Annotated in this window: 42 protein-coding genes and 1 tRNA gene; 19 read left to right on the top strand and 24 right to left on the bottom strand. The window is 45.9% G+C overall.

The features are described from left to right. Nucleotides 1–18: 18 nt before the first annotated feature. The 3 genes from QUB16_RS20795 to QUB16_RS20805 all read right to left on the bottom strand — a co-directional run bounded on the left by QUB16_RS20795 (nt 19) and on the right by QUB16_RS20805 (nt 2536). Nucleotides 19–222, bottom strand: coding sequence for a hypothetical protein (locus QUB16_RS20795; RefSeq protein ID WP_333318996.1), 204 nt, complete (start codon nt 220–222; stop codon nt 19–21). 19 nt (nt 223–241) lie between these two features. After that, on the bottom strand, nt 242–1999 hold the full coding sequence (locus QUB16_RS20800) for a serine/threonine-protein kinase (RefSeq protein WP_333318998.1): 1758 nt from the start codon (nt 1997–1999) through the stop codon (nt 242–244). Nucleotides 2000–2293: 294 nt separating this feature from the next. Beyond that, nucleotides 2294–2536 carry a hypothetical protein gene (locus QUB16_RS20805; RefSeq protein ID WP_333319000.1) on the bottom strand — a complete coding sequence of 81 codons (243 nt, stop codon included), beginning with the start codon at nt 2534–2536 and terminating at the stop codon, nt 2294–2296. Between the two features lie 67 nt (nt 2537–2603). Between QUB16_RS20805 and QUB16_RS20810 the strand changes: the two genes are divergently transcribed. The 3 genes from QUB16_RS20810 to QUB16_RS20820 all read left to right on the top strand — a co-directional run bounded on the left by QUB16_RS20810 (nt 2604) and on the right by QUB16_RS20820 (nt 4961). Beyond that, nucleotides 2604–4034 (top strand): form I ribulose bisphosphate carboxylase large subunit, encoded by a 1431-nt coding sequence (locus tag QUB16_RS20810; protein WP_333045238.1) that lies wholly within the window; start codon nt 2604–2606, stop codon nt 4032–4034. Between the two features lie 136 nt (nt 4035–4170). Next, nucleotides 4171–4581: a RuBisCO chaperone RbcX gene (gene rcbX, locus QUB16_RS20815; RefSeq protein ID WP_333258351.1), complete on the top strand. Its 411-nt coding sequence runs from the start codon at nt 4171–4173 to the stop codon at nt 4579–4581. Between the two features lie 44 nt (nt 4582–4625). Further along, complete coding sequence (locus QUB16_RS20820; RefSeq protein WP_190745620.1) at nt 4626–4961, top strand: ribulose bisphosphate carboxylase small subunit; 336 nt, start codon at nt 4626–4628, stop codon at nt 4959–4961. 80 nt (nt 4962–5041) lie between these two features. Here QUB16_RS20820 and QUB16_RS20825 read toward each other — a convergent pair whose 3' ends face one another. From QUB16_RS20825 to QUB16_RS20835, 3 genes are all read right to left on the bottom strand, one after another. Continuing rightward, entirely contained in the window at nt 5042–5680 is a 639-nt protein-coding gene (locus QUB16_RS20825) for a restriction endonuclease subunit R (RefSeq protein ID WP_333319002.1), read from the bottom strand. A gap of 244 nt (nt 5681–5924) precedes the next feature. Further along, the gene (locus QUB16_RS20830; RefSeq protein WP_333319004.1) at nt 5925–6158 is read right to left on the bottom strand and encodes a hypothetical protein; all 234 of its coding nucleotides are present in this window, start codon (nt 6156–6158) and stop codon (nt 5925–5927) included. A 10-nt stretch (nt 6159–6168) separates the two neighbouring features. Further along, nucleotides 6169–7392: a hypothetical protein gene (locus QUB16_RS20835; protein WP_333319006.1), complete on the bottom strand. Its 1224-nt coding sequence runs from the start codon at nt 7390–7392 to the stop codon at nt 6169–6171. A gap of 220 nt (nt 7393–7612) precedes the next feature. Between QUB16_RS20835 and QUB16_RS20840 the strand changes: the two genes are divergently transcribed. Next, nucleotides 7613–7882 (top strand): hypothetical protein, encoded by a 270-nt coding sequence (locus QUB16_RS20840; protein WP_333319008.1) that lies wholly within the window; start codon nt 7613–7615, stop codon nt 7880–7882. A gap of 127 nt (nt 7883–8009) precedes the next feature. Here QUB16_RS20840 and QUB16_RS20845 read toward each other — a convergent pair whose 3' ends face one another. Beyond that, nucleotides 8010–8384 (bottom strand): hypothetical protein, encoded by a 375-nt coding sequence (locus tag QUB16_RS20845; protein WP_333319049.1) that lies wholly within the window; start codon nt 8382–8384, stop codon nt 8010–8012. Between the two features lie 561 nt (nt 8385–8945). Between QUB16_RS20845 and QUB16_RS20850 the strand changes: the two genes are divergently transcribed. Both QUB16_RS20850 and QUB16_RS20855 read left to right on the top strand, forming a co-directional pair. After that, a complete protein-coding gene (locus QUB16_RS20850; RefSeq protein ID WP_333319009.1) occupies nt 8946–9428 on the top strand; it encodes a hypothetical protein in 483 nt (160 codons plus the stop codon). 123 nt (nt 9429–9551) lie between these two features. Further along, a complete protein-coding gene (locus tag QUB16_RS20855; protein WP_333319011.1) occupies nt 9552–10145 on the top strand; it encodes a Uma2 family endonuclease in 594 nt (197 codons plus the stop codon). 75 nt (nt 10146–10220) lie between these two features. Here QUB16_RS20855 and ruvC read toward each other — a convergent pair whose 3' ends face one another. Both ruvC and bchI read right to left on the bottom strand, forming a co-directional pair. Continuing rightward, nucleotides 10221–10754 (bottom strand): crossover junction endodeoxyribonuclease RuvC, encoded by a 534-nt coding sequence (ruvC, locus tag QUB16_RS20860; protein ID WP_333246280.1) that lies wholly within the window; start codon nt 10752–10754, stop codon nt 10221–10223. A 94-nt stretch (nt 10755–10848) separates the two neighbouring features. Then, nucleotides 10849–11964, bottom strand: a complete 1116-nt coding sequence (gene bchI / locus QUB16_RS20865; RefSeq protein WP_333319013.1) for a magnesium chelatase ATPase subunit I — start codon at nt 11962–11964, stop codon at nt 10849–10851. 357 nt (nt 11965–12321) lie between these two features. Here bchI and QUB16_RS20870 point away from each other — a divergent pair, with 357 nt between their 5' ends. Then, nucleotides 12322–21348 (top strand): PA14 domain-containing protein, encoded by a 9027-nt coding sequence (locus tag QUB16_RS20870; RefSeq protein ID WP_333319015.1) that lies wholly within the window; start codon nt 12322–12324, stop codon nt 21346–21348. 250 nt (nt 21349–21598) lie between these two features. Here QUB16_RS20870 and QUB16_RS20875 read toward each other — a convergent pair whose 3' ends face one another. The 4 genes from QUB16_RS20875 to QUB16_RS20890 form a co-directional block, all read right to left on the bottom strand. Then, the gene (locus QUB16_RS20875) at nt 21599–21976 is read right to left on the bottom strand and encodes a type II toxin-antitoxin system VapC family toxin (protein WP_333246219.1); all 378 of its coding nucleotides are present in this window, start codon (nt 21974–21976) and stop codon (nt 21599–21601) included. Next, nucleotides 21966–22220, bottom strand: a complete 255-nt coding sequence (locus QUB16_RS20880; protein ID WP_333246217.1) for a type II toxin-antitoxin system ParD family antitoxin — start codon at nt 22218–22220, stop codon at nt 21966–21968. Before QUB16_RS20880 ends, QUB16_RS20875 begins: the two co-directional genes overlap by 11 nt. Nucleotides 22221–22367: 147 nt before the next feature. Next, entirely contained in the window at nt 22368–22526 is a 159-nt protein-coding gene (locus QUB16_RS20885; protein ID WP_333319017.1) for a hypothetical protein, read from the bottom strand. 20 nt (nt 22527–22546) lie between these two features. After that, complete coding sequence (locus tag QUB16_RS20890) at nt 22547–22678, bottom strand: hypothetical protein (protein ID WP_333319019.1); 132 nt, start codon at nt 22676–22678, stop codon at nt 22547–22549. Nucleotides 22679–22878: 200 nt separating this feature from the next. Here QUB16_RS20890 and QUB16_RS20895 point away from each other — a divergent pair, with 200 nt between their 5' ends. Both QUB16_RS20895 and QUB16_RS20900 read left to right on the top strand, forming a co-directional pair. Next, nucleotides 22879–23262, top strand: coding sequence for a DUF4339 domain-containing protein (locus QUB16_RS20895; protein ID WP_333319021.1), 384 nt, complete (start codon nt 22879–22881; stop codon nt 23260–23262). A 111-nt stretch (nt 23263–23373) separates the two neighbouring features. Further along, nucleotides 23374–23640 (top strand): hypothetical protein, encoded by a 267-nt coding sequence (locus tag QUB16_RS20900; RefSeq protein ID WP_333138405.1) that lies wholly within the window; start codon nt 23374–23376, stop codon nt 23638–23640. A gap of 112 nt (nt 23641–23752) precedes the next feature. On the opposite strand, the gene QUB16_RS20905 is transcribed toward QUB16_RS20900, so the two are convergent. Further along, nucleotides 23753–23825 (bottom strand) — tRNA-Phe (locus QUB16_RS20905). Between the two features lie 132 nt (nt 23826–23957). Between QUB16_RS20905 and QUB16_RS20910 the strand changes: the two genes are divergently transcribed. After that, complete coding sequence (locus QUB16_RS20910) at nt 23958–26678, top strand: glycosyltransferase family 39 protein (RefSeq protein ID WP_333319022.1); 2721 nt, start codon at nt 23958–23960, stop codon at nt 26676–26678. A gap of 91 nt (nt 26679–26769) precedes the next feature. After that, entirely contained in the window at nt 26770–27687 is a 918-nt protein-coding gene (locus tag QUB16_RS20915; RefSeq protein WP_333319024.1) for a cobalamin-binding protein, read from the top strand. A 138-nt stretch (nt 27688–27825) separates the two neighbouring features. On the opposite strand, the gene QUB16_RS20920 is transcribed toward QUB16_RS20915, so the two are convergent. The 6 genes from QUB16_RS20920 to QUB16_RS20945 all read right to left on the bottom strand — a co-directional run bounded on the left by QUB16_RS20920 (nt 27826) and on the right by QUB16_RS20945 (nt 32527). Then, nucleotides 27826–28476 carry a fasciclin domain-containing protein gene (locus QUB16_RS20920; RefSeq protein ID WP_333319025.1) on the bottom strand — a complete coding sequence of 217 codons (651 nt, stop codon included), beginning with the start codon at nt 28474–28476 and terminating at the stop codon, nt 27826–27828. A gap of 165 nt (nt 28477–28641) precedes the next feature. After that, nucleotides 28642–29424, bottom strand: a complete 783-nt coding sequence (locus QUB16_RS20925) for an MBL fold metallo-hydrolase (protein ID WP_333319027.1) — start codon at nt 29422–29424, stop codon at nt 28642–28644. A gap of 702 nt (nt 29425–30126) precedes the next feature. Then, nucleotides 30127–30714 (bottom strand): aminodeoxychorismate/anthranilate synthase component II, encoded by a 588-nt coding sequence (locus tag QUB16_RS20930; protein WP_333103343.1) that lies wholly within the window; start codon nt 30712–30714, stop codon nt 30127–30129. Between the two features lie 177 nt (nt 30715–30891). Next, a complete protein-coding gene (locus QUB16_RS20935) occupies nt 30892–31404 on the bottom strand; it encodes a diacylglycerol kinase family protein (protein ID WP_333319029.1) in 513 nt (170 codons plus the stop codon). Nucleotides 31405–31565: 161 nt separating this feature from the next. Beyond that, nucleotides 31566–32102 (bottom strand): rRNA maturation RNase YbeY, encoded by a 537-nt coding sequence (gene ybeY / locus QUB16_RS20940; RefSeq protein WP_333319031.1) that lies wholly within the window; start codon nt 32100–32102, stop codon nt 31566–31568. Between the two features lie 206 nt (nt 32103–32308). Further along, nucleotides 32309–32527: a DUF3285 domain-containing protein gene (locus QUB16_RS20945; RefSeq protein WP_333300442.1), complete on the bottom strand. Its 219-nt coding sequence runs from the start codon at nt 32525–32527 to the stop codon at nt 32309–32311. A gap of 434 nt (nt 32528–32961) precedes the next feature. Between QUB16_RS20945 and QUB16_RS20950 the strand changes: the two genes are divergently transcribed. After that, nucleotides 32962–33780: a hypothetical protein gene (locus QUB16_RS20950; RefSeq protein ID WP_333138388.1), complete on the top strand. Its 819-nt coding sequence runs from the start codon at nt 32962–32964 to the stop codon at nt 33778–33780. Between the two features lie 99 nt (nt 33781–33879). Next, nucleotides 33880–34815 carry a DUF1350 family protein gene (locus QUB16_RS20955; RefSeq protein ID WP_333319033.1) on the top strand — a complete coding sequence of 312 codons (936 nt, stop codon included), beginning with the start codon at nt 33880–33882 and terminating at the stop codon, nt 34813–34815. Here QUB16_RS20955 and QUB16_RS20960 read toward each other — a convergent pair. The 4 genes from QUB16_RS20960 to QUB16_RS20975 form a co-directional block, all read right to left on the bottom strand. Beyond that, the gene (locus tag QUB16_RS20960; protein ID WP_333319035.1) at nt 34812–35624 is read right to left on the bottom strand and encodes a DUF4058 family protein; all 813 of its coding nucleotides are present in this window, start codon (nt 35622–35624) and stop codon (nt 34812–34814) included. The two genes, QUB16_RS20955 and QUB16_RS20960, sit on opposite strands and share 4 nt — an antisense overlap. A 32-nt stretch (nt 35625–35656) precedes the next feature. Further along, a complete protein-coding gene (locus tag QUB16_RS20965) occupies nt 35657–36448 on the bottom strand; it encodes a DUF4058 family protein (protein ID WP_333106636.1) in 792 nt (263 codons plus the stop codon). 109 nt (nt 36449–36557) lie between these two features. Further along, on the bottom strand, nt 36558–38387 hold the full coding sequence (gene thrS, locus QUB16_RS20970; protein ID WP_333319037.1) for a threonine--tRNA ligase: 1830 nt from the start codon (nt 38385–38387) through the stop codon (nt 36558–36560). Then, nucleotides 38380–38529: a hypothetical protein gene (locus tag QUB16_RS20975; protein WP_333319039.1), complete on the bottom strand. Its 150-nt coding sequence runs from the start codon at nt 38527–38529 to the stop codon at nt 38380–38382. Before QUB16_RS20975 ends, thrS begins: the two co-directional genes overlap by 8 nt. A gap of 123 nt (nt 38530–38652) precedes the next feature. Here QUB16_RS20975 and QUB16_RS20980 point away from each other — a divergent pair, with 123 nt between their 5' ends. From QUB16_RS20980 to QUB16_RS21005, 6 genes are all read left to right on the top strand, one after another. Beyond that, nucleotides 38653–38844, top strand: coding sequence for a hypothetical protein (locus QUB16_RS20980; protein WP_333319040.1), 192 nt, complete (start codon nt 38653–38655; stop codon nt 38842–38844). A gap of 93 nt (nt 38845–38937) precedes the next feature. After that, nucleotides 38938–39267, top strand: a complete 330-nt coding sequence (locus QUB16_RS20985; protein WP_333319042.1) for a DUF2605 domain-containing protein — start codon at nt 38938–38940, stop codon at nt 39265–39267. 608 nt (nt 39268–39875) lie between these two features. Next, nucleotides 39876–40187: a DUF2973 domain-containing protein gene (locus QUB16_RS20990; RefSeq protein ID WP_333106625.1), complete on the top strand. Its 312-nt coding sequence runs from the start codon at nt 39876–39878 to the stop codon at nt 40185–40187. Between the two features lie 486 nt (nt 40188–40673). Then, nucleotides 40674–41870: a transposase gene (locus tag QUB16_RS20995; RefSeq protein WP_333319044.1), complete on the top strand. Its 1197-nt coding sequence runs from the start codon at nt 40674–40676 to the stop codon at nt 41868–41870. A 129-nt stretch (nt 41871–41999) separates the two neighbouring features. Then, nucleotides 42000–43991, top strand: a complete 1992-nt coding sequence (locus tag QUB16_RS21000; protein ID WP_333319046.1) for a DICT sensory domain-containing protein — start codon at nt 42000–42002, stop codon at nt 43989–43991. 423 nt (nt 43992–44414) lie between these two features. Next, nucleotides 44415–44915, top strand: a complete 501-nt coding sequence (locus tag QUB16_RS21005) for a peptidoglycan-binding protein (protein WP_333319047.1) — start codon at nt 44415–44417, stop codon at nt 44913–44915. Nucleotides 44916–45031 lie beyond the last annotated feature (116 nt).

Genomic DNA, 45031 nt, shown 5'->3' on the forward strand with positions numbered 1-45031 from the left:
TTCCTTTTATCTTTTGTCCTATTCTCTCATACTTTTTCTCTGAGTATTTCTACTTATTGCATAACTGAGATGCTCCCACAAGAAATCCGTTAATCTATCAACAGCTCGATCGCGCGATTCGGCTTTGGCTAGATTGGGGCTGCTGAGGACAAGGGCGATCGCCACAGCACCAACCATTGAAAATCTTGAGACAGACTTAATTGATAACCACTCGATTAGCATAGTGATTTGGTGTTAATTCCTACTTCCAGCCCAACCACCGGAGCACGGGCACAACTAAATAATGACTAACTCCCAAACAAAGCCCGATCGCACTTCCCAACAAACCAAAAAACACAATTGAGCCCCAAACTTGCAGCCAGCCGAAGGTAACGTTAGACAGTGACAAAATCCCAAAGAAACTCCCCGGAAAAATGTTCCACGCATTCAGAAACAGAAACATTCCCGTAGAGAAAACAGCCACTACCAAAGCGTGAACTAATTGATGACTCCGCAAACCCATTCCCACAGTCATAGAGGCGATCGCAAAAGCTCCCAAAATAACCCCCTGCACACCACTAGAAGCTGTTGCTTCCATCCAGCACAAACCCGCCAACAAATAGCCCTGAGCTCCCATTAATCCAGACAGCCAATACTGTTTTTGCTGGCGAAAACTCCCCGCATCCGTCAAACCGATCGCAGTTCCGAACCCCGCAAATCCAAACAGCAGCACTTCCGGCCCCACAGCGAAAGTCATATTAGGAATTAATTGCTGCAAACCTTCATTTAGAAAACTGGCAATTTCCGGGCCAATAGGCGAAGCATAACCCAAAACCAAACCGCCGATCGCCCCCGCACTTCCACCAACGGCACCCAGCACCATTTCCCAGCCTGTATCCAGAGAAGCTACCACGATTTGGGCGATCGCGCCGAACAGCACAACCATCAAACTTCCCGTTTTTTGCGCCCCCGCCACCACTACTTGCCGGCAGAATTCTACAATAGCTTGACCCATTGGGGCGATCGCGATTTTGCCCTTACTCCTAGCATAAATCTCCTGCAAACGCGCCCGAACATCGCCAGCAGTCGCCGGACGTTCCCGCACGTTCGATCGCACCATATCGTCCAACAAATTAGCCAAAGGCGGACTCACAGATACAATGTGGCGCCACCGCAACTCTCCCGTCATCGGATCTTCAATTTCCGCCGGATACTTCCCCGTCAGCAAATGAATGCAAGTCCGCCCCAGCGCATAAAAATCCGTCGCCGGCACTACACCGCCTCCCACAATTTGTTCTGGCGGACTGTATCCGGGCGAAATCAACCGCGTCGAACTCGGAGAATCTTTCCCCACCGGTTCGACACCGCCCATGTGTTTAACTCCCCCAAAGTCGATCGTCACCAATTGCAGTCCGCCCAAACCCTTGCTAAGCAGAACTTGGGGCGATTCCGGGTCTCGCAGCATCAAATTTGAGGGTTTAATGTCGCGGTGAATAATCTGACTCCTGTGCAACTCCTCCAAAATTTCCACAGCTTGACTCAGCCAACTAAACACCCATTCCTGCGGACATCCTTGAGGGTGCTCGTCGAGAACCTCTTCTAAAGTTTTGCCGTGAATCTTTTCCATTACCAAACAAGGCAGCTGCTTCGCCGCAGGATTTCCCTCGCCGCCTGCAAAATTTTGCGTTTGGACGTGAAAATAACCGTCAGCATCCACTCTAGGGACGCCTGGGTGCTGCAAATGGGCCAAAACCCAAGCTTCTTGCTCGAACAGTTTCAGCGCTTTCGGGGCAGTTTCGAGCAACACTTTCAGGACGCGCTCGGTTTCAGTTTCTTTGTCCCAAACTGTGAAAATTGCTGCAAAACCCCCGGAAGCGAGGCTTTCTAGAGGCACATAGCGATTTTTTAGCTGCAGCGGAGCCCCGCAACTATGACAAAAATTGTTGCCCCAAGTCTGAGGGTAGGGCCTTGGGCAATCTGGATTGATGCAGTGGACGGCTTTTGAAGGGGGGTGAGGCACAACCAGAGTAAAAATGGGGCTAAATATCCATAGTAGACTTACGCGCCGCTAACGCAGAAACCCGGTTTTCAGCCTGGTCAAATGGCTGTAACGACGGATTGGGTTTGAGAGCACAAGTCCTGTCCATATTATGTGCTATGCTGTCGATTTTTGACTTCGCGGTCTGGAAGTCACGGGATTTTAGATTTTGGATTTGGGATTTTGGATTGCATACTGGATCACAGTTGAGATCGATCTTAACTCCCAACCATAACTTTAGGTATTTCTAACTACTTCCCCCTTGCCGATTACCCCTTACCAATTCTGATTTTTAAGTATTAAATTCTTTACATAAATCGTATTGAACCGCTGTTCTGCTCGCTGCACCATATCTTTCGCGCGATCGAAATCCCCCCCCACTCTGCGATCCCCAGCCTTTCCTCCTGCATCCTTCGCCACGGGAATTTCATAAGATATGTTACAAATATTTTCGGAATGTAAAGCAAAATAAACAATACTTATGATGATTAAAAGAATATTAAAATTGGAGAGTGACACTTTGTTGATATATTTTTAACAGCCTGCGATCGGGCAAAAAAATTAAGCGAATACTAGGAAGCGAGATATGGCTTACGCGCAAACCCAAACTCAATCAAAGGCTGGGTATAAAGCCGGAGTTCAAGACTATAAACTAACGTATTACACGCCGGACTACACGCCGAAAGATACAGATATTTTGGCTGCCTTCCGCGTCACACCGCAGCCGGGAGTTCCCCCAGAAGAAGCAGGCGCTGCTGTGGCTGCTGAATCTTCTACAGGTACATGGACGACTGTTTGGACTGACCTCCTGACCGACCTCGACCGCTACAAAGGTCGCTGCTACGACATCGAACCAGTTCCCGGTGAAGACAACCAATATATCTGCTTCATTGCTTATCCTTTGGATTTGTTTGAAGAAGGTTCCGTCACCAACTTGCTGACCTCTTTGGTCGGTAACGTGTTCGGTTTCAAAGCTCTGCGCGCTCTGCGTTTGGAAGATTTGCGGATTCCCATCGCTTACCTGAAAACCTTCCAAGGCCCTCCTCACGGTATTACCGTTGAGCGGGACAAATTGAACAAGTACGGCCGTCCTTTGCTGGGTTGTACAATTAAGCCCAAATTGGGTCTGTCTGCTAAGAACTACGGTCGTGCAGTTTACGAAGTTCTGCGCGGCGGTTTGGACTTCACCAAAGACGACGAAAACATCAACTCGCAACCGTTCATGCGCTGGCGCGATCGTTTCTTGTTCGTTCAAGAAGCTATTGAAAAAGCCCAAGCAGAAACCGGCGAAGTCAAGGGTCACTACCTCAACGTAACTGCCCCTACCTGCGAAGAAATGATGGAGCGGGCTGAGTTCGCTAAGGAAATCAAAACCCCCATCATCATGCACGACTACCTGACCGGTGGTTTCACTGCAAACACGACCTTGGCCAAATGGTGCCGCCGCAACGGTATTTTGCTGCACATTCACCGCGCCATGCACGCAGTTATCGACCGTCAGAAAAACCACGGTATCCACTTCCGCGTGCTTGCCAAGTGCTTGCGGATGTCCGGCGGCGACCACCTGCACTCCGGTACAGTTGTGGGCAAACTCGAAGGCGAAAAAGGCATCACGATGGGCTTCGTAGACTTGATGCGCGAAGACCACATCGAAGAAGACCGCAGCCGCGGTATTTACTTCACCCAAGATTGGGCCTCCATGCCTGGTGTCATGCCAGTTGCATCCGGTGGTATCCACATCTGGCACATGCCAGCCTTGGTTGAAATCTTCGGCGACGACTCCTGCTTGCAGTTCGGCGGCGGCACCTTGGGCCACCCTTGGGGTAACGCACCTGGTGCAACTGCTAACCGCGTTGCTTTGGAAGCTTGCGTCCAAGCTCGTAACGAAGGCCGCAACTTGATGCGCGAAGGCGGCGACGTAATTCGCGAAGCTTGCAAATGGTCTCCTGAACTGGCTGTTGCTTGCGAACTCTGGAAAGAAATCAAGTTTGAGTTCGAGGCAATGGATACCCTTTAAGGATTTTTGGTTTGAGATTTTAGGTTTTAGGTCGCAAACTTGCTGGGAAGTCTTTATCTTTGAAGAAGATTTACAAGTAAGTTTGCATCCAAAATCTAAAATCCAAAATCTAAAATTTGAGGGGGCTGGGGTCAAAATGGATCTCAAACAAGTTGCGAAAGACACCGCTAAGGTGCTGGCAAGTTACCTAACCTATCAATCCGTGCGGATGGTGGTCGCTCAGTTGAGCGAAACCAATCCTCCTCTGGCAATCTGGTTGAATGAGTTTTCCACTAAGGGCAAAATCCAAGATGGAGAAGCTTACATTCAAGAGTTGCTTTTGGAAAATCAAGATTTAGGCTTTCGGATCATGACTGTGCGAGAGTATCTGGCTCACGATGTGACAGAATATTTGCCAGAAATGGTTTGTACTGGCATTCAACAGGCGAATATGGAACACAGACGCCAGCATTTAGAGCGAACTACGCAACTTAATTGGTCTGTTTCTAGCAGTAATCCTGAAACATCAATAGATTCTGAACCGAATCTGGATAATTTGTCGAGTTAATCGATCGACAAGTGCGATCGAACACACACCTTAGAGATACAAAAATGAAGACTTTACCTAAAGAGCGTCGTTACGAAACTCTGTCCTATTTGCCCCCGCTGACAGACGCGCAAATTGCCAAGCAACTGCAGTACATCTTGGATCAAGGCTACATTCCCGGCGTAGAATTCAACGAAACCTCTGCTGCTGAAATGCGCTACTGGACTTTGTGGAAGTTGCCTTTGTTTGGTGCTCGCAGCGTCCAAGAAATCATGGCTGAAGTTCAAGCTTGCCGCCAAGAAAATCCTAGTTGCTACATCCGCGTCATGGGTTTTGACAACGTGAAGCAATGCCAAGTGCTCAGCTTCATCGTCCACAAGCCTAACACCAGAGGCTACTAAAAAGTATTGGCTGGCTAATCTAACTTTTAGGTTAACAGTCATTGCAGATTTGAGGCGGAGAATTTTCTCTGCCTCTTTTTTTATAGTTTGCAAATAGCTTTTAACACTTGCAGCAACAAAATTGAAGAGTCGGACTCCATCAGGTTTAGCAAAGGCATTAGGTGATAGGTTGGGTTGTGGCCCCCCTGAATATTGACGAACTGATAGTGCATTCCGTTGGTTGTCAAACCCCAGATTGTGTCTTGATACTTTAAATTTTGATAAGCATAGGTTAGCAATTGGGATAAACCCATCAATGCGTTAATTCCAGAATTTTTACTTTCAATCACCAAAACCCAAAAATATGTATCGCTTCTGATGGGTTTTAATTTGTTGACAGCCAAGATATCAAAGCGTCCTTTAATGATAGTATCTTCATCTTCAATGCTAATTTCGGCGATGTCTTGTTCTAAACTAATTTTAATCGGGCGGCGGTAGAAGCCAGCCAATCGCATTAGGGGAAAGGTAGTCAGAGCTTTTACCAGTCCTTCAGAAACTCGATCCGTTGAAATGTAGTCATCGAAATCATCCCTAATTTGTATAAGTTCCTGCTGTTCGTGTTCTGTGATATCTTCAAGGGATAACAGAGAGGTAAAGGAGTTCGTGTACTGCTTTTGAAAGCCGAACAGACGGTGTACTTCTGCTAATGTTAGGTTTTTGGCATTAATAGTTGTTGTCATGTTTGAGAGGTATTTAAGTTTTAGCTATAATTTTAACATAGAGATTGTGATAGTCAATTTCTACCATTCTTAGGAACAGGCAAGATGCCTGTTCCACAACATATCAAGTTTCTTGTGGGGTATGCCGGAGAGCCGGCCCATATTATTAGGAACAGGCAAGATGCCTGTTCCACGACATATTAAATTTTTTGTGGGGCGGGCATCTTGCCCGCCCATGAAAGTGACAAAAGGGATAACTGCGAACCTAATCTATCCTTTCCATCACAATTCCATCAACTATTTCATAACCCCAATTAAAATGTCGATTTGCCAACTGCTCGGCCATGTCATACTCGCCCAAATTGCAGAGTTCAACTAACTTTTGATATCCTGCATCTCTTTCTCGCTGCAATCTTGACCGCCGCAGTTTTTCTCTCTCTTCCTCAGAAGGATTTGGTCGCTCTTCTCCCAGCGGATTAATATCGCTAACTCGTTTCATATTCGCCTCATTAAAAAGGGATTGATTCGACTATTTCACCGTCAACTATTTCGTAGCCCCATTCTGGGTTTGCAGCGATTTGTTTTTCAACAATACTTCGGCCCAGAGGAGTTTGGTAAGCTTTTTGCAAAGAGGAAATACTGGGGATTTCGGCGGCGGTTGGCGATTCTATTCCTGCAAGTTTTGGCGCTTCTGGAATCGAGTCAGATGTCGATTGATTGAGAGCAAATTGAGGTGCGATCGCCCCTAACTTCCGCATAACGCTATCCTTGGTGATTTGCGGTTTTTCGTTGAAGGAAGACGGCAGATATGGTGTGTCAACGCCCTGCTGTTTTGCTTTGAGTGCATCATCAGCAAGGCGATCGCACTTTCGCAAAAATCCCTCCCACAAATCTTTGCCCAAAACCGGGTTTCTCAAGTCAGCACGGGCTTTAGAGACTGCTGCTTCCAGCGGTTCGCCTTTGTGCACGTAATACTGAATTCGCTCCTCTTCAAAAGCAGGATAAGGCACTTCTGGCTCGATTTCCCAATCCCGCTGGACTTTCTGACTTTCTCCTAAAGGGATTCCGGCGATAAATTCATCCCAGAAAGTCGAGGTTAAGCCTTTTGTCATGCTGTCAATAATTTTAAATGCCCATCCCGAAGGATTGCCAAATCCTAAATTACGCTCTTGAGCATATGCTTCTAAAGCTCGCTGAAAGTTGTGCAGTTTTTCTTGGGAATTCCAAGGGCCGCTAAATCGGTAATTCGGGGTGACAGCAACGGCTATTTGCTGGCGGGGTTGCCCGAAATATTTGTCGGTTTTAACTACATGATTTGGGGGTGATGTTTCGGGGATTATTTCTACAGGGTGATTGTTGTTTTCCCGGGTTGTCTGTGGTATAATTCCGGCAGGATTGGATGTCCAAAAGTGATTGAGTTTTTCCTCCAAAGCGTCAATGTCCGCCCAGAGTTCTAGGGTGTCCGTGTGGGGATTTTGTAGTTTTTCTTTCAGGAGCGATCGCACTTTAAGCAACCGTCTCGCGAGTTCCTGTTCTTCCTGATTTAAACCGGTGGCTTTTTCTATTTCTGTGCTGTTAGTTTTTACCCATTCGCCGGAGTTGGACTGTTGTGATTGCCATTGCAATAATTGGCACAGAAAAATACTGGCTGTGACTCCGCCAGTGATTTTGGCTAGTTTGGGATAGTAGATGGCGGGATTTCCGAGATTTCCTAAAAATATTCCTATTTTCATTTTTTATATTCCTAATTCCCTTGAATAGTAGGGTGCTCTTCGGCGCACCTTACCTCGACTAAACTAGCATTGAAAAACTTAAGATTTTCTTTAAACTCCTGTCTATTCCTGACTGAATGGAGTTTCTAGAGTAAAAACGGGGATCGCTTATTCGATCGCCTGATTGACAGGAATCAGTTAAGCGTAATAATAAATTATTTACTGTACAGCTCCTCCCAAAATGAATCCAGAACGCCAAGAGGCTTATTTGAACTTAATCGAGCGAGTGCTTACCTGTCCCAACGGCCAAGAACCAGAAGTTTTGAGTTCCTGTTCTGATTTAATTGATGCGGGTTTTGTGCAAATGCTAATCCAGATATCGGCTTCAATGGCGCGCGCAGGTGACGAAGATACTGCTAATTTTTTAGTACAACTTGCTCGTTTGCTGGGGAAATCTTTGGGTTTGTCGCCGGATTTGGTGCCGGCTGGGTACAGTAGTGCAAAGGGGTAGAGAAAAAGTGCGTTAGCGAAGCCCTCGAAGAGGATCGCCTCGTTGTATCATGTTTTGAGAAATGAGGGCGATTCCCTACCCTTGGGGATAGCTTCGCTTCACCTAATTTTTAAATGCAGCGATGGCTTTACAGTTTATATTCTAGAGGTTCGCAAAACTCATTCACCCCAGTTTTAAATACATAAATAATCACCGAAGTCACCAAAATATCAGGGCAAATTTTTGCTGCGACTAAATCTCTAAATGCTGCATTCAATTGTCCGTCTGTCAACTCTTCTTTAACCTCAGATTGGCAGATAGCAACGCGGCATCTTTTGGCCAATCCGTCTAACCAATTTTCTGAGATATTCGGTTCTTGTCCGGCTTGAATTGCTAGAGATATCGCTGCATCTTCGATGTTACCTTCGCAATCTTCGATTGCGTCTAGGGCTTTTAGGGCTTCGGGATATTCGGCTAATTGCGATCGAAATTGGGCAATTTGTTGTGAGGTAATAATTACCATATTATTTTCCTGTGTTTTCGGCTTGGGGATAAGCTTAGCAATTAAAGTTGCTATTATAGCATTTTTTTTGAGGTTGGGATTGATTGTTTGAATTTTATCACTGGTGCAATAGTTCAATGTGGTTGAAACCCCCGTCTCATAGCGGAGTCCGACGAGGGTTGAAACCCCCGTCTCATAGCTGAAGTCCTCTTGCATAGGACTGATGAGAAGGATTTAAATGCTAATTAATCATCTTCACAATGTTAGATTGCGATGTGGCGAAGTCCGACGATGGTTGAAACCCCCGTCTCATAGCTGAAGTCCTCTTGCATAGGACTGATGAGAAGGATTTCACTGGTAATTAATCATGTTCAAAATGTCACCCTTAATTAACATTGTGCACATCTTCAGTCCTCTTCAGAGGACTTTCGCTATGAGACAGGGGTTTCAACCCCTGGCGGACTATGGGACTAACGACAAATCCGAATCGCCTTTTCAACCCCTGACGGACTATCCGACTGACGACGAATCCCGGCAATTGTTGCTACAATCAAAAAAAACAACCGCCTCACCATCTCACCAATGTTAGATAAAATCTGGCGATTCCTCAAACAATTAATTCAGCGGCTATTGGGTACGACTCCCCCGAAGATTCAACCGACACCTCCTCAACCGCGGCCAACTTTGACTGATGCGGAATACGAGGCGAAGTTGATGGAACTTCTCGAAGGGGTGAATGAGGGCTGGGGAAGAGGCGATGTTGTGGGATTCTTAATCGCCAAACGGATTAAAAATGGTGATTTGGCGGCTTGGTTGCGGAGGTTGGCGACTCGATTCTTGGAGGGCGAGAACGGGGGCATCTCAATGAAAGCAGCCCACCTAGAAATTGGAGTTTTTAGGCAGGAGGCTCTCTTGCTGCGAGGAAGAAGGAAAGAGGAAGAAGGAAAGAGGCAGAAAAAGTGTTTTTACAAATATGAGATGCTCCCCCAACCCTACTCCCTACCCCAAAATCAACTATTTGTGAAACAGGCCGGAAAACCTATTCTTCAAAATGGTGCAACATAGGATTGATTCAAAACAGAGATTCTCAAGAAAAGGGCGCTAAAATAGATTAAGCGGCGATTGAAATCGCTTCTACACATACAACAAAGTCCGCCTTCCCGGACTGAAGAGAGGAAAGATAATAAAATGACAACCATTATTTTAAACTTAGATACTGTCGAACTAACAGACGAACAGTTTTACCGTTTATGCCAGATGAATCGAGATTGGCAATTTGAACGGACACCTAAAGGAGAAATCATTATTATGTCACCCGTAGGCGGAGTCAGCGGCAATCGAGAAGCCTATTTAATTACAGATTTGGGCTTGTGGAACCGTAAAACGCAGCTAGGGAGAGTGTTTAGTTCTTCTACAATTTTTCGCTTGCCTAATAATGGCTATCGAGCTCCAGACGTGGCTTGGGTTAGCCTAGAAAGATGGTCTGCTTTAACAGCAGAAGAACAAGAGAAATTTCCGCCAATTTGTCCTGATTTTGCCATAGAATTGCGTGAAGCGAAGCTATCCCGTAGGGAATCGCGCCCAGACCCCCTGCGGCCGCTTCAGGAGAAAATGCAGGAGTATCTAAACAGCGGTTTACGCTTGGGTTGGTTAATTAATCCTCTAGACGAAAAAGTGGAGATTTATCGCCCTTCTCGCCAAGTAGAGATTGTACAATTTCCTGTAAGTTTATCGGGAGAAGATGTCTTGCCCGGATTTGTGCTTAATTTGCCCATGATTTGAACGGGAATTAGGAATCGGCGATTGAAATCGCTACTACACAAACCAAGTCCGCGCAACGCGAGACTAAAGATTAGATTAAATTTTTCCTGTTTCCAACTCTATTTTCTTCGGACAAATATCATCATCGTACCAACCAGTCAAAGCCACCGCCAAAGCATCCGCCGCATCGTCGGGTTTCGGAATATAACCCAACTCCAACTCCCGCGCCACGGCCTCTTGCACTTCGGATTTATCTGCATTACCGCGGCCGGTCAAAGCTTGCTTAATTTGAGCCGGCGTAAACTCGAACAGCGGCACTCCACACTGCGCCAATACTAGGGTCAAAACGCCCCGCGCTTGCGCTACCAGTATGGTATTTCCCATCTTGTAAAAGAACAGTTTTTCGGCAATTGCTATATCAGGTTTAATCTGTTCAATTACCTCGTGCAAATCGTCGTAAATTGTTTTCAAGCGCTGTCCCATTTCCTGTTTTGGCGTTGTTTGTATGACGCCGCAATCAATCATGGAAACGCTGTTTTTATCTTGTTTGCCGGGGACAATTTGACAGGAAATTGCCCCGTAGCCAAGATTTGCTAAGCCCGGATCTAATCCTAAAATTCGTTTTTCCATTGCCAGAATTAGTAATGGGAAATGGGAATTAGGTATGAAAATTTGGGAAGGTTTCATCACCACCAATTACCCATTACCCATTACCAATTACCAATTACCCCTCAGTTGTTTCTAGGCCGAATACCCGATCGAACACTTTAGTCACTTTATACCCCGAATCTATTGATTCTAGCGGGTCTTTCCGCAACCGGTGCCGCAAACACAGAGTCATCACCCGGCGAATATCGTCCACAGTCACCTCTGTGCGACATTCCAAAGCCGTGAAAGCTTTCGCAGCCCGATTCGTCACCAAATCGCCCCGCAGCCCGTCTACGTCCAATTCCGCGCAAACTTGGGAGATTTTTACCCGCAACTCTCGATCGATAGTTACCGATTTCAACCTTTCCTGGGCTTCCACCAACTTCTGCTGCATATCATCTTGTTCGCGCTGATATTTCGCGAGAAACTCCGGCGGATTTTGGTCAAAACTCGATCGCTGTTCGACAATTTCCACTCTTAAATTCGGGTCTTTTACAGTCCGAATTTCTGCGTGCATCCCGAATCTGTCCAGCAACTGCGGCCGCAATTCTCCTTCTTCTGGATTCCCGGAACCGATTAAAATAAACTTAGCCGGGTGGCGGATCGAAATGCCTTCTCTTTCAACAGTATTCCAACCGCTGGCGGCGGAGTCGAGCAAAACATCGACTAAATGATCGTCGAGCAAATTGACTTCATCAACGTACAGAATGCCGCGGTTAGCTTTAGCTAAAAGGCCTGGTTCAAAAGCTTTAACACCTTCCGACAAAGCTTTCTCGATGTCGATCGTACCGCAAACTCGGTCTTCGGTCGCGCCCAAAGGTAAATCTACCATTTGGACTTTTTTGCGGGCGATTTTAATGTCATTTTGAGACATCGTGCGATCGCGCACCTCATCACTCATCAAATCTGGATCGCTGGGATGACTGTTAAAAGGATCGTCAGCCACCACCTCAATTTCCGGCAGCAAATCAGTGAGGGCGCGGATTGTGGTAGATTTGCCAGTACCTCGATCGCCCATAATCATCACCCCGCCAATTTTAGGATCGATGACATTCAACAGCAGCGCCAGTTTCATCTCCTCCTGCCCAACAATTGCAGTGAAGGGAAAAACAGCGCGGCGGGCTGCGGTAGCGGTAACGGTTGGTAGAACGCCCGCATTTAGGGTATTGCTGACTTCGGCAGTAGGACTCACAGGATAACTCAAAATATAATAATTGCTTGTTTATTGTAGGGGATAAGGGATTGTCTGGGGCGATCGCACTTGTAGGGTGCACGCGAAGCACAAAGCCACTTCAACACCTAAGCGCAACTAAGCTTTTCTGTATTTGCATAGCATCTTTGGGCGGGCAGGATGCCCAACCCCTACTCCCCACAGGAGTTTTAAGCAAAATCACCAGTAAATTAAATGCGGGTAGATTGCAAATTTTGGGCGATCGGGCAACCCTAATGTAAACTTATGTAACGATTCACCGCGCTTCGCATAAAAACCTCAACTTCCCCCAGATAGATAATTAAGAGCATTTTCAACCAACTATTTTTCAGGGGTAGTATGACTGAACTTAACATCGGGGCATTGACTGGCAGCACAAGCTACACAGGTAGTGTTGACACTACAAATATTTTTGACCTTTACAAATTTAACATCAACAGTCCGGGAAGTTTCCAATTGTCGATCGACGGTTTGAGCGGGAATGCCGACGTATTTTTGTTAAACTCTAGTGGCGAAACCCTTTACAGTTCCACCAACGCGGGAACCGAGGCAGAAAGAATTAGCGCTGACAGCTTAGTAGCCGGAGACTATTCACTCAAAGTCAAAGCTTCGCAAATCAGCGGCGACATCACATACACGCTGAATTTAGTACCAACTAGCACTCAAAAATCATCCGACGCAGACACCCTCACTGGTGCAACATCAGATTCTTCACTTCCCTCAAACAGCGCCGAAACTTCGGAAAAACCGACTGCAAACATAGATGTAATTACAGGAAGTGCTGTTGATGAAAAGACTGTCACCGCAGAAACAACATCAACAACTACCGACAAACCAGTCACTACAGACTCCGAAACAACTCTCACATCTGAACCGGAAGAACCTATAACAACGAGTGAATCTGCGGCAGAAATCACCTCAACAACTACCGAAAATTCAGTCACTACAGACTCCGAAACAACTCTCACATCTGAACCTGAAAAACCTATAGCAACGACTGAAGCAGCCACAGAAATAACCTCAATAACTACCGACAAACCAGTCACTACAGACTCCGAAACAACTCTCACATCTGAACCGGAAAAACCTGTAGCCACGACTGAATCTGCTAGCGAAGAACTGCCAACAAGTGAAGAGACTACATCAGCGGGGGAAATCGCACAAGACAAGCCAACCGATTCGGCAATTTCAACCGCAGAAAAACCCAGCGAAACTGTTGCCACAAACAATTTAAATAGCACAGCCACCACCAAAACAGATGCAGTTGCAGACGAAACTGTTGCTACTCAAGAACCAAAAGCAGGTGAGACTTTAGTTGCTATTTCCCCAGATGCCAGCAAGCCAGGGGACGAAACAAATACTGACACCAGCGACGGGGAAGAAACAGAGAAAGAGAATTCAACTACTACAGTAGCAACAACTGAAACAAAAAAAGAACCAGAACAGACTACAGATAAAAAGTTAATTTCTCCCTTTACATCGGGGGTATTTACTACAGATCAAACTGGTCGCGTCAGTGTAGACTACACATTTGATGGTGGGATGTTCCAAGGTGAGTTAGCTATTTTCAGCTTAGACGATTTAGAAAAATTTGAACCAGGTTCGGAAGCATTCATTAAAGAAGTAGCTGCGCGTTCTTTAAGTAACTCGGTGAAAGGTCATGTAGTGATTAATGATGCTACAGAAGGTGCGCGGTTTTCCGGTTTCTTAGGAGAGAGTAATGCCAACGAAGGAGTCTACCTAGGAGTCAAGAGTTTTGCCGTAACTGCTGGGGGTAAATATGGGGTGATGTTAGTACCCAACGGTAGTGTCAAATTCGTCTATGATAATCCGACTGTTGGCGGCGAGCAACGTCCTTTATTTTCTATGGCAATGGCGAATCCTGTGGAGGGATTTCACTTTGGTCAAATTGCGGATATAACCGGAGAAGGTAACACCTTTATCATGGAGGATATGCGGTTAGATGCCGGGAGTGATAGGGATTACAACGATATCATTTTCCAAGTGCGGGGTGCGACGGCAACAACTGCTTTGGTGGATAGTGTGATTAACCCCGATAAAGAGTGGCGGAAAACTGATTTGGGCAAGGCACTTATTGCTTATGCGAAACCTTACATTACCCCGGAACCAAAACCAAATGTAGATGCTGAATTATCCGATTTACTTGATGATTTAGAAACGGAAATTCTGAATCCATCAACTTCAGATATAGAGACTCCACAAACTCCAGCGCCTGCCACTACTACCGACGAAGATACTACTGATGCAACCCAAGTTGAAACAACCGACAAAGTAGATGCAAAGCCTACTACTCCAGCGGTGACGACTGAGGAAGAAGTCAAAGATACTGCGAATAATTCTGGTGATTCGACTCAGGTTGAAACTACGGATCAGGTAGATACAAAGCCTACTACTCCATCGGTGACGACTGAGGAAAAAGTCAAAGATACTGCGAATAATTCTGGTGATTCGACTCAGGTTGAAACAACCGACACAATAGATACAAAGCCTACTACTCCATCGGTGACGACGGAGGAAGAAGTCAAAGATACTGCGAATAATTTTGGTGATTCGACTAAGGTTGAAACAACGGATCAGGTAGATAAAAAGCCTACTACTCCAGCGGTGACGACTGAGGAAGAAGTCAAAGATACTGCGAATAATTCTGGTGATTATACTCAGCTTGAAATAACCGACAAGGTAGATACAAAGCCAACAGCAGGTGCGACAAATACACCAACTTCGGGCAAAGATACTGTGGCGGATTCAACGGGAAAATTACCAGTTGAGAAAACGCCTCTTTCCGTAGCGATAACTGAGGTAAAAGACAAAGTTACCGAAGCAGCAGCAACGCCAACTTTGCCAGCCAAATTTAATGGTGAGACGGAAGTTGCTGCAACGACACCAACGGAAAAGGTAGAGACAAACTCCGAAGTTTTGCCAGCGGAAAGTCAGGCAAAAGTAGAGACAAACTCCGAAGTTTTGCCAGCGGAAAGTCAGGCAAAAGTAGAGACAAACCCCAAAGTTTTGCCAGCGGAAAGTCTGACAAAGGTAGAGACAAAATCGGAAGTGTTGCCAGCGGAAACTAAGGCGAAAGAGGAATCGAATCCGGCTTTACTAACGGACGTACATACAACTGAACCTATTAAAGTTGTTGTAGCCGCAAACCCTATAGAGTCGGTGAAGGAAATTCTGCCCACGAGGGCGGTTGAGAGTAAAGAAACTGCTGAAGATAAGCAGCCGTCATTGCCGTTGACAGAGACTGAGAAAGCTGAAATATCCACAGTTACTTTGGCTGAAAGTAGTGTTTATTCAACGGTGAAGGAAAGTCAGCCAACAGCGACTGTTGAGAGTCAAGAGACTGCGGAAGTTAAGCCTTCATTGCCCCTGCAAGAAACTGATTGGGAAATTTTGGAATTGACGACTGCTAACAAGAGTGAAGAGTCGCAGACGAAGGAAATAATTGCCGAGACTCCGGCTGTTAGTGATGTGGTGATTCCAAAAGAGTCTTTGCCGAGTTGGCCGATAGTTGATGAATCAACAGAGGATGATTCCGCTACTGTTGAAAATCCCCAACCATCTATTGATGTTTTTCCCACGGGTTCTGAAGTAGATTATTCTATTTCGGCCAATTTGATAGCGCGATTGGAAAGCATGAAACAAAGTTTGACTAACTTGGGAAGTGCCGACGAGCCGGGTGGGAATAGCAGCAACGAGACTTTGATTGCCCGTTTGGAAAGCGTGACTCAAAAGTTGATGATTTTCAATGAATCAACTACTGTTTCCGATAAGATTGTGGCTTTAGTCGATCGCCTGGAAGAGACTGTCGATCGACTAACCATACCGCCCATCCAGCCACCATTACCGTCGATTGAGACAGCACAATTCGATTTTTCTGCTGCCGATCAGCCGATAATCGGAGTCATTGACACGGGATTTGCTGGCAACAATCCTGATATTGACTACTCGCGAATTACTTGGGGACAAGACAGGGTAGATGGCGATGCTGACTCCAGATTAGAACCTGGTAAAGGCAACGAACATGGCACTCATGTTTTAGGAATTATTGCCGCCACTCAAAACAACGGTGTTGGTATTGACGGCATTAATGAAAAAGCACCTATTTGGGCTGGAAGGGCGATCGGTTCTGGAAAATGGGCAGATTCATTAGTTGAATATGTTGATTTTGTCAAAGCTTCCGGGACAAAGAATGCAGTCATTAATTTGAGTATGGATCTTACTCAAGTTAATCCCGATGGTACGACAACAACTCGCTATGAATTTACGCCGGAGGAAAGAAGTGCGATCGAATATGCTCGTCAAAATGGAGTAATGATGGTAGTCGCGGCTGGAAATGACGGTGGCGTAATGTCTGCCTTGGGTCAAGCTTCCCAGGAATTTGACAACATTATTACTGTCGGCGCTGCGGAACGAGTTAATGATGAAATTGCACTTTCCAAAGCTTACGATCGCACAAATTATTCCAGCTACGGTCAAGGTTTAGATATTTTGGCACCGGGAGGAACTGTTCAGCATCCAGAGTTATCCACAGTGGGTGATGGTGTCGGGACAATGGCCGGAACATCGGTAGCGACAGCGAAAGTCACGGGTGCTGTTTCGCAAGTTTGGGCGGCAAATCCAAGTTTGAGTTATCGCCAAGTAATTCAAATCATCAAGGATACAGCTACTGATTTAAAGACTCCCAATTGGGATGGCGAGACGGGTGCTGGAGTGGTAAATTTAGAAGCTGCTGTCGCTTTGGCTCTAGCTACGATACCGCAAGAGTATGACGTATCAGCAATGTTAGTTCCTGAAACATGGAGTGGTGAAGGGAAGGTAACACCTAGCGAACGAGCGGCTGCTAGTCCCTTGTGGCCCACTGTCGAATCAGCCAACTTTTCTGCTTGGGTAATGCCGACTAATGGTGCAAATGTGCGATCGGGCCCCGGAACTAATTTTGCGATCGTGAGTGTCTCGCCTTATCAAGCAACTATCCAATTTGACGGCTGGACTTATGGGGAGCGCATTCCTGACGAGCAACTAGGAACACCCGATGAGCGGTGGTATCGGATCGCAGGTACAAATAACTGGATGGCAAGTGCAGTTGTTTTCGGGAATGCACCCGGATCTACCCCGCTACCACCTGTTCAAGCGCCGCCACAACCTCTCCCCCCTGCCCTTTTACCCGGACAAGGAAAAGTGCCAGCTAATGCAGGCTCGTTTATAAAGACAGTAGTCAGCAATCAAGTAACCACTCACTACTACCAGAACGGATATTTGATGGTGCAGCCAAATGGGCAGCAAAGTTGGTACGCTTTGGGTTCGAGTGCGTTGCCATTGCTGCCAGTTCCGGTTCCAAAGCCCGTTACAGTATTGCCGTCGCCTCACGGCAGCACAGGGGGGTGGCAAGTGCAATTTTGGAATAACAAAAATCTCTCAGGTAATCCAACTTTTACTCGCGCCGAACCACCAGGAGAATTGCGATTTTCTGCTGGAGGAGTTCCATCCGGGACTATTGGAATTCCTGCGGATGGCTTTTCAGCCCGCTGGGAAACCACTAGCAATTTTGAAGGCGGTTTTTATAACTTCATCAGTCAGGCAGATGATGGCGTGAGAGTTTACATTGATGGTGTCAAAGTTGTTGACAAGTGGAAAGACCAAGCTGCTGCTCGCAATGATGCTTTTGTCGCCGTACCGAAGGGTCAACATAAAATAGTTGTCGAATACTTTGAAAATGCTGGAAATGCAGTTAATAACCTGCGGTGGGAAGCGTCAAATATTCTGAAAAATTGGACAGGTGAATTGCGTCCAGTCGGTTACGATGGCGGAGCAGTTCACGACACTTATCTCAACAGCTATCAGCGCAATGGCGGCATTTCCAAACTTGGCTATCCGATTAATAAAGTCCATCCTTGGACCCAAGGCTACACTCAAGATTTTGAGGGAGGCTCTGACGGCAAAGGCGCGATTATGAAGTCAAACGCCAACGATAATTCTTACTGGGTTGGCAACGATTTCTGGACAACCCTTTTAGCAACTGGCGGTGCTGACGGTATTTTAAAATATCCGACTTCTGACCGTTACTTCACTAAGTCTGGCCAACGACAAAATTTCCAAGGGGGTGCCATTCTCAAGTCTAAAAACGGAACCTTCCCTATCTTTGGCGGGATGGCTGGAAAATATTTCGAGCTCGGAGCAGAAAACAGCTTTCTGGGATTCCCCACTAGCGGTGAAATAGGTCTGGGTGACGGTTGGATTATTCAGAATTTTGAGAGAGGTTACATTCTTTATAAAGAAGGAATGCCAACCATTGCTTACAATACTAAGGCAATAGAAAGCTTGCCACCAGATAGCGGTCATGGTAGCACTTCGGACTGGCACGGTCAGTATTGGAACAATAAGAATTTAGTTGGTTCTCCGCAGTGGTCGCAATACGAACAAAAAGGTGAATTGCGGTTCGCGGCTGGTGAAGGGGGGCCGCCCAATACCAGAGGAATTAAAGAAGATAATTTCGGGGCGCGTTGGATTACCACTAGCTATTTTGACGGTGGCATCTACAACTTTATCAATCAAGCTGATGATGGAGTACGGGTTTATGTGGACGGCAAACTGACTATTGACAAATGGAAAGACTCGGCGTTTGAAAAGAAAACAGCTTTTGCAGCTATTGAGCCTGGATACCATCAGGTCATGGTGGAGTATTTTGAGAATGGTTCTGCGGCCGCTAATACGCTGAAGTGGGAACAAGCAAATCCTCCTAAAGAATGGGCTGGTGAGTTCTATCGAGGGAAGGATCTAAATGATAACAACTTCGCTGGAAATCGCGGTGGCGGAACGAGTTTCTTAGATAAAGATTGGGGAAATAGCCATGAAGCGGGCGTGCCCATTGGTGACGACGATTTTTCAGATCGTTGGGCAACAACTCGCTATTTCGATTCGCCGGGAATTTACAAGTTTACCAGTCAAGCCGATGATGGTGTCCGGGTATGGGTGGATGATAAGCTGGTCATTGATAAGTGGGGCAACCAACCATTTGTTAGCAATGAGGTGCTAATTTCGCTGGATAAAGGTCATCACAGAATTCGAGTCGAGCATTTTGAAAATGCTGGGATTGCAGCGAATAAGCTGAGCTGGCAGAAGTTACGATTTTTGCCAATACTCGGCCCAGGTGTCATCGGTTTAGTTCAACAGGAACCTTGGGTGGCTGAGTATTTCAATAATCGAGATTTGAGTGGGGCACCTGTTGTAACTCGCGCGGATCGTTCTGCTACCCCAGGATTGAGTTTAAACTGGGGTGAGGGCAGCCCTGACAGCCGAATTCAAAGGGATAATTTCTCATCGCGACTGACAACTCACCGACAATTGCCTGCTGGCACTTATAAGTTCAAGTTGCAAGCTGATGACGGGGCGCGATTGTATATTAATGGTGAAAAGGTTATTGACCGCTGGAACAATCCGCCTTTTAACGGTCACGAAGTAGAAATTACTCTCCCGGCTGGACTGCATACGCTGCAAGTCGAACACTCGGAAGATGTCGCACCAGCTTATCTGAATTTAGATTGGGATTACTCTCCTAATAGCCCTAATTACCCGATCGATCCTGCTTTGCAGTCTGCCTACAATAGTTTTGCAACTCAGTTAGGTACAAGCGCGATCGGAGTTGCGATTACTCAGTTACCGCCGAATCCTTTGAGTAATAAAATTCAGGAATTCCGAGGTACTTTGGGGCGGGGAGCTTTGTTGAAAGAAGCGGGAAGTTCCACTGTTAGCTATGTGTTCGGCAAGTTGTGGGAGGCTTATCAAAAAGCTGGTGGTTCTAATGCTTTGGGTTATCCTTTGTCTTCTCAAAAGGATTTGGGCAATGGCGCTTATGAGCTGGATTTGCCAAATGGGAAGCTGTTCTGGGCACCGGGAATGACGAATCCCACTTACTACGAATATTTCAACAACCGTTTGACTATTCCTGCTGATAGTTGGCGGGGTGAATATTTCAATAATCGGGATTGGGCAGGAAGTCCTGCTATGGTTCGCGGTGATAGTCCTTCAGCTAGTAATTTGCATAAAGAATGGGTGCTTGGTAGCCCTGGGCCTGGGGTGCAAGCTGATAATTTCTCCGTGCGCTGGACGACGAATCGACCGTTTGACCGAGGAACCTATCGCTTTGTCGGCAACCACGATGACGGTTTTAAAGTGGAAGTTAATGGTCAAGCACCCATTGACAAAATGATAGAAGTGGCAACACAGACAACTGGTTATGGAACTTTTACTCAACCCGGTCAATATCCAGTGCAATTGAAATATCGGGAGTATGGTGGGGGTGCAACGGCTCAACTTCGCATGGAGAAAGCTTCTGATTTTGTTGTCGGTCTTGAAGCTAACAATAACCAGAGCATAGAATTGCCTGATGCTTTTAATAAACATGGGGGCTATGACCGAGTTGGTGTGCCCACTAATAACGTTCATTTGTGGGGTAATGGTTATGTCCAAGATTTTGATGGCGGGGCGAATGGTTGGGGCATTCTGATGCGCCGTCACAATACGACAGTCTTCTATTATGTTTCTGGCAAAATCTGGGAAGCTTACCGTAACACCGACAACGGTGCCCCCGGTTGGTTAGGTTATCCCACTAGCGATCCTTTTCAGGAAGGAGGAGTTACTCGTCAAAACTTTGAAGGGGGTTACATTACTTTCAATGGTCAAACAGCAACAGTCCACCGTCCTACTCCGCCTGTGCAGTCACAACCCGATCCAGGTGTAGGTGGAGGTGGAAAATATTATCCTGAGTTGTCTTCTTTCAGTGACAATAAATGGGATATACAAAGCGGAGATGATAATCAGTTCCGCTCAGATTCGCCATTTGGTGGCGGAGATCAACGCTGGAAAACAGATGATGCAGTCAGACAAGTTTATACCGATCTTTCCAACGATGTTTTTGGGTATCGCGTTCCCATGACCACAGGTTATGCCTATGACCAAAGCTATTACTCAAGTAATGGAACTTGGCACGCAGGGCTTGATATGGGCGCAAGTAATGGGGCTACAATTAAAGCTGCCATTGGAGGAACAGTTGAGTGGATTAGTGGCTCAGGCGATGGCTACGTTTTTGTAGGAATTAACTCTGATGATGGTCGTCAATGGGTTTATGGTCATTTGAAATCTTCAAGTGGTTTATGGCGGGGTAAACGAATCAATGCTGGTGAAACTGTGGGTTTAGTAGGCTGGTACGGTGGTGCGCCACATTTACATCTTGAAGTCGAAAACGGTTTTGCTTATGGCGGTACACAAGGAGCTATGACAAACCGAGGCATATTACTAGGTGTTACTGTAAGCCCACTTATGGCTTATTGGCAGTGGCGAAACCGATAGTAATGTATTCACAACTAAGTTTGGATTTAGGCCTATCGCACTTCCTCCTTTACCTAAAAGAGCGATCGCCCTTTGCCCAAACAAAAGAAACCGGGTTTTTCAGATCGCCTTTGCCTATACACCGATATCTTGTGCAAAAACCCGGTTTCTGAACCCCCAAGCGATCGTCCTTGTCGGATAAAAAGAGCGATCGCTTTTTTGCCACAAATGCGATCGCCCTTTACTCCTTTTTCTCAACCAAGGGCAATCGCTACCAATTAATTACCGTTAAAATAGTTACCTTTGCGAACTCTCGATCGGCCGTCACCAAACTTGCTGAATTTTGGATTGCCATTGCTGCAATAACCGCATCCGGTAGTTTCAAGCGATGTTGCTGGCGAATTTCAATGATTTTCTCAATCAAAACAGCATCCATCGCCACTAAACCAAGAACCTCCACTCGTTGCAGAAACTGCTCAAAAATCTGACGATCGTCTTGAGTCAACCCCGGAAATACCAGAAACTCAATTTTGCTAATAACTGAAACTCCGATCCAATCCGCATCTTTAAGTAATTCAATGAGTTGAATATTCCCTTGAAGCAAAGCAACGATCGCATTCGTATCCAACACATAGCGATTACCACTCATCGCGTAGATTCCTCTGCATTGTTACTGCATCTCCCTGCCAAGTTAATCGCCCCACCAAATCAGAGAAATCATAGCTAGGTTTCTGCTTCTCCTCTGATGAAACCGGATTCAAAACAACTAAAATTTCCCGTTCTTTTAGCAATCGTAACCCAGCCAGAATAACTTCAGAAGCAGATGAGTACCTACCGTTTTTGACTGTTGATTGAACAAACTGCTCTAGTTCAGGAGTTAAGGATATATTCATGATGTTGAGTCACCTATTTGAGTCAACTACTACCCCATAATAACAAAAATTATCAAATTTTGTTATTTAATATTTTTTGCGATGGGAAGATTTTGCGATATCCTTGCTTGTAAGTGCAGATTAGCGATCGCCCTTAGTTCCTCTTTCTCAAAAAAGTGCGATCGCCCTTTTGGAATTTGTCAACAAGTGCGATCGCCCTTTCTTGCTTTTTCTCAACCAAAGGCGATCGCCCTTTTGGAATTCGTCAACAAGGGCGATCGCTCTTTTTGATATGGAAAAGTCGATATCTCTTTTGTTCTGAGTCAAAAAGGGCGATCGACTTTTATTTAAGCTGCCACGATTGCCGGACTCGGAGGCACTAAATCTTCTTCTTGGCAATACTCAAGGTAGCTGGATCTCGCTTCTTTAGCATTGGCGATCGCTTCTTCATAAGTTTTCCCATAAGTACAGGGCTGCATTGCAATTGTTGCAAACTCTGGCAGTGTTACCAAATACAGTCCATCCTCTTGTGACCATTGAATTAATAAACTCTAGCGGTAATTCATTCCTCTGATTCCTCTGCTGAAGAATTGTTTCTAACTCTTGAATTGCTTTTTTTAACAAGTTCTCCAAATACAATGGTGTATCCTCAACACAAGAAGAGATTTTAGGATCTGCTGTGGCGCTAGTTTGGGTGGCGGTGTGGCATTTCTGGGGGTGGCCGGGGGAAGTAGAAATTGCTAGAGGTAAGCCGGAGGCTAAGAAAAAGCGATCGCCCAATTCTAATTCAGCCTCTCCTAATCCGGTAGAACAAGAACTAAATCAGCTCAAAGCGACAACTGGAATGAATCGGATGAAGCCTGTGAGACGATCGACCCAGCCAACTCCTGAAGTTGCTCAATGGTATGTGTTTCGCAGCGGTGAAGCCAAAGGGCCCTATACCAAATTGCAATTATGGGAGGTTCAGGAAATCACAGCCCGAACCAAAGTGCGGCGCGGGGAAGCCGAGTGGCAGCGCGGCGGTGAAATTCCAGAATTAGCGTCGTACCTCACTCAAAAATAAGACAGTACACGTCACCGCACGTCGATCGGCGCTTAAGACGATCGCGCTGCCCAGAAAGTAGCGCTATTCTTAGAAAAGGGATTTGTGTCAGCGAGACTCCCGGAGATTTTTATGAATATTACTTTGAGTCCTGAGCAGGTGAAATTGATCGAAGCGCAATTAGCATTGGGGCAGTTTAGCTCGCCGGAAGAGGTGATTACAAAAGCCCTCCAGACTTTGACTCAAACACGCCAGCATTATTGGGAGTGGGTGGAGGAGGTGCGCTCTTCGGTGGAGGAAGCGGAGGCGGAACTATCGCGGGGTGAGGGAATCCCCTTAGAGACTGCCATCGAGCAATTACAGGAAAAGTTTCGCAAGGCACGAGAGGTTCAGGGATGAGCCGATGCTTTGTCTCTCCAACTGCAAGCCGAGACTTGAATGCCATTGGTGATTATTTTGTTGGCTCAAGTTTATATAAAAAAAAGCCCTCAACTTTGTGAGGGCTTTGCGATGCCAGGAACGAGACTTGAACTCGTGACACGTGGATTTTCAGTCCACTGCTCTACCAACTGAGCTATCCCGGCTTGTTTTTTCGCGCTTTACTATCTTAGCAGACACATACAGAATTTAGCAAGCACTTTTTCAAATTAATTTTCGATCGCCCGGAACCGCCCGCCTGTAAGCTAAAAGCTGCAACCTAAAATCCAAGAATCGCAATGGCACAGCAACATCGGGACAGCGAGGGCAAGAGTCTGCTTGTCTTAGGCATAATTTGGCTGCTGGGGGCAATTAGCGATCGCCTCTGGTTTGCCCTCGATCGATCTGTCCCGGCGTGGGATCAAGCAGATTACCTGACTAGCACCCTGAAATACTTGCAGGCGTTGCAGCATCCTCAGTGGTTTTCCGGGGAGTGGTGGACAAACTTCTGGCTACTTTCGACGAAAATTCCGCCCTTGGCATACATCTTAACCGTTCCGTTTCTTCAGGTTTTCGGTACTGGGGGCGATCGGGCAACCCTCGTTCATTTATTATTTAGTGCAATTCTCCTCGCTTCAGTCTACAGTCTGGGCGTCCAATTATTTAACAGGCAAGTCGGTTTGTGGGCCGCTGCAATTTGCGTTTTGTTACCCGGACTTTATCGGTTCCGCTTGCAATTTTTGCTCGACTATCCCCTCACTGCTGCGATTACTTTTGCTTTCTATTGTTTGACAATGTGGAAGCAGGAATCAGGAAGGCACGACACTGATTTTGACACGGATACACGGATGAATTATGGAGGAGAAGGAGAAATAAGGAAGAAGGAAGGAGGAAGGCACGACACGGATTTTGGCGCGGATACACGGATGAATTATGGAGAAGAAGGAGAATTTTTTTCTCTTTCTCGATCGTCTTGGTTTTGGGCGATCGCATTTGGAATTTCTCTGGGTTTATCAATATTAGTTAAACACACTACCGTATTATTTCTGTTTACCCCGATTGTGTGGTTGGCTTTTGGTGCTGTGCGACAAAAAGCTTGGGGGAGATTAGGTCAATTAGCAGGTAGTTTGTTGCTGTCGGTGGCGGTGTTTGGCCCGTGGGCGAAAACCAATTGGCTGTTAATTTTGACCGGGGGAAAACGGGCAACGGTGGATTCTGCGATCGCCGAAGGAGATCCGGCCATCAATACGATCGACGCTTGGATTTACTACGGCCAACACTTACCCGAACACATTTCTTGGCCTCTGTTACTTATTCCCTTAGTAGGATTGATACTTTATTGGCGTCGTCGGCAAGATCGTTCGTCCATCTTGCATCTCAACTCCTGTCGCTGGCTGGCTGTTTTCTGGGGAGGAGCTTATTTAATTAATTCTCTAAATATCAACAAAGATGACCGATATGTGATACCTTATTTGCCAGTTTTATCTATTTTTTTAGCCTACTGTTTAACGCTGTGGCCTTCTCGGTGGGGACGGCAAATTCGCTGGGGTACAATTGGCTTGGTAATTTTGGCGATGCTGTTGCATATGTGGCCTCTGGGAGGTGCTTTTGGACATAGCTTAGTTCAAATTATCAGTCCCGGCAATTCTAACTATCCTTACTTGGGGAAAGAGTGGCCGCACCGAGAGGTAATTGCAGAAATTATTGATAGGGAACCTTATTTGCAATCTACTTTAGGCGTGTTGCCTTCGACGCCGGAAATTAACCAGCATAATTTTAATTTTTACGGTGCTTTGGCTAATTTTCAGGTTTACGGGCGGCAGGTGGGAACGAATTTAAAAGACGTGCCGCAAGATGTGCGATCGCTCTCTTGGTTCGTAACTAAAACTGGCCCGCAAGGTTCGATTCGCGAACGGATTAAAAAAGCGCAAAATGCAGCCGTAACCGCGATTGAAAAAGGTGAGAAATTTCAGTTAGAAAAAACTTGGATTTTGCCAGATTATACTAATTTAAATCTTTATCGCAAGCGAGTGCAGCCTGTCGAAATACAGCCGTTGAATGAAGCGCGATCGCAAGTACAATTAGATCGAGTTACTGTCGGGGGAAAAGCAGTTCCCGGAGTGGCGCTATCGGTAACATATACTTGGTCTGGGCCTTGGCAGCAGTTGCAGTCTGGTTTAGTGTTGGTAACGTGGGAAAATCAGCAGTCTGGCGATATTCCACCGGGACAGACTTTCAGGATTTTACACGATCGCGCGATCGGCCAGGCGACTTTGCATCCGGGGATGCTGGAAGCGGATAAATTTGCTGTGGGGTTTCGAGTTGTCGATCGCACGGCGATGCTTCCTCCTGCTAATATTGCACCGGGAACTTACAATCTGCAAGCTACTTATCTAAATCGGAAAACTGGGGAAACTTATCCGATTAATGTGCCGGCAGTTAGTGTTAAGATCGAGGCAGAGCCTCTGGATATGCGTTCCAAGGCAGAGCCTGGGAACGAGGAGAAAGCACCTGGAAACGAGAATAATACAGATAAGCCTGAGTTAGATTTGGTGACTCAATTGCGGGCGATGGCGGTTAATTTACCCAAAGGATTGCCCGGTTTAGAACCCGTGTTCGAGCAGATTGGGCGCATTAATCAGTACGATCCAATTCAAGATTATACCGTGCAAGCGGAACAAGCGTTAGAATATCGGTTGAAACAGGAACCCAATAATCTAGAATTGGCTTATGCTTTGGCATTTTCGCGAGTATTGCAGCAGAATGTCCAAAGTGCGATCGCAGCCTTAGAAAAAGTCACTCAACTCGACTCAAAAAACCCTTACGCTTACGCCTATCTCGCTTTCGTACACCTGTACGGCTGGCATCCCAAAGCCGCTCAAACAGCCTTAAAACCTGCTCTCGCTCTCAACTCCAAGCTACCGGAAATTAGAATTTTAAACGGTGTAGCGGAACTAATGCAAGGTAATCTTATTCAAGCATGGCAAGATTTGCAATACTTAAAAAAACTAAAAATTTAACAATCCCTTTTATTGTTGTGGCACGGGCGTCCCGCCTGTGCTTCGCCTGTGCTTCGCCTGTGCTTCCGAATCGGTAAAAAACAGAAAACCAATGAACCAACCAAGAATAGTCTCTCTAATTCCCAGTGCCACCGAAATTGTAGCACTTTTAGGATTAACCGATGCAATTGTGGGCCGTTCCCACGAATGCGACTATCCCCCAGAAATCCAAAATTTACCTGTTTGCACTCAGCCTAAATTCAATCCCGAAGGAACTAGCAGCGAAATTCACAACCGCGTGACAGAATTGTTGCAAAATGCGCTGAGTGTGTATAAAGTAGAAATAGATACTTTGGAACAATTGCAGCCGACTCACATTATTACTCAAGCTCAATGTGAAGTCTGCGCTTGTTCTCTGACAGAGGTTGAACAAGCGGTAAGCACTCTGGTAAATAGCAAGCCGGAAATTATTTCTTTGCAGCCGAATCTGCTAGCAGAAATCTGGACGGATATTCAGCGAGTTGCTGATGCTTTGGGTGTAAATGGCAAAAGTGCGATCGACCTTTTGCAATCCCGCATCGATGCTATTATCTTAAAAACCAAAACATTAACCGTTAAACCCAAAGTAGCTTGCATCGAGTGGATTGAACCTTTGATGGCTGCGGGTAACTGGATTCCCGAATTAGTGGCAATGGCGGGAGGCAATTCGCTGTTTGGAATTGTCGGGGAACATTCCCCTTGGTTAAAATGGGAATCGCTAGTAGAAGCTAATCCCGATGTAATTATTTTCATGCCTTGTGGCTTTGATTTAAACCGCACTCGCAACGAAGCACTGCACATAACTAAATACGCAGAATGGGCTAATTTGCAAGCAGTAAAAACCGGAAAAGTTTACATAACTGACGGCAATTCTTACTTTAATCGGCCGGGGCCGAGATTGGTTGATTCGTTAGAAATTTTAGCAGAAATTCTCCATCCCGAAATCTTCGATTTTGGCCATCAAGGTAAGGGTTGGCAGCCATTTTTGTAAGTACCCGCAGCTAGCTAAAGCTTTATCTATATTAATTCTGAATTGCGGGCCATACAAATAAGGACACAACATTGTTGTGTCCTTATTTCGCTTTCATTTAACCGAATCTGACATCAATTGATGCAAAAACCGCTAGTCTTACTTCGCATCAGGGGGCATCAAAACCTTGTCAATTACGTGAATAACGCCGTTGCTAGCTTTGATATCAGCTTTCACAACATTAGCGCCGCTGACAGTAACTTTGCCTGCGTTAACTCCCACCTTCAGCGAACTGCCTTCGACACTTTTAACATCGCCGGATTTCAGGCTAGTAGATAAAACCGAACCAGGAACAACGTGGTAAGTTAAAATCTTAGTAAGTTTGGCTTTGTTTGCCGGTTTGAGCAAATCCTCCACAGTTCCTTTTGGCAAAGCAGCAAATGCCGCGTCTGTCGGTGCAAAAACAGTGAAAGGGCCTTTTCCTTGTAAAGTTGTAACCAAACCTGCAGATCCCAAAGCCTTCGTCAGTGTCTTGAATTGAGCGTCGCCAGATGCAATAGCAACAATATCCTTAGTAGCGGAAGTTGGTGCCGGTGAAGCGCCAGTTGGTGCCTGTGAAACGCCAGTTGGTGCCTGTGAAGCAGCGGTTTTCACATTTCCTGCAACTTGTTGAGTTTGAGTTGCATTAGCAACATTGGTGTTGGAGGTGATGTGAGCCCAAGCCGGGAAACCAATCAACGCGCTAGCGCCGATTATTCCTGCGAAACCTGTGAGTTGTTTCATCCAGCTAGGTAAATTTTGATTTTTCATTTCGCTTGCATTTCCTTATGAGATCAAACAGTGAACATGAATTGTTATGTTAGCCAAATCTCGACAAAAAGCAAGGTTGCCAGAGGCTAAGGTAGAGAGAAAATTCTCTTCGATCCCCGATCGACCAAAACTTCCTTAATATAACGCAACCTAAGAAATCTGGCATCAACCGCTAAATCTGTAACTCAAAACCTCAATCACCGAACCAGTTTGAGGTAAGTCAGCAGATTTGATCGAAATCGTGTCATTATTCAATCGGCGCACCGGCGTACCATCCATCAGCGCCAAGAATTCATCTAGCGGCACCAAATCGCACGCAGCAGCATCGGCGGCTTGGGTTTTGAAATGTGTCGGAATCACCATCTTTGGTTTGAGAAGTTGCAAAGTTTGCTTCGCTTCCGCCGGAGTGTAAGCTTTCGGCCCGCCGCCCACGGGAATCAGCACTACATCGGGCCGCCCGATCAAGATTTGTTCTTCAATGCCGATCGGGCCAGCAACTCCGCCCAAGTGTAAAATCTTAACGCCCGCTTGCTGCCACAGCCAAGCCACATTGACCCCAAATCGCCGTCCTCCCTCACGGTCTTTTTGGGTACGAATCCCTTGAATCCGCAGCCCGTTAGACCTGTAAGACCCCGGTTCGTACAAAAGGCCGGGATTGCCCGCAAATCCGTCGATCGCCCCTTCATCGAGCAACCGACTGCTAATCAGAATCAAATCTGTTGGCACTTTAGGAGGGCGATAGCCTGCGGTACAGCCCAGGGGGCGAAAAGGATTCACCAGCACCCTCGCACCGCCACCGGTGAACAAGAAGCAAGTGTGGCCCAACCACTGAATCGACAAGGAATTAGTAGTTTGAGCTTGATAGCTTTCCCATCCAGATGGCAAACCAGTGGAGAAAGCTGCTAGCAAACCCGTCTGTGCGTAACGTATTAATTGTCGCCGTTTCATCAAAAACACTCGGTAAGTGGGAAACTCAGGGTATGAAAGACCTGAGAGGGAAAGGACACGGCGATTTCAATCGCCTTGAATCTTTCTGTATCCATTACCGCCTTGGAGTTGCTGGACAGGAGTGTACTTTTGTAATGCACTTTCGGCAGGACAGTTACTGCCTCAAACCTTGCAACTCTGTACGCATAATGTTTGCTCTTATGGAGCCTCCCTTTCGGGGTAATGTTCGCTTCGACCTGGTTATAAAGGCTTGTTAGACCTGCAACACTGTTTCAGTGACTTTAAAACTGTTTAATTGCAGATGACAGAGCGGAAAACTAGCGTCGCATTCTCCGGTGTCATGACCTAAATAACGTCTCCTCTGTAAAGAGGGGTCTGGTCAGAACAGCTTGCAATTTCTTACAAGCTCAGTGGCGTTGATTCCCTGAGTTCCTGACCTTGTGGTTGCGGTTATCGGGTGTTGGTCGTTTGTTGTTATACCACAAAACACCGTCAGTCGATTTTAGATTTTAGATTTTAGATTTTAGATTTACTTGCAGCATTGAATCTGGAATCTCGAACAGGAGTGTAAAATTTGGGGTTCACCACGACAGGAGTGGGGGGCTTGTATCCTTTTTGGGGCGGTTCAGGTGCGAAAATGTGTACCCTACTCTCACGGTAAGGTGCTATAAGAGCGAACCCTACAAATTCAGAGAAATTCAACTAAAGTCTTTCTAAGAAATTTCGCAATAATTGCTTCCCCGAAGTCGTCAAAATACTTTCCGGGTGAAACTGCACACCTTCAATGTGCGGATATTCCCGGTGTCGCACGCCCATAATCGTTCCGTCTTCAACCCAAGCCGTAATTTCCAAAACTTCTGGACAACTCTGCTTTTCAATTACCAAACTGTGATAGCGAGTTGCAATCATCGGCGATTCCACGCCCTTAAAAACTCCGGTTCCTGCGTGTTCTACCTGAGAAGTTTTGCCGTGCATCAACACGGGTGCAGAAACAATTTTGCCACCGAATACTTGACCGATACTTTGATGTCCGAGGCACACGCCTAAAATTGGTAGAGTCGGCCCCAACTCTTTGATTAATTCCAGAGAAATTCCCGCATCTTCCGGCCGCCCCGGGCCTGGAGAAATCACCACTGCAGCAGGCTGCAATTGCCTAATTTCTGCTAAGGAAATTTGGTCGTTGCGGTAGACTTGCACTTCGCGGGCTACCGGCAACTGGGCACCGAGTTCTCCTAGATACTGTACCAAATTGTATGTAAAACTGTCGTAGTTATCGATTACTATAATCACGGGTTAAGTTGGATTTTAGGTTTGAGATTTTAGATTTTAGGTTAACTCGCTCCCTGAAAGCAAGGGTTTTAAGATTTTAGATAGATGCCCCAGATAAAAATAGTTGCAATATAGACGAATAAAACTAAAAACCTCCCATTGGTCATCTAAAACCTAAAATTTGCTGAGGCCAATAAGTTACTGACGGGCGATCGCAATTTGAACGACTGCCCACAAAGGAGGAAGCAGAAGTGCAGCACCGACGATCGTAGCAGCCATTGCCGATACCAGAACCGCTCCGGCCCCGCAGTCTTTGGCAATTTTGGCTAGTTCGTGGTAAGATTGCCCGACTGTCAAGTCTACCACCGATTCGATCGCCGTATTCAACAGTTCCATTGCTAAAACTATGCCAATGGTGACGCCGATCACAGATATTTCTACAGGTTTCAGTTGTAAAAATAGGCCGAGTCCGATCGCCAAAGTGCCAATAACAGTGTGAATCCGAAAATTGCGCTGAGTTTCAAAAGCATAACTCAGACCCCCCCAAGCGTATCTAAAACTCGTAGCTAAGCTAGATGCGATTTTCCAGGACAGATCTCGGTTGTATTTCAAGGCTTTTTTAGACTCGTGGACTGTCTGGCTAGAAGAGTCTTGAGGCATGGGCAGAAACTGTGCGATTTGTGATGAAATTGAGGGTCTATCTAGTGTCATAAAGAACCAACTTTAATTTACAGAGATGAATGAAAGCTAAACTTTTCAAATTAACTACATCAAGTCTAGGTAACTTTTCTAAGTTTTTACTAAAGTTTTGGTTTAATTTCAGAAAGTTATGTTGGGCTTGACATGATTTGTTAAGTAACCATCAACTTAAGTTATGCTGTTTGGATCGTAAGACCGATCGCCCGCAGCAAAGTTTCTTGTCGATCGAGCATTTGAGTCAGACTTTCTTCATCCGGGTGATCCCAGCCCAAAAGATGCAGAAAACCGTGGGCTGCCAGCCAAGCTAGTTCGGTTTTCAGGGGATGTCCTTGCTGCTGGGCTTGTCGGTTAGCTGTATCGATCGAGATGACGATATCACCCAAGTATAGGGGTTCAGATGACTGCATTTCCTCTAGCTGAGGACAGTCTACCTCTAAAGCTGCGAAAGCTAGTACATCGGTCGGTCGATCTTGCTGGCGGTACTGGAGGTTGAGGGCTTGCATCTCCCTATCGGCGGTTAAACGCAGACTGACTTCGTAGCCCGGGGCAACTGGCACATCCGCCGCCTGGTTTTCCAGCCAAACGCTAAACCAATTTTCCCAGGTTTCGGCCCAAATCTCCCCGCTGGCTGCACTCTCAGCGAGGTTGGAAGCGTCGGCTGACTGCTGGGCTAGCCCGTAACAGTCCTCGACGTTCACCTCAATTAACATCTTTTTGCTCTCCTGTCAAGGGATATATTCAATTTTTTTACAAATTCCAATTGCGCGATCGAACGGCAGGGGATTTTGCTGTTGCTGGAAAGATACAGTAATCTTTTAGAGATTGCAACAGGCAGGCAGAACAATCAGCTTAACTCCCGATTAAGAAAGATGAAAAACATCAGCAGAAATTAGAGGCTGATTGTTTGAATCCGCGATTAAGAATTGAAATATCGATCGAGAAAAGCCAAACCGACGAGTACGCCTAAAAGTCCGATCGCTGTCAAGGCAAAATGAAACAGAGAAGTCGCCCGCTTGCGAACCATGTTCCGCATCGCCAGCTTGACATAACTCGGTGGAGGTGCATTGTTTGTCGGTGCAGCCGGGGTTTCGGCGGACTCTTCTGAGGCGGGAATTGCTGAGGGAGGTTGACTCATAACGGTTAGTTTAAAAGGTTAAGAGAGGGACTGTTGAGGACAGGCTCGTCCCGATGTTAACAAATATGTAACGTTTTGTGTAGGATTTTTTAGCTTTTCGATCGCCCCGGGCCCATTAAAGGGGGATTATACCAACAGATGAATGTGCGATCGCCCTGATTATCAATTCGATATTTTCTTTTCATCTTCAGATACACAGGGATAAATTAAATTCCCGATCCGTGTTCCTGTGCGCTTTAACAAAAATTTTTAGATTGTCAAGTCGCACAATCAAGCGACACTCACTTGAGTTAACTCAAATGAGTGTCACCAGAAAAAGCGACTGTTAACCAACCGCGACGGGCAGTTATTCATAGATATAGCCACGGAAAAACAGAAACAAAATTTTCCGGCTAAATAACCCAAGCTAAAAGTTAAATTACTCGCACAAAAACATGGAAGTTTCCACCTTTGAAATCCTCGCCGCACCGATCGCACCTGTGATGGGCATCCCTCCACAACTCATCCCAGTGGCTCGTCGAATCGTTCAGGGATACTTTCTCACCATCTCCAATCTCGAAGCGATCGACTTGCGATATCGGATTGAGTTTACCATCAGCTTACCCGTGCCGGCAAATCCTAATAAAATCTTGCTCAACAACGCTTTCTTAGTTGTTGACGTGGAAGGCACTAACATCGAGGTACCTCTGACTCAGCAGCCAGGGAAACCGAAGGTATATCGCGCATTTTTCACAATACCCGCTCACAAAACTGCATCTGTTCAATTGTTGCCCATTCTGCCAAAAACTCTGACTCCAGGTTTGTTGGAAGTGCGCGGCTATGTCTCGCTATTTGTGCCAGCGCGCTCCATCTTTCCAAAGCCTCAACCCCAAAGCAAGAAACCAGTCAAGGTGTTATTGAATCCCGAAATTCGCGGTACTTTCTTGCCAAACGATTTCCCATCCGAAAATCCAACTTTACCCGACTTCGATCAAATTAATTACACATTAGCGATCGCCAGTGGAAAAGGCTTGAACGAGATTACGCCTGAACCAGGTAAACCAATTATCATCGATTTACCAATTGTTGGCCCAATTTTGGAAGAGTTACGCAACGGTAATTTGGACTTGGCTACTTTGGAAGCAGACAATTCAGAAAAAGCTCAAATGCTCGTGCAACTGCTGGCCCAACTCGATGCCAATGATGTCAATTTGAAAGAGCTAAATACAGTGATGGATAAATTCGATATTCCTGTCAGAATGTCTCGCGGCTAGAACTGTTAAATGGTAAGTAACTGTAGGGTGGGCAATGCCCACTTTACGTTTACTTACGTTTAATTACCCCCACTTATACACTCACTGAGCTTTATTCAAATGTCGAACTCATTTAAATTTCAGCCTGTTTCTTTTAGTTGGGTTGCTGTTCATCCGCAGCCCAAAGGTGTTGTTCAATTTATTGGTGGAACTTTTTTTGGTAGTTTGCCAACTTTGTTTTATCGATATTTTTTACAGCAGTTGTTTGAAGAAGGTTATACCGTAGTTGCTTTGCCATTTAGATTTACTTTTCGTCACTGGCCGATCGCTATTGGGTTATTAAAAGAACAGGAGATACTGAGAACCGAACTGACCGAGATTGCTCAAAGATTAGGCTATGAAAGCGAAATTTATCAAGAACCATCGAGTTATTTTTGGGTGGGTCACAGTCTGGGATGCAAGTACATTGCTCTTTTAGAATTTTTAAGCGACGATCGGTATCCAAATATTGTGGAGAAATTCTGCGATCGCCCTGACTACGAACGGATTCAAAGGTTAATCGAAAATCTGGGCATCGACCGACCTTCAATTAAAGGCCAGCCGTCCTTATTAATTGCTCCTGATATCAGCAATACAGAGAGCGCTATTCCAGTGCGATCGCTAGCACAATTGTTAGACAAATTCCGCTTAGGAGTGCTACCAACCAGAGAACAAACTCAATGCTTTATTGCTAATAGTTCTCTGTTTAATTTGACTGCAATAATTTCTTTCGAGCTAGATGATATTGCTGGTTCTATCAAAGATATCAACAAAAGTCCCGAAGAACAAAAAAACAGCGATGTACTTTGGCTCATACAACAGCTAAGTAATAGAAAATTGCCTTTATTGAGCCAGGAAATAGAAGGCAAACATTTAGAGCCGATTGGCATCAAAATCGGTTATTATATTGTTGACCTCAATCCTTGGGATAAATTCATCAAACCTCTGAAAAGCCGATTTCTTGAATATTGGTCTGTTCATTTTTTGGAGGTTTTGAAAAAGCGGTTAGGCGCTTAAATATCGGTTGTTATTTGCGATCGCCCTTTCAATCCTCTCTCCTCCAACAGAGAATCGGCCCAAACAGCATCAGTTTCGGACAGTGGGGGAACTGGTGCGGCGGTGTAATCTATTCTAAAGTCATAGGCGGCGCGATCGTAAACCCCATTTAATAACCCTTGTAAATCTACAATTGGTTCCGCATCACCCGCGCGCAAAGGCAGGGGAAACTGAGGAATCATATCGGGTAAATTGAAAAGGTACAAATCCGCCAAAGGCCTTTGATTTCCGCGACTCACTAAAATTCGATAACTTGCCTCAATATCGTTACCAAAAACTGGTAGAGGTTGGTAACTTCGCAGCAAGTCAATTTCAACCATATGAGTGCGACTACCAAACACCTTTTCTCGCTTTGCTTCATACATTTCTCGCCCTTTGCCAGTGCGCTTATTGGCTGGTGACAGCACTTCAATCACTGTCACAACTTCCCTAGTTGCTGTATCTCGTACCTCTAAATATGCTTCCCTAAATTCCACAGGTACTGGCAGTCTTACTTTCAAAGCTTTCACAGGCGGTGCGGCAACTGCAACATTAGAAGAAGTAGGGTTGGTTGGACTAGGAGAACGTTGCACAGTGACATCAGGAATCCCCACTAATAGGGAATTGTCCCCGCTAAGCTCATAAACTCTTTTTTCAATATCGACGATATATTTTGGCAGCAACTGCGGCACTAATGATTCAAAAATGCTACTAATTAGCAAGTGATGTACTTGAGGCCAAAAATCAGGATGTTCTAAATAAGGATTCATCCCTGGAAACGGATTAGGCATTAATCTAGCTCCGGTTAATTTACCTACTTCTATTATCCCCTTAACCCTCTGTCCCGCAACAGAGAATCGGCCCAAACAGCATCCGTTTCTGACAGCGGGGGCACTGCATCGGCTGTGTAATCAATTTCAAAATCATAACCTGCGCGATCGTATACTTGATTAATCAGCGCCTGTAAATCCAGAACCGGCTCTACATCTTCGGGACGCAAAGGCAAGGGAAATGCAGGAATTGTATCGGGAAGGTTAAATAAGTATAAATCTGCGATCGGGCGTTGATTGCTGCGGCTGACTAAAACGCGGCAGTCGCTTTTATGGGAATGTCCGAAAACTGGCAAAGGTTCCCCACCACGCAACAAGTCTATTTCGACTAAATGGGTACTGCTATCAAATATTTTATTTCGCTTATTGTCATACTTTTCTCTACCTTCCCCCCGGCGTTTATTTGCAGGCGAAAGCACTTCAAGAACCGTGACAACTTCCTTGGTTGTCATATCGATTACTTCTAAATATCCTTCCCTAAATTCTTCCGACACTGGGATTCTCACTTTTAAAGGCTGCACAGTTCGGGAAGCGACGGCGACAGCATTAGATGCGATCGCACTTGCGGGAAGGCGTTTCTGTTGGATAGAGACATCAGGAATCGCTACTAATAGAGAATTTTCACCTTTGATTTCGTAAATTCGCTTTTCAATAGCGACGCGGTATTTCGGGCGCAATTGCGGAGTTAACGACTCCTTAATCACACTAATCAGTAAATGATGGACTTCTGGCCAAAAATCAGGATGTTCTAAATAAGGATTCATCCCCGGAAATGGATTAGGCATGAGCGTACTTCCCGTTTACCACTACTATTTTAGCAGCTCAATAAAAAAAACGCAGACAATATCAACATATCATCTGCGTTAATCCGCGTGCCTCTGCGATTAAAATGACCTAAAAATTGCCATAACTACTAATAGCCCCCTGCAACCTGCGAATCACTTCATCAACCGAAATCGCCCCCAACTCCCCAGAAGCCCGAGTCCGAATATTCAAACTATTCGCCTCAACTTCCTTCGCACCCACAACACCCATCACCGGAATTTTATCCTTCTCAGCATTGCGAATCAACTTGCCCAAACGCTCGCTATCCTCATCAGCTTCAGCGCGAATATTTAGCGCCTTCATCTTCGCCGCCACTTCCTTCGCAAACGGCAAAAACTCCGCGCTGACAGGCAACAACCGCACCTGAATTGGCGCCAACCACAGCGGAAAATCGCCCGCATACTGCTCGATCAAAATCCCGATCAAACGTTCCAAAGAACCGAAAGGAGCGCGGTGAATCATCACCGGACGCTTGCGAATACCGTCTTCAGCGACGTATTCCAAATCAAAACGTTCTGGCAAATTGTAATCTACCTGAACAGTTCCTAATTGCCATTCTCTATCCAAAACATCTTGGAAAATGAAATCGAGTTTCGGCCCGTAAAAAGCCGCCTCCCCAATTCCCTCAAAATAATTCATTCCCAAAGTTTCCACCGCGCGGCGGATTGCACCTTGAGCCTTTTCCCAAGCTTCATCAGAACCGATGTATTTCTCTAAATTGTTCGGATCGCGGAAACTCAAACGCGCCTTAAAGTTTTTCAGTTGCAGACTCTTGAATACTGACAGAATCAAATCCACCACATTCAAGAATTCAGCATCCAACTGTTCCGGCGTGACAAATAAGTGGGAATCATCCACCGTAAAGCCGCGCACCCGCGTTAAACCGCCCAATTCTCCCGATTGTTCGTAGCGGTAAACTGTGCCGAATTCTGCCAACCGCATCGGCAATTCGCGATAGGAACGCAATTCGCTTTTGTAAATTTGAATGTGAAAAGGGCAATTCATGGGTTTCATCACAAAACCCTGTTCGTTTGCTGCCGCTTCCTCATCCTCCGCCATCAGCGGAAACATATCTTCTTTGTATTTCTGCCAATGTCCAGAAATTTTGAACAAATCGACTCTGGCAATGTGCGGAGTCACTACTTGCAAATAGCCCCGCTTGATTTGTTCTTGTTTCAAGTAATCTTCTAAAATACTTCTCAAAACAGTGCCTTTCGGCGTCCACAAAGGCAAACCCGGCCCAACTGCATCGGCAAAGATAAATAAGCCTAATTCTTTGCCTAATTTGCGGTGATCGCGCCTTAATGCTTCTTCTTTGCGGTGTTTGTATGCTGCTAGCTGTTCGGGAGTTTCCCAAGCAGTACCGTAAATGCGCTGTAACTGAGCTTTGGTTTCGTCGCCGCGCCAGTACGCGCCTGCTAGGCTTTCTAGCTCGATCGCCTTTGGATTCAACTCACTGGTATTATCTAAGTGAGGCCCGGCGCACAAATCCCACCATTCCTCGCCCACATGGTAAAGAGTAATCGGTTCTATCAAACCTTCTAAAATTTCTAATTTGTAAGGTTCGTTAATCTCCTTAATTCTGCGTTCCGCTTCCTCGCGGCTGACTTCTTCCCGAATTACAGGCAATTTACGGTTGATGATTTTGATCATCTCTTTTTTAATGGCTTTTAAATCCTGTTCCGTAAAAGGTTCGGGAGTGTCAAAGTCATAATAGAAACCGTTTTCAATCCAAGGGCCAATGGTCACTTGCGCCTTGGGAAATAACTTCTGCACCGCCATCGCCATAACGTGGGAGGTGGTGTGGCGAATTTTTTTTAGTGATTCCGACTCACTCGTGCGGGGCAACTCAATTTTAACGGACTCTTCTGGAGCGGACATGGATTCTGAGCTAGACATCGGCTGAATTAGCAATTAATTTAGTTGCAGTTGCTTCTATCTTACTCAGATTGGGACAGCAAGCGCCGACTTCAGGTTGGGGGACACCCTGGGAAATTAGGTCATTCTGGGTATGGGGCATGGGGCATTGGGCATTGGGCATAGTTTTTTTCTTTCTTCTTCCTTTCATCCGTTACATCCGTTACATCTCAGATGTTGCACCATTGTCAAGAACGGGCAAGATGCCCGTTCCACAAAGAATGAGTTTTCTTGTGGAACAGGCATCTTGCCTGTTCCTAAAGAAGTAATTGAGAATGGTGCAAGATGTGAGTTACATCCGAAGAAAGCGAATCCCTTGCCGAACTTCCTTCTGCTATGGGCTATTGCTAGCGAGTCTGAGCCGATATTGCACAATTTGGGGATTTCGACTCAAAAATCGCTGCTGACACCATTAAATTTATTCACACCCACCTACTAATTGTTGTGAAACCCTTGAATTTTTATTAAAAATATGTTACAATTTGTAAAGACCGTCTAAGACTATAATAGATAAATAACCCAATTTTGATCCATGCCTAATTCCAACTTGCCCGAGCCAGAATTGCTCAAAGCGTTACTGGAACCGCTCTTAGAGGATTTCAATTACTGGTTCGACCGATCGGCAAAACTCTTAGAAACTGAAGAAATTCCCTTTCTGGGCGACGAAGATCAATCTGACTTGCTGGCGCGAGTCAAACAGGCTCAGCAAGAAGTAGGCGCGGCTAAAGCTCTATTTCAAGCAACCGGAGGTCAAGTTGGGATTGAAACAGCAGCACTGATGCCGTGGCACAGACTGCTCGCCGAATGCTGGCAAGTATCGGCGCGCTTTCGCTCATTGCAGTCAGCTCCCCCTGGAAAATAAGGAAGCGAGTTCAAGTTAAATTTGCAGTCAAATCCCCAATCTTGGGAAATGTGGCGGCCCACTTGACCACCTCAAACAGATTTCCAGTTAATAAGTTATCAGAAAATTGGGTTTAAAAGCCCGTCCTTTTAGGAAGGCTTTATTTCCAAAAAGTTCTAAAAGTTTCCCAAATAGTACCCTATACTACAAAGAGATACAGGTAGAATAACCGCGAGCATCGAATGGATAACCAACCCCAAAATGACCCGCTTGAGAAACAATAATGTCTCGTGGGTGGCGAAAACCACAAAAACATAGCTAGGGTAGCCATCGCGCACCCATACCAGAAAACTCAAAATCTTAGTAGTTAGATGTACGCCAAGGGCATACGGGAACAAAGGGAATGAACCCTTAACGCTTGGGGAGACAAGCCCTCTGGGACTATTCAAATTAGGCTCGAAGCTTCGTTCAATTGGACGGGTTTTTGGTTTAAATATTGCCGAAGGGATGAATAGTTTAAAGGTATGTCAGTGAACCAAGAATCCCCGCGTTTACGGCCGGGAGTGTCAATACTTGCTGAAACACTTTTGTAAATTGCTGTGTGGCTGTTTAGCCCGGAGGAGAAGATAATGTTGCACCTGCTTTATATTTTAGCTTTTACCGTTCTTGCTTTTCTGGCAGTCGGTAACTTAATCCGCAGTCTCGTCACCGTTGGTATGGAGTCCCAGCGCCCTCAACAGTTCAGGGCAAATAATCCCTACGCATCCTATCCTCGCTCTCAATCTGTACCGCATCCAGAACTTTTAGACGAACACGGAAATGTTGTCAATGAACCGCTGTTAGTGATGCGTTCGCTGACTGTCCAAGACGCCCGCGAACAATTAGATGCTCTCTACAAATCATCTCCGGGCGGCAGCGACGAAGGGGGCGAACTAGCCTGATACAACCACAGCCGCAGCATTTATACTCAGGGGCGATGCCTCAAAAAAATATAGGACTTACACGGTAGGTGTCCGAAGCCCGGTTTATTCATAGATGGTGGGTAAAAACCGGGTTTCTTGGGATCAGTCGTCAAAATAATTGGTCGTTAGTTTTTAACTAATGGCTAATTATTTGCGCTTTTTTAAAGTTTAATTACCGATTAACCAGATCGATCGCCAAAAAGCGATAATTATGGCACTGATATCCAATAGAGCGAGGATAGTTTGACACTCAAGTACAGGGAAACTAGGAATCGGGGCGGGCACGGCGGAGCGAATTGGGGCGAACACCGGGATACTCCTGGAGAGCGAAACCGATTTCTTTGTACTTTACTTACCGAGAAAATGGGTTTAAAGCCCTGCCCTTCTAGGGCGGCTTTTTTCTTATCAATCGTGTTGTCCCTTTGTAACAGTATGGTACAATACTGAGACAAGGAGGTACTACAAGTGTTTTCTCTAACCTACGAGTTTAAGCTCAAACCTACCGTCAGCCAAGTTTCACTGTTTGAAGACTGGCTAGAACAGTGTCGGCGGGTGTATAACTACGCACTTGCTGAACGGAAGGCTTGGTATAAGTCTCGTAGTTGCCTGGTTAATGCTTGTTCCCTACATTCCGAGTACATTATTCCTGCTGATGCTAAGCGTCCTACTTATGCTTCTCAGTGCAAAAGTTTAACAGCAGCAAAAGAAAAAATCCCCGCTTTGAGGGTAGTTCAATCGCAAGTTCTACAACAAACACTTAAACGGTTAGAACAAGCTTTTGTTTCAATGTGGGAGAGAAACTTTGGCTTTCCTCGGTACAAGAAGTCTGGTCGCTGTAAATCTTTTGTTTTTCCACAACTGGGGAAATCGCCTTTGAAAAACGGGATGATTAACCTACCTAAAATAGGTTGGGTTAAGTTCCGACAATCAAGGGAGATACCTGGTGATGCCTTGGTGAAACAAGCTCGAATTGTTAAACGATCTAGCGGTTGGTACGTGATGCTTAGTTTGCAATGGGGCGTATCTGTACCTCAAGCAACACCATCAGGAGAAGCAGTAGGAATCGACGTAGGATTAATCAGTTTTCTCGCTACATCATCTGGGCTAACACTACCAAGACCGAGGTTTTTTGTAGACCTTCAACGCAAGCTTAAATTGCTGCAACAAAGAGTCAACAGAAAGAAACTTGGGTCAAATAATTGGCGTAAAGCTCAAACGAAAGTGGCAAAACTCCATGAACATATAAGCAACACCCGCAAGAACTTTCATTGGCGTACTGCTCACTTGCTTTGCAATCAGGCAGGAATGATATTTGTTGAAGACTTAAATTGCAAAGCTCTAGCTGCGGGAATGTTAGCCAAGCACTGCCTAGATGCGGCTTGGGGACAATTCTTCAATATTCTGAAACAGTGTTGTTTTAAGCGTGGAGTCTTTTTCAGGGAAGTTGACTCTAGAAAAACAAGTCAAATTTGCCCTAACTGTGGAGTGGAGACAGGTAAAAAAGATTTGTCAGAACGTATCCACAAATGTAATAGCTGCGGGTATACAACTGATAGAGATGTTGCCGCAGCCCAAGTAGTTCTACGACGAGGACTTGCAGCGGTAGGACATACCGTCAAGATGCTTAATGAGGGCAAAGTCGTTGGACTCCCTACGAGTTAAGAATCTTCGCGCTTATAGGGCGGAGAGTGTCAACAAGTGCTGTAAATCTATCAGATACTGAAGAAGGAGCGCTCTAAAGCTCCTATCGATCCTGTTTTGTCATCGGCAAAAATGCACGTTTAAAGCTAGATGATCGTCCCTATTTCGCTACTGGCAGAACTTCTGCAAGCTTTGCCCCAACTGCGGGCACAAATTTATTTCAAATCTTCCATGACAGCCCTGTCTCACGCTATGGAAGACTTAGTTTTGGCGGGTTCCGACGACGAACCCCTAGTGATTGCCAGCTTTCAGCGAGAGCGCTTCTACCGCCAGGAAGCTCACCGCTACCGGCGAATTGCCTCACGATCCTCTCAGGTATACGTGCTAGCAGCACCGGAAACTGAGTTTAAAAATTCTTCGGAGTGTCACGAAACTGTGGCGTTTGAACCGGAGGACGGATTAAGTAAAGAGTGGCACTTAGTGGTGCTGGGGCAAAACTACTCAACTTGCCTGATTTGTCAAGAAAAAATTGTGCCGATCGACAACCAGGACGATAGCGGGCCGCTGGTGATGGATCAAGCTCGCAGATTTGAAGGAATTTGGACGTTCGATCGCGAGGTAAGCTCCAAAGCGGCCGCATTGTTGCTCGATAGAATAGTCAACTATCGCCCGGAATTGGCCGAAAAGATCGATCGAGCCCGAACTACTTACAAGCTCAAAACACCGAAAAAAACGAGGAAATCCGCCGCTTCCAAAGCCGCCAAACCCGACAAAAGTACGGCAAAAAGCTCAAAAATTCCCAATCCAAAATTGAGCGATGCTTTTACCGAACGCTTAGTCACCTACTTGCAAGCAGGCCAGCACAAACTGCTCAAAGCATACGCCGCCATCGCCGCCCAGGAACGCAAAGAACGCCTGGTAAACTTAATTACAACGGCAATGCGGCAGTCTCTCAACCCACAAGAAATCGTCGAAGTTGCAGTTCAAGAACTCGGCACTGTCCTGTCAGCAAGCCGATGTTTGATTTATCGGTGCAAGGCCACAGATGTGGCGGTCAAAATCGATCGCGAGTTTTTGGCTCCCGGCGCTAGTTCCATGCTGGATCAGACTTGGCTGTTGCAGGAAAATCAAATATGGATCGACGCGGTGGCGCGGCAAGAGCGAGTTTACATCCAAGACACAGCACAACACCCGCTAATTGTCAATAGAAAATTCCTGGAAAAAACTGTAAAAAATGGGCAAATTGTCTCTTGGTTAATGGTGCCAGTGCTTTATCAGGGGCGGGTTTTGGGAATGGTGGAAATGCACCAGTGCCGATCGACTTTGGCTTGGGAAGAAGACGAAATTGCTTTAGTAGAGGCGATCGCCACCCAACTAGGAGCAGCCTTAATTCAAGCAGAAACCTACGCTCATTTAGAAGAACTCAACCAACAATTAGAAGCATTAGACCGCACTCGCAGCAATCTAATTGCCATCACCGGACACGAACTTCGCACTCCACTTTCTACGATTCAAGTTTGTTTGGAAAGTTTGAACTCGGAACCAGATATGCCAGCCGAATTGCGGCAAATTATGTTAGAAACTGCCCTCGGTGATGCCGATCGAATGCGGAAACTCGTGCAGGATTTCTTAACTCTTTCTCACTTAGAAAGCGGGCGAGTTCAATGGAATGTAGAATCGCTGACGCTGCAAGAATGTGTTGATTTAGCCCTCAGCAGCGTGCGATCGCGTTGCGGACTCGATCGACAGTTACCGGAAATTATCGCCGAAGTGTCCGCAGAATTGCCTTTAGTGCAAGCTGACGGAGAGTGGTTGGTGGAGGTTCTCTCCAAACTGCTAGACAACGCTTGCAAATTCACCACACCTCAAGGAAGCGTGACCATAAGAGCCAAATGCAACGGTTCTCGGATGGTGGAAGTGCTCGTAGCCGATACGGGGAGGGGAATAGAGGCGAACAGTTTAAAAGTAGTGTTCGATCGATTTTATCAAGAAGAAGGAGCTTTGCGCCGCAGCGCCGGCGGTACCGGTTTGGGATTGGCAATTTGCAAACAGATTGTTGCCGGCTGGGGCGGTAAAATTTGGGTAGATTCCGCAGGAAAAGATAGAGGGAGTGAATTTCACTTTACTATTCCCACTGTTTAGACTCAAGTGATAATAGTTAACTAATCACTCTTAAAGGTGATGTGGCGGGAGCGGTGTTCAGCTTTAAAATCGAAAGTATTAAAGCTGATTCAGGATGCGCTTGCCGTCTTAAACCCGGTTTGGCGACAGAATACCTAGGGAGGCTGCCGAAAATTAATATCAGTTTAAAAAAAGAATGCAACTGTAGGCAAGCTGCAAACCCCGATAGTCATCAGTCTTGCCCAATCTAAAATCTAAAATCTAAAATCTAAAATGGTATAAGTCTCCTGTCCACAAGCCGTGACATGGTAAAAGTCGAGCGAATCTGTTGAGGCACTGCCGACGCCAGTGTTGATTCCTGAAAAGTTGAGGATGCAAATGTTTCGCCCGGAAAAAGTTTGTTTCCAGAAGAAGACTCAAACCTAGAGGGTAGGAAAATCGATTATGTCACCTACAAGCCAGATGAAATCTACTCAACCTATGGCCAAAAAGCCACAACTACAATTAGGTTCTCAAGGTAAAGCGGTATTGGAACTCGAACAACTGCTAACCAAGTTGCACCTTTACCGGCAGCCTGCTAAAGGAATTTTTAACAAAACCGTTGAATTTTCTGTGAAGCTGTTTCAGTTTCGGGTTTTCTTGTCGCCCGACGGCATTGTCGGGCCGCTCACTTGGCAGGCGCTTTATACTGAAGCTCCAGTTAATATGCCGGTACTCAGATTGGGCAGTTCTGGAAAAGCAGTTGCTACTGTTCAGGAAGTTCTCAAACTTTCCCAGCATTATGGCGGTAAAGTTGACGGCGACTTTTCTACTTTGACGGACAAAGCTGTTCGCGCATTTCAAAAAAGCTTTGGGATTGAGGCTGACGGGATTGTCAATCAAGAAACTTGGACTGCTTTGAGCCAAATTCCGCGCGGCTATGACCCTAATTCGTTCTTGACTTAGGGTTGACGCGGTAAATTGTTCGATCGTGTGTGGGGGGAAATTGGGGAGCATCTCAGTTTTGCATTTACAGTGCGAGCGTCCCCGCTCGCGTATTGTACAATACGCGAGCGGGGACG

The sequence above is a fragment of the Microcoleus sp. D3_18a_C4 genome, assembly GCF_036702415.1.
Classification (GTDB): domain Bacteria; phylum Cyanobacteriota; class Cyanobacteriia; order Cyanobacteriales; family Microcoleaceae; genus Microcoleus.

What these genes read in the sequence shown, in the direction of transcription:
- QUB16_RS20975 (WP_333319039.1), bottom strand. Translation starts at nt 38,529, where the DNA reads ATGCCCAATGCCCAATGCCCCATGCCCCATACCCAGAATGACCTAATT.
- QUB16_RS20915 (WP_333319024.1), top strand. Translation starts at nt 26,770, where the DNA reads ATGAACCAACCAAGAATAGTCTCTCTAATTCCCAGTGCCACCGAAATT.
- thrS (WP_333319037.1), bottom strand. Translation starts at nt 38,387, where the DNA reads ATGTCTAGCTCAGAATCCATGTCCGCTCCAGAAGAGTCCGTTAAAATT.
- QUB16_RS20945 (WP_333300442.1), bottom strand. Translation starts at nt 32,527, where the DNA reads ATGAGTCAACCTCCCTCAGCAATTCCCGCCTCAGAAGAGTCCGCCGAA.
- QUB16_RS20845 (WP_333319049.1), bottom strand. Translation starts at nt 8,384, where the DNA reads ATGGTAATTATTACCTCACAACAAATTGCCCAATTTCGATCGCAATTA.
- QUB16_RS20795 (WP_333318996.1), bottom strand. Translation starts at nt 222, where the DNA reads ATGCTAATCGAGTGGTTATCAATTAAGTCTGTCTCAAGATTTTCAATG.
- QUB16_RS20990 (WP_333106625.1), top strand. Translation starts at nt 39,876, where the DNA reads ATGTTGCACCTGCTTTATATTTTAGCTTTTACCGTTCTTGCTTTTCTG.
- ruvC (WP_333246280.1), bottom strand. Translation starts at nt 10,754, where the DNA reads ATGGAAAAACGAATTTTAGGATTAGATCCGGGCTTAGCAAATCTTGGC.
- QUB16_RS20855 (WP_333319011.1), top strand. Translation starts at nt 9,552, where the DNA reads ATGACAACCATTATTTTAAACTTAGATACTGTCGAACTAACAGACGAA.
- QUB16_RS21000 (WP_333319046.1), top strand. Translation starts at nt 42,000, where the DNA reads ATGATCGTCCCTATTTCGCTACTGGCAGAACTTCTGCAAGCTTTGCCC.
- QUB16_RS20925 (WP_333319027.1), bottom strand. Translation starts at nt 29,424, where the DNA reads ATGAAACGGCGACAATTAATACGTTACGCACAGACGGGTTTGCTAGCA.
- QUB16_RS20955 (WP_333319033.1), top strand. Translation starts at nt 33,880, where the DNA reads ATGTCGAACTCATTTAAATTTCAGCCTGTTTCTTTTAGTTGGGTTGCT.
- QUB16_RS20960 (WP_333319035.1), bottom strand. Translation starts at nt 35,624, where the DNA reads ATGCCTAATCCGTTTCCAGGGATGAATCCTTATTTAGAACATCCTGAT.
- rcbX (WP_333258351.1), top strand. Translation starts at nt 4,171, where the DNA reads ATGGATCTCAAACAAGTTGCGAAAGACACCGCTAAGGTGCTGGCAAGT.
- QUB16_RS20935 (WP_333319029.1), bottom strand. Translation starts at nt 31,404, where the DNA reads ATGACACTAGATAGACCCTCAATTTCATCACAAATCGCACAGTTTCTG.
- QUB16_RS20835 (WP_333319006.1), bottom strand. Translation starts at nt 7,392, where the DNA reads ATGAAAATAGGAATATTTTTAGGAAATCTCGGAAATCCCGCCATCTAC.
- QUB16_RS20920 (WP_333319025.1), bottom strand. Translation starts at nt 28,476, where the DNA reads ATGAAAAATCAAAATTTACCTAGCTGGATGAAACAACTCACAGGTTTC.
- QUB16_RS20985 (WP_333319042.1), top strand. Translation starts at nt 38,938, where the DNA reads ATGCCTAATTCCAACTTGCCCGAGCCAGAATTGCTCAAAGCGTTACTG.
- QUB16_RS20825 (WP_333319002.1), bottom strand. Translation starts at nt 5,680, where the DNA reads ATGACAACAACTATTAATGCCAAAAACCTAACATTAGCAGAAGTACAC.
- QUB16_RS20910 (WP_333319022.1), top strand. Translation starts at nt 23,958, where the DNA reads ATGGCACAGCAACATCGGGACAGCGAGGGCAAGAGTCTGCTTGTCTTA.
- QUB16_RS20850 (WP_333319009.1), top strand. Translation starts at nt 8,946, where the DNA reads ATGTTAGATAAAATCTGGCGATTCCTCAAACAATTAATTCAGCGGCTA.
- QUB16_RS20965 (WP_333106636.1), bottom strand. Translation starts at nt 36,448, where the DNA reads ATGCCTAATCCATTTCCGGGGATGAATCCTTATTTAGAACATCCTGAT.
- QUB16_RS20890 (WP_333319019.1), bottom strand. Translation starts at nt 22,678, where the DNA reads ATGCAGCCCTGTACTTATGGGAAAACTTATGAAGAAGCGATCGCCAAT.
- QUB16_RS20875 (WP_333246219.1), bottom strand. Translation starts at nt 21,976, where the DNA reads ATGAGTGGTAATCGCTATGTGTTGGATACGAATGCGATCGTTGCTTTG.
- QUB16_RS20870 (WP_333319015.1), top strand. Translation starts at nt 12,322, where the DNA reads ATGACTGAACTTAACATCGGGGCATTGACTGGCAGCACAAGCTACACA.
- QUB16_RS21005 (WP_333319047.1), top strand. Translation starts at nt 44,415, where the DNA reads ATGTCACCTACAAGCCAGATGAAATCTACTCAACCTATGGCCAAAAAG.
- QUB16_RS20820 (WP_190745620.1), top strand. Translation starts at nt 4,626, where the DNA reads ATGAAGACTTTACCTAAAGAGCGTCGTTACGAAACTCTGTCCTATTTG.
- QUB16_RS20840 (WP_333319008.1), top strand. Translation starts at nt 7,613, where the DNA reads ATGAATCCAGAACGCCAAGAGGCTTATTTGAACTTAATCGAGCGAGTG.
- QUB16_RS20880 (WP_333246217.1), bottom strand. Translation starts at nt 22,220, where the DNA reads ATGAATATATCCTTAACTCCTGAACTAGAGCAGTTTGTTCAATCAACA.
- QUB16_RS20830 (WP_333319004.1), bottom strand. Translation starts at nt 6,158, where the DNA reads ATGAAACGAGTTAGCGATATTAATCCGCTGGGAGAAGAGCGACCAAAT.
- ybeY (WP_333319031.1), bottom strand. Translation starts at nt 32,102, where the DNA reads ATGTTAATTGAGGTGAACGTCGAGGACTGTTACGGGCTAGCCCAGCAG.
- QUB16_RS20950 (WP_333138388.1), top strand. Translation starts at nt 32,962, where the DNA reads ATGGAAGTTTCCACCTTTGAAATCCTCGCCGCACCGATCGCACCTGTG.
- QUB16_RS20900 (WP_333138405.1), top strand. Translation starts at nt 23,374, where the DNA reads ATGAATATTACTTTGAGTCCTGAGCAGGTGAAATTGATCGAAGCGCAA.
- QUB16_RS20810 (WP_333045238.1), top strand. Translation starts at nt 2,604, where the DNA reads ATGGCTTACGCGCAAACCCAAACTCAATCAAAGGCTGGGTATAAAGCC.